Below are 54,272 nucleotides of genomic sequence, written 5' to 3' on the forward strand. Positions count from 1 at the left end.
GAAATCCGGGGTCTCGAATGCGCGGGATGCCTCCCGAACATCCCCAGACGCCGGCGAACCGCTCTGTATCATCATGACAATCCTCCTCCGATTGTTACGCAACACAAGCTCAGTTTAGCACGTTAGTTTAGGGCGTGCTCACGGTTCTTGAAGGCCATGTAATGTATTTTTACCCGTACGCTGTCGTACAGTCATGGCCACCGGACGACCGGCGGCATCGACGAGAGTATCGACTCGATATTGCCTCCCGTCTTCAACCCGAAAATTGTACCGCGATCGTAGAGCAAATTGAACTCGACATAGCGCCCGCGCCTGATCAATTGTTCGTCACGGTCGGCTTCGGTCCATTCCTTGTTGAAATTGGAGCGGACGATTTTCGGATAAACCATGGCGAAGGCCCTGCCGACATCGCGGGTGAAAGCGAAGTCGGCATCCCAGCCGCCGGCTTCCTCGCTCGAATGCAGCCAGTCATAAAAGATGCCGCCGATGCCGCGCGGTTCGTTGCGGTGCTTCAGGAAAAAGTATTCGTCGCACCATTTCTTGTAAGCGCCATAGTCGGCGACGGCCGAATGGCTGCGGCAGGCAATTTCCATCGCCTTGTGGAAGAGGCGACTATCGTCGTCTTCCTGCGTGCGGCGCCGGTCGAGCACCGGCGTCAGGTCCGCACCGCCCCCGAACCAGCGGCTGGAGGTGACGACCATGCGGGTGTTCATATGCACTGTGGGTACATTGGGGTTCACCGGATGGGCGATCAGCGAAATACCTGAGGCCCAGAACCGAGGGTCTTCGCTGGCGCCCGGCATCTGCGTGCGCAGATCGGGTGCGAATTCCCCGTACACTGTGGAGGTATGCACGCCGACCTTTTCGAAAACGCGGCCGTGCATCATCGACATCCGGCCCCCGCCGCCGGCGCCATTTTCACGCGACCACTCCTTGCCGACGAAACGGCCGGGCTCCTGGTCCGAAAGAGTGCCGGTCAGCTCGTCTTCCAAGGCCTCGAAGGAGGCGCAGATCGTATCGCGCAACCCTTCGAACCAAGTGCGCGCGGCGACCTTCTTTTCTTCGATATCGTCCGGCAGGCCGATCGGCAGGTCTGGTCGTTCCATCATTATCCCCAGCAGTCGTTATTGCATCACACGCGACTCGATCATCGCTGATTACGGTTTCGTGGTATCAGGTGCATCGGTGCCTTGCCAGCCGGCGGAAAGCCGCAGTCGAGGCGGCAAAGATTCGACTCGCAAATTGATATTTTCAATACTACCTTTCCCGCTCAGAGGTAGGTTTCATGACTAAAATCCCGGGACCTCCGTCGTTTGACGGCTTGAAGCGCAGGATCGAACGGCATCGGGCGGAAGGCACTGCCCGCAAGGGTGATCACTTCGTGCGCCAGACCTATCGGCTTGGCCTGCTTGACGCGCGGGCAAAGGCACGCGAATGGTTCGCCGAATATCCGAAGGCGGCCTATTGGACCGAAGTGGAAAGCTGGCGGCAGCTCGACAACGACCAGATCGAATTCACCATGCGCCGGCTGCCTTCCGCCGACTAACCGTCATTGCGCAGGCGTGCGCAGGCGGCTCTCGATGAGCAATCCGCTCTCGTCGAGGATCGGATGCGCGACCGAGACGATATGGGCGTTGATGCGTTTCAGATCGCGCAGCATGTCGAGATGCAGTGAACTCGTCTGCAGGCTGTCGGCGTAGCCCTCGCGCAGGCGTTCAAGGTGGCGTTCGGCGGATTGCTTCTCCATCCTGCGGACTTCGACCTTCACTTCCATCATCTGTTTGGCGAGATTGAAGTCGCGCGTCACGAAGATCGTTTGCGCGATCCGCAGGTTGTCGATCGTCAAATGGAAGAGCTTCTTGAGCTCTTGGTAACCGTCGTCGGAAAACCGCAGGCCGAGCGAAGCCTTTTTGCTGATCTGCGGCAGCAGGCCCTTTTCGATGATATCGCCGATATGCTCGAGGTTGATCGCGTAGTCGATGATGATGATCGAGTGGCGGCCGTTCTCTTCACTCAGGCCCTCGCGGCCGAGCTTGGAAAGATAGACCTTCACTTCCTGCTGCAGGCTATCGACCCGCTTTTCGAGCGTGGGAATTTCCTTGAGCTTGGTCAGGTCGTTCTGCTCGAAGGCGTCGGAGGCTCGGATCAGCATGCGCTCTATGAGGTCGCCGACGCCGAGGACTTCGCGAGTGGCGCTTGCAAGCGCCACGACGGGCGTCGACAGCTCGTGCTGGTCGAGATATTTCGGCCCATTGTCGGTTTGTGCTTCCTCCGGAACGAGACGCAGCATCAACTGCGACAACAGGCGCGAGAACGGCCAGGCGATAGCGGCGAGGATCAGGTTGAAGCCGAGATGCGCATCGACCGGCAGCTTGGCGGGATCGAGCGGCAGCATCTCCAGAAGCTCGGCGCCGTAGCCGGCAAGCGGGAGTGCGATCACGCAGCCGGCGGCCCGCACGATCAGGTTGCCAAGCGTAACGCGCTTTGCCGAGGCAGGTCCGCCAAGCGAAGCGACGACCGGCGGAATTGCGCCGCCGAGATTGGCACCCAGGACGAGAACGATCACCAATCCCGCCGAGACAATACCGGTCGATGCCAGGGAAAGGATCAGGACAACGGCGGCAAGGCTCGACGAGGAGACGAAGGCAATGCCGGCGGAGAACACAAGCGCCACCGGCCAGGCGTTGTCGAGCAAGCCGATAAAGGCGGCAAGCGCGGGCGATTGGCGCATAGGCTCTGTCGCGCCGCTCAAAAGATGCAGAGACAAGAGCATCAGGCCGATGCCGATCAGTGCGGTGCCACCACCTTGGCGTGCGGTCGAGCCGCTGCGATAGAGGATGATACCCGCGAGGATGACGAGCGGCGACAGCCATTCGATACCGGTCGCGACGATCCAGGCTGTGACGGCCGTGCCGACATTGGCACCGAGCAGAACGATCTGCGCCATGCGTGGCTTCACCAGTTCGCGCTCGACGAAGGAGGCGACCATCAGCGCCGTTGCCGTGGAGCTTTGCAATGCCAGCGTTGCGAAAAAGCCTGAAACGAAGGAGCGCAAGCCGCCACGCGTGCCCGTCGCAAGACCTGTTCGCAGCCGCGCACCGAAAGCCCGCGACACACCGTCCTTCACCTGCGCAAGGCCGAACAGCAGCAAGGCTACCGCGCCGAACAGGTTTATCATGACGATCGTGGATTCCATTCTCTGCGGGTCTTTTCTTCTTGTTCACGGCCGGCGCAATGCTGCGCAATCGGTGTCTCAGCGCATTGCCATCTCTTTGAAATCGTGGCCTGGTTCTCACTTTTTGATTGTCCGGCTAATTATAATACGCCTGTTCCTGGATATCACAACGCCGTTTGCGACATATCATGGCGAGGCTTCACGAGGTCTCTCAGAAGCGAAATCAACGCCAGACGGTCTGGCGCATGGCCTCGCCGGCGATCATCGCGGCGGAGACCGCGACATTGATCGAGCGTTGGCCCTCGACCATCGGGATCAGGATACGCCCGGCGGCTTTTTCATGTACATGATCCGGAACGCCTGCGCTTTCGCGGCCAAACAGCAAAATGTCGTCCGGCCGGAATGCGAAGTCCGTGTATCGGACCGATGCCTTGGTGGAGGCGAGCACGATGCGGCGGCCCGTTGGAGCCCGCCATTGCTCGAAGCGATCCCAACTGACATGACGGGTGAGCGCAACGGCTGCGATATAGTCCATGCCGGCGCGTTTCAGGTTGCGGTCGGAAATGTCGAAGCCGGCGGGCTCGATGATGTCTACGGCAACTCCGAGGCAGGCGGCAAGACGCAGGATCGTGCCGGTATTGCCGGGGATGTCGGGCTGATAGAGCGCCAGTCTGAGATCGGTCATCCGAAGTTCCGTCTTGCTGTTTGAGGCAAAGAGACCTAGTTCAACTGTGATTTCGGCGCAACAGGGCGCCTTTTGCCCATGAATTGTTCAGTTTTTTCCGACTTCGGACTGGAAATTTCGCAATTTTCGCGTTATTGGTGCGCATCTTCAATCGCCAGCTAGGGAGGGCCGACATGAATATTCTGATGCTTACGCGCCTTCCAGCCGCGATACCAAGCGTGGCGATCTCGCGCTCCTGAGCGCAAGCTTTCTAAAATTCCCCATTTTTGATCCATTGCGCGGCTGTCGTGGCCTCGCCCCTCGAACGCCCGGTTCCCATATGTGCCTTAGTGCGTTTTGCGCAGGCCGGGAGGTGGAACGGTGAAGTTCCGGAGCACTTTCATGTTTAGCTGGTTCGAACAGCGACTGAACCCCTTTCCGAGTGAGGAGCCTGTCGTTCCCCCGAAGGGTCTTTTTGCCTTCTGCTGGCACTATACGAAGCCTGCGGCGCCCTGGCTTGCAGCCATGGCCGTGCTGACGGCGCTGATTGCGATCGGCGAAGTGGCACTCTTCCAGTTCCTCGGCGATATCGTCGATTGGCTGACGAATGCCGACAAGGCGACGTTCCTGCAGAACGAATGGCACAAGCTTGCCTGGATGGCGGCTTTGATCCTCGTCGGCCTGCCGCTGGCGGCTGGGCTCGATTCACTTATCATGCATCAGGTCCTGCTCGGCAACTACCCGATGATCGCGCGCTGGCAGATGCACCGCTTCCTGCTGCGCCACAGCATGACCTTCTTCGCCAACGAGTTTGCCGGACGCGTTGCGACCAAGGTGATGCAGACCTCGCTTGCCGTTCGTGAAACAACGATGAAGATCCTCGACGTCTTCGTCTATGTCGTCACGTACTTCCTGACGATGATCATCGTGATCGCAGCGGCAGACTGGCGGCTGATGGTGCCAATCCTGGTCTGGCTTTCCATCTATGTCAGCATCGTATCGTATTTCGTGCCCCGGCTGCGCAGGATCGCGGCGCAGCAGGCGGATGCGCGCTCTATGATGACGGGCCGGGTGGTCGACAGCTACACGAACATTGCGACCGTCAAGCTCTTCTCGCATGCGGGCAGGGAGGAAGGCTATGCCAAGGCCGGCATGGACGAATTCCTGCAGACGGTGCACCAGCAGATGCGTCGCGTCACGCTGTTCCATGTGTGCGTCTACATCAACAACTGCGTGGCGCTCTTCGTCATCTCGGGCCTGTCGATCTGGTTCTGGCTGAATGGCCAGATTTCGGTCGGCGCGATCGCCATCGCGATCGGCCTTGCGATGCGCGTCAACGGCATGTCGCAATGGATCATGTGGGAGGTATCGGCGCTCTTTGAAAACATCGGCACGGTCTATGACGGCATGGAGATGATGACGAAGAACCACGACATCACCGACAAGCGCGATGCACCGCCGATGCAGGCGAAGAAGGGTGCGATCCATTACGAGCGCATCCGCTTCCATTACGGCAAGGGCAAAGGCGTCATCGACAACCTGTCGCTCGACATCAAGGCGGGTGAGAAGGTTGGCCTTGTCGGCCGCTCCGGCGCCGGTAAGACGACTCTGATGAACCTGCTGCTGCGCTTCTACGATCTGGAAGCCGGCCGCATCACCATCGACGGCCAGGATATCTCGCTGGTGTCGCAGGAAAGCCTCCGCTCGCTGATCGGCGTGGTGACGCAGGATACGTCGCTGCTGCACCGCTCGATCCGCGACAACATCGCCTACGGCCGTCCGGATGCGACGGACGCGGATGTGATCGAGGCGGCCAAGCGGGCAAATGCCTGGGAGTTCATCGAAGGGCTTGTCGACATGCAGGGCCGCAAGGGGCTCGACGCGCAGGTCGGCGAGCGCGGCGTGAAGCTCTCCGGTGGCCAGCGTCAGCGCGTTGCGATCGCCCGGGTGTTCCTGAAGGACGCGCCGATCCTGGTGCTCGACGAGGCGACCTCGGCGCTCGATTCCGAAGTGGAAGCGGCGATCCAGGAGAACCTCTTCGCGCTGATGGAAGGCAAGACGGTGATCGCGATCGCCCATCGCCTGTCGACGCTGACGGAGATGGACCGCCTGATCGTGCTCGACAAGGGCCGGATCATCGAGGCCGGTTCGCACGCCGATCTCGTCAGTCAGGGCGGCATATATGCCGATCTCTGGACCCGCCAGTCCGGCGGCTTCCTCGCCGATCGTTCGCAAGAAGCGGAGGAAGCGGCGGAGTAAAGCGAAAGGCCCTCCCGGCGAAAGCGGGGAGGGCTTCTTAACTGTTGAGACCAGTTAAGAAGCCCTGTTATCCTGATCAGGAGAGAAATCGCGGCATTCTTCGCGTTTAGCACGGTCGGCGCGAGCTGCCGCAGGCACTGAATGATTCCCAAAAGATCCGTTGCCGGTTTACAGGCTGTCTGCCCAGTCTCTTACCCTGTGACGCTCGACCACGACGATGGCGCCTGCCATCGTGCGGAGTGGCGTCACGCGGCGCTCTTCCTCGTTGTCGAGCCATGCGGCAACCGCCTCGCTGACGATCGTGTCGCGCGATATGCCGAGTTGGGCTGCGGTTTCATCGAGTCTGTCCGCAAGCGGAAGCGGAATATGCGACGCGAGCACCCTCGTTTCCATGACGGTATTTCTCCAATAAGCGGCCATTGTACTCCGAGATCGTCACGAGGTCAGCGACATTCAACACGGATGCCGCCGATGTTACCGAAAATTACCAAAATATAAGGTTGTGTCCGCCCTCCGTTGCCTTTGCCGCAGGGTTGTCTCGGACTATAACGCAATGATGCTCCTGCGCCCGATACTCAATCTGTTTGAAAACTGGATCGATCCGTTCCGCCGGCGCGGCAATATACAGCCGCCGCGTTCGACGGCCGGCTTCATCTGGTTCTACATCGGCCAGGCGAAATGGCCCTTCGTCGCGATGCTCGTCCTCGGCGGCATGTCGGCGGCGATCGAGGCGGCGCTTTTCTGGTTCGTCGGACGGCTGGTCGATATTTTGAGCACAGTCAGGCCGGGCGTTGGCTGGAGCGAGATGCTTGCTGCACACGGCAGCGAGCTCTTCGGAATGCTGGCTTTGATCGGCTTTGTCCGTTTCGTTGTGGTCTTCCTCATCGCGCTGGTCGATCAGCAGGTCATCACGCCGGGTTTTTACAATCTCGCGCGCTGGCAATCCTATCTCCACGTCTCGCGCCAATCGCTGCATTTTTTCCAGAGCGATTTTTCCGGGCGGATCGTGACGAAGGTCTGGTCGGCCGGCCAGGCGGTGGGCGATCTCGTGACCTCGCTCATGGAGAGCGTCTGGTTCGTCGGAATCTATGCGGCGACGACACTGGTGCTTGTGGCTCAGCTCGATTTTTCGCTTGCGGCCGTCGTGCTGTTCTGGCTCGCTGCCTTCGGCGTGCTCGCCCGCTATTTCGTGCCGCGCATCCGCTATCACTCGCGCGAGACTGCGGAAGCCGCCTCTATGCTCAACGGCCGCATGGTCGATTCCTACAGCAACATCCAGACGCTGAAGCTTTTCGCTCGTGACGAGGAGAGCGACCGCTACATGCGCCAGGGTTTCGATATCTATCAGGATACCGTGCTGCGCTTTACCCGGTTCATTACCGGTGTACGTGCCTCCATGGCGCTGCTTTCCGGCCTGATGATCGTGACGATGGGCGGGTTAAGCGTCGATCTGTGGCTGCGCGGGTTGGTGAGTTCCGGTTCCGTGGCTTTTTCGCTGGCCCTCGTCCTGCGCCTCAACTTCCTTCTTGGGCGCCTGATGACGCAGTTCAACGGCATCATGCGCAATCTGGGCACGATCCAGAATGCTGCCGAATTGATCTCGCAGCCGCTCGGTCTCGTCGATCGGCCCAATGCCCCCGATCTCGTCGTCAGGGAGCCTAGCATCCGCTTCGAAAACATCTCCTTCCATTACGGCCGGGGCAAGGGTGTCATCGAGAATTTCTCGCTCACCGTCGCACCCGGCGAGAAGGTCGGGATCGTCGGGCGCTCCGGCGCCGGCAAGTCGACGCTGGTCAATCTGTTGCTGCGCCTCTACGACCTTGAAGGCGGGCGCATCCTTGTCGATGGCCAGGATATTGCTGCGGTCAGCCAGGAGTCACTGCGCATGCAGATCGGCGTCGTCAGCCAGGATACGTCGCTGCTGCACCGTTCGGTCCGGGACAACATCCTCTTCGGCCGGCCCGATGCGGACGAGGAACGGCTGCTCGATGCCGCACGGCGGGCAGAGGCGCTCGGCTTCATCGAGCGCTTGCACGATCAGCTGGGGCGCAAGGGTTTCGACGCGCATGTCGGCGAGCGCGGCGTGAAGCTTTCCGGCGGGCAGCGGCAACGCATCGCAATCGCGCGCCTCATGCTGAAGGACGCACCGATCCTGGTGCTCGACGAGGCGACCTCGGCGCTCGATTCCGAGGTGGAAGAGGTGATCCAGTCCAATCTCAGCCGGATCATGGAGGGGAAGACTGTGCTGGCTATCGCTCACCGCCTTTCGACGATTGCCGCGCTCGATCGGCTGATTGTTGTCGATCGCGGCCGAATCATCGAAGAAGGCACGCATAAATCCCTGGTCGAAAGTGGCGGGCTTTATGCCGAGCTATGGGCGCGCCAGTCCGGCGGCTTCCTCGGTGCAGACGAAGATATGCCTGGGCGCGAGGCGAGGGCCGTTTAGGCATGCGTCCGCCAGCAAGGCTCCGATCCGCTGAATCCAGGGGATTGCGGTAGAAAGATCATCTGAAAATACCCGCGACATTGTGCCCTCATACTATTGTCAAGGCTGGACATAATTTGCGATCAAGCATAGAACGCGCCGGATTGGCGGGGAATCTAAGGCCGAATTGTGTCTGTGTAGATTCGCCGCTTAGAGGGGCAGGGCGGAATTCCGCGAAAATTGCGCAGAGGATGGTTTAGCCGTGAGCGAACACGAAACGACAAGCGAGGCTTCACGGGAGCCCACGCGCCGTGATTTCCTTTATCTCACCACTGGTATGGCAGGCGCCGTCGGCGCTGCGGCGGTCGCTTGGCCGTTCATCGATCAGATGCGTCCGGATGCGTCCACGCTCGCTCTTGCTTCCATCGAAGTCGACGTATCGAGCCTTGGGCCGGGCATGTCGCTGACCGCCAAGTGGCGCGGCAAGCCGGTGTTCATCCGCAACCGTACGCCCGAGGAAGTGAAGGCCGCCGACGAGGTTCCGCTTTCGGATCTCAAGGATCCGATCGCACGCAACGAGAACCTTCCGGCCGAAGCGCAGGCAACCGGTGTCGACCGCTCTGCCGGCAAGGACAAGGAAAACTGGATCGTCATGATCGGTTCGTGCACCCATCTCGGTTGCGTGCCGCTCGGACAGGCCGGCGAATACAACGGTTGGTTCTGTCCCTGCCATGGGTCGGTCTACGACACGGCCGGCCGCATCCGTAAAGGTCCGGCGCCGACGAACCTGCCGATTCCGACCTATTCGTTCGTTTCCGATACAGTGATCAAGATCGGTTGAGGGGAGACTGATTTATGAGTGGCCATTCCAGCTACGAGCCATCAACCGGCCTCGAGAAGTGGATCGATGCGCGCCTGCCGCTGCCGCGCATGGTCTACGACAGCTTCGTTGCATATCCGGTTCCGCGTAACCTGAACTATGCTTATACCTTCGGCGCCATGCTTTCGGTCATGCTGGTCGTGCAGATCCTGACCGGCGTTGTGCTCGCCATGCATTATGCTGCCGAAACCTCGGTCGCCTTCAATGCCGTCGAAAAGATCATGCGCGACGTCAACCACGGCTGGCTTCTGCGCTATATGCATGCCAACGGCGCCTCCTTCTTCTTCGTCGCGGTCTACCTGCACATTGCCCGCGGCCTTTACTACGGCTCCTACAAGGCGCCGCGCGAAATCCTCTGGATCCTCGGCGTTCTCATCTATCTGCTGATGATGGCGACCGGCTTCATGGGCTACGTTCTGCCCTGGGGCCAGATGTCCTTCTGGGGCGCGACCGTCATCACCGGCTTCTTCTCGGCCTTCCCGCTGGTCGGCGAATGGGTGCAGCAGTTTCTGCTCGGCGGTTTTGCCGTTGAAAACCCGACGCTCAACCGCTTTTTCTCGCTGCACTACCTGCTGCCCTTCATCATCGCAGGCGTTGTCGTCTTGCATATCTGGGCGCTGCACGTGACCGGCCAGACGAACCCGACCGGCGTCGAGGTCAAGACCAAGACGGACACCGTCCACTTCACGCCCTATGCAACCCTCAAGGACGCACTCGGCGTTTCGATCTTCCTGCTGGTCTACGCCTACTTCATCTTCTACATGCCGAATTTCCTCGGCCATCCGGACAATTATATCCCGGCAGACCCGCTGAAGACGCCGGCGCACATCGTTCCGGAATGGTACTTCCTGCCGTTCTACGCGATGCTGCGCTCGATCACCTTCAACATCGGTCCGATCGATTCCAAGCTCGGCGGCGTCCTTGTGATGTTCGGCGCGATCATCGTGCTGTTCTTCCTGCCATGGCTCGACACGTCAAAGGTCCGCTCTGCGGTCTACCGCCCCTGGTACAAGATGTTCTACTGGCTGTTCGTGATCGACGCGATCATCCTCGGCTGGCTCGGTTCCCAGCCGGCGGAAGGTGCCTTCGTCCTGATCTCGCAGATCTGCACGCTGCTTTACTTTGCTTTCTTCCTGGTCGCCATGCCAGTGCTTGGTCTCGTCGAGACGCCGCGCCGCATTCCAAACTCGATCACCGAAGCCGTACTGGAAAAGCGCAATCAACAAACAGCTACGGTCAAGGCATAAGCGAGCGGAAGGAATAGAACGATGAAAAAGCTTGTTGCAAGCATTCTGCCGCTCGCAGTCGCAGCTATCCTCGGAACTGCTGCATTCGCTCAGGAAGCGACGCACGGCGAGGGCGCTGCTCCGGCCGAGCACGAGGAAGGCGCCACGCCGCACTATCCGCTGAAGCACCCGCGGGAGCAGGACTGGAGCTTCGCCGGCCCGTTCGGCCATTATGACAAGGGCCAGCTGCAGCGCGGCCTGAAGGTCTATACGGAAGTCTGTTCCGCCTGCCACTCGATGAGCCTCGTTCCCTTCCGCATGCTCGGCGAACTCGGCTACTCCGAGGCGCAGGTCAAGGCTTTTGCCGCGAACTACGAAGTTCAAGATGGCCCGGATTCTGCGGGTGAGATGTTCACACGCAAGGCTATCCCTTCGGATTATTTCCCGTCGCCATACGCCAACGCCCAGGCCGCTGCCGCCGCGAACAATGGCGCGGAGCCGCCGGACTTTTCGCTGATCGCGAAGGCCCGCGGGATAACCCGCGGCTTCCCGCAGTTCGTCTTCGATATCTTCACGCAGTATCAGGAAGGCGGGCCGGACTATATCTACTCGCTGCTGACCGGCTATGAAGAGCCGCCGGCGGGTTTCCAGGTTCCAGAGGGCGCGCATTACAACCCTTACTTCAACGCTGCCGCGGCCTTCGCGATGCCGAAGCCGCTCTCCGACGATCAGGTGACCTATGACGACGGCACTCCGCAGACCGTCGATCAGTACTCCAAGGATGTCTCCGCCTTCCTGATGTGGGCCGCAGAGCCGCACCTCGAAGAGCGCAAGAGCACTGGCTTCATGGTCATCGTGTTCCTGCTGATCTTCTCGGGTCTCATCTTCCTGACGAAGCGCTCCGTCTATGCCAACAAGGAGCACTGAGCGGTTCTAGCTCAACCAGCAAAAGGCGGCTTTCGGGCCGCCTTTTTTGTTGGTTCCATGTCAGTCAGTTGATAGGGTGCAACCGACTAAATGCCCTCGCAGACAGACGGACTTTCCATGAACAATATTGCCTCGGAGCTTGCGGTTAGCATCCGCTCCATCCCGGACTATCCAAAGCCCGGCATTATCTTTCGCGACATCACGACGCTGCTCGGCAATCCGCGGGCGTTTCGCCGCGCTGTGGATGAGCTGGTGCAGCCTTATGCGGGCCTGAAGATCGACAAGATCGCCGGCATGGAAGCGCGCGGCTTCATTCTCGGCGGCGCCGTGGCGCATCAGCTTTCGGCCGGCTTCGTGCCAATCCGCAAGAAGGGCAAGCTGCCGCATGATACCGTGCGGATCGCCTACAGCCTGGAATATGGCGTCGACGAGATGGAGATGCACCGGGATGCGGTTCAGCCGGGCGAGAAGGTCATTCTCGTGGACGATCTGATTGCAACCGGAGGGACGGCCGTCGGCGCGACGAAGCTACTTCGCCAGATGGGTGCGGAAGTCGTCGGTGCGTGCTTCGTCATCGATCTGCCGGATCTCGGCGGCCGCAGGAAGCTCGATGAGCTCGGGGTGAATGTCCACACGCTGGTCGAATTCGCCGGGCACTGAAGCCCGGCTTTACTCCAATTCGAGCACGCTGCCCTCGAAGCGGATGACAGGCGTGCCGTCTTGGTTGACGCCTTCGTTGAGGATCGAATTGAGGAACCAGCCTGGCCGCGATGTGAGAGGCCGGCTGGCAAGCAAGGTCACCGAATAGCTGACCGTCTCGTCGACGAAGACCGGACGCAGCCATTGCAACTTCTGGAAGCCGGGCGAAGGGCCGAGCTTCGGCGGGGCGACGCCCTCCCTGGCAAGTCGCGCGGTTTCCTTTTCCCAGTAATCCAGGAAAGTTCGCATCCAGGCGGCGCATGTATGCCAGCCCGAGGCGCAGAGATTGCCGAAGAGCGTCTTCCTGGCTGCTTCCTTGTCAACATGGAAGCGCTGCGGATCGAAGCGCGTGGCGAAATGGATGATCCGCTCCTCGGTAAAGGTATAGCCGCCGATCGCGGCCTTTTCGCCGATCGTATAAAGCTCCGCCATCCTCATGGGTTTGTCTCCGCTGTGTCGCGCATGCTGAACATGATCCAGTTTTCGCAATAGCAGACCAGATCGCCGTGCTGATTTTGGACCTCATGCTTGAAGCGGGCGATGCCGATCCCCGGCCGCGAGCGCATGGCGCGCGACTCCAGCACCGTCGAACGCCCGGACAGCGTGTCGCCGGCAAGCACGGGCTTCCTCCATTCCATCACGTCGATGCCGGGTGCGCCCTGGGAATGTGAATTCAGCAGAAAACCATAGGCCATCATGCGCATGAAGAGCGCGGACGTATGCCAGCCGGAAGCCGCGAGCCCGCCAAGGATGCTGGCGCGTCCGGCCATCTCGTCCATATGCATCGGCTGCGGGTCGAATTCGGTTGCGAACTCAATGATTTCCTGCGCCGTCACGGCGATCGGGCCTAGCGCAAAGCTGCGGCCCGGCTCGAAGTCTTCAAAAACTAGCTTCATCTGGCCTCGTCCTCCCTCGGCCGTGCGGCCGATCAGGTATTGAAGCGGAAGTGGATTACGTCGCCGTCCTGAACCACGTATTCCTTGCCTTCGTCCCGGGCTTTGCCCGCGTCCTTGGCACCGGTTTCGCCGCCCAGCGCGATGTAGTCGTTATAGCCGATAGTGAAGGCACGGATGAAGCCGCGTTCGAAATCCGTGTGGATGACGCCGGCAGCGGCCGGTGCCTTGGTGCCGCGCACGATCGTCCAAGCGCGGGTCTCTTTGGGGCCGACGGTGAAATAGGTGATCAAGTCGAGCAGGTGATAGCCCGCACGGATTAGGCGGTCGAGGCCGGCTTCTTCGAGACCAAGTGCGGAGAGGAATTCCTTGCTTTCTTCTTCCGGCAGTTGAGCCACTTCGGACTCGATCGCGGCCGAGATGATCACGCATTCGGCCCCTTGGGCTTTCGCCATCTCGGCAACAGCCTCGGTATGTTCGTTGCCTGTTGCTGCCTCGGCTTCCGCGACGTTGCAGACGTAGAGCACCGGATGGGAAGTCAGAAGGTTCAGGCCCTTCAGGACTTCGATTTCGTCGGCGCCGAGCGTCTTCAGCAATAGACGAGCCGGCTTGCCTTCGTTGAGGAGCTTGATCACCGCGTCCATGACGGGAAGCTGGGTCAGCGAATCCTTGTCCTTGGAGGCGGCGCGTTTGCGGGTTTGCTCGACACGGCGCTCGAGACTTTCAAGGTCGGCAAGCATCAGCTCGGTTTCGATGGTTTCGGCGTCGCTGACCGGATTGATGCGGCCTTCGACATGGGTGATGTCGTCATCCTCGAAGCAGCGCAGCACATGCACGACGGCATCGACTTCGCGGATGTTGGCGAGGAACTTGTTGCCGAGGCCTTCGCCCTTGGACGCGCCGCGCACCAGACCGGCGATATCGACGAAGGAAATGCGGGTTGGGATGATTTCCTTCGAGCTGGCGATCGAGGCGAGCTTCTGCATCCGTGGATCTGGAACGGCGACTTCGCCGGTGTTCGGCTCGATGGTACAGAAGGGATAGTTCGCCGCCTGCGCCGCTGCCGTCTTGGTGAGCGCGTTGAAGAGTGTCGACTTGCCGACATTCGGCAGACCGACGATACCGCATTTGAAGCCCATGACTGGATGTCCGTATTCGCTGAAATCGTTGCCTTGCCTATGGGATAAAGGAGCCATGCGGTCAAGTCTTCCGCCGCTTTTACCGCTGCTCACTTGCCGATCGGGAAACGCTGGCCTATTTTCTGCACGCGGAGATTTCGAGACGTAATATTGCGGATTTCACCGAAAGGGCAGGTGACCTTCACCCAAGGAGACCTAGACCATCTTGGTGTCAAACACCCGGCGACGAGCTTGAACTTGAGCTCTTCCTTGATCGCAAGGCTGTAGTCCGGGCTCGCAATCGACAGGTGAGTGTCGAAATTCCCTAACCGACAATGCTTGTCTAGTTTAGAAACTACCTCTCATGTCATCAACGGGTGGATTTTCCGATGAGTGACAACGACGTTGCCATAAAGCCGAAAACGAAGGTCAAGCTGAAGCTGGATAAGCCCAAGCTCTACAAGGTTCTTCTTTTCAACGACGACTATACGCCACGCGAGTTCGTCGTCATGATCCTCAAAGCCGTTTTCCGTATGAGCGAGGAGACGGGATACCGGGTGATGATGACGGCGCATAAAATGGGCTCCAGCGTGGTCGTCGTCTGCGCCAAGGACATTGCCGAGACCAAGGTCAAGGAGGCGATGGACTATGCCAAGGAGGCAGGCTTCCCGCTGATGTTTACGGCAGAACCCGAAGAATAGGCGTTTCTTAACCAATCTTCTTAAGCCGCCATCCGTCAATTGCCGCTAGATTGCGCCCACGACGGAGGCGCGCATGCATGCTGAGGCAGCTACTTGGCATTATTTCGTCGCCGCGGCGCTCTTTGCGATCTTCGGTGCGATAGGCCATGTCGTCCGTGCGCTGTTCAACGTCTATCCGGACAGGCTTTCGGACAAGCCGATCATCGATCTGACCATTTCGGACGGATATGATCTTTCCGACATGCTCTTCGGAACGGAATATGACGATGCCGGCTACTATCGGCCCGACAGCCTCAAGAACCTGCGCATTGCCTGCTCCATTGCCGTCGTTGCCGGCATTGGCACGATGCTTTTCGTAGAGGATGCATCGATCCTGATGGCAACGGCGATCGACGACGGAGCCAAGGCACTTTGGGAAATCCTCCTCGACCGCCTTCAAGAGCTGCAATTGCTTTGATCAGCCGGGGCGCCTGATCTGATAGCCGGTCTTATCCCGCATGAAGCCGCAGTTTTCGTAGAAACGCAGCGTTGCGGGGTTCTTTGAACCGGTAAGGAGCATCACTTTATAGCAATTCTCCGCCCAGGCCGTTGCGCAGGCATGACGGATCAATGCGCCGGCATACCCCTTCCTGCGGTGATCGGCATGCGTGATGACATTCTCGACCAGAGCGTATGAATCACCGTTTCGCGTGAGATTGGGTGTGATGATCAGCGTAGCGGATGCAACAGGCATATCGGCGGCCAGCGCGACAAATATGGTCATGCCCGGTTGGGCGAGGATGGTTGAGAAGCGGTCGCTTGCCCAGGCGGGATCGATCGCTGGATCATCGGGATTGAGGTGGCGATAGAGCTCGAGAAGCGCCTGTAAGTCGCCGGGCCCGGCGGGCTTGATCATGATATCTCGCTTCGGCATCTTGCTTACTCGCCCTTGTTGCCGAACATCTTCTTCAGCATTTCGGCCATAGGGCCGGTCGCAGGCAGCTTAGGCTGCGCGTGATTTCGCGCCTGATGGATGTGGGATTGCGCTGCCGGCTTCTTTTCGGGCTTCGGCTTGTCCTCCTCCGCCTTGCCGCCGACGGCGAGCGCCAGCTTGTTCATCAGCTGCGAATCCTCCTTGCGCACCAGCATGTCGGCATTGTCGGCAAGCGTTTCCAGGAGCGGCTGCAGCCAGACCTGGTCGGCCTTGGCGAAATCGCCGAGGACGTGGTGCTGCACAAGTTCCTTGACGCCAGGGTGACCGATGCCGAGGCGCAGGCGCCCGTAATCCTTGCCGCAATGGGCGTCGAGCGACCTGATTCCGTTATGGCCGCCATTGCCGCCGCCGATCTTCAGCCGGGCCTTGCCGGGCGGCAGGTCGAGCTCGTCATAGATGGCGACGAGATCGGAAGGCTGCAGCTTGTAGAAACGCATGGCTTCGCCGACGGCTTCGCCGGAGAGGTTCATGTAGGTTTGCGGCTTGATCAGCAGCACCTTTTCGCCACCAAGCTCGCCTTCCGAAATTTCCGCCTTGAACTTCTTGGACCAGGGGGAAAAGCCGTGGCGCCGGTGGATGGCGTCGGCTGCCATGAAGCCGATATTGTGACGGTTTCCGGCATATTTGCTCCCGGGATTGCCGAGACCCGCGATGATCAGCATTGGCCAGTCCGTTTCTTGAATGCCTACTGCCCGCTTCCCACCGCGAAACGGGCAGGAAGTCAAGCGCAAAGGCACGGCGCGGCGCTAATTGCCGAGATGCAGCCCATACTTCAGGAAAATCTTTTTCTGGGTGCCGTCGGCGATCAGCTTGTCGAGGGCGGTCTGCATCCGCACCTGAAGATCGGATGGAAAATCCTTGTGACAGGCGATACCCATCGGCTGTGAGGAGAGCATAGTGACCACCTCCACCGGCTGATCCGCCTTCAGCTTTTCGAAGTAAAGCTCTGAAATGGGCATCATGTCGATACGGCCGCCGAGAAGCTTGCGAAGCGTGGCATTGAAGTCGGAGGCGATATCGAGCTTGGTAAAGCCCTTTTGCCTCAACACCATCTCAGTATAGTCCTCGCGCTGCGTGCCGACGGTATATTTCTTGGACGCCTCGAGGTCATTCGCAACGACGCCCGATCCCTTCCGTGTGATCAAGATATTGCGATCGACGAGCAGCGGCTCGATCCATTTGAAGAGGGGATCGCGCAGGGCATTGTGTGCCGTGGCAAAAACGCAGGTCATGGGCTGTGATTGCGCGAGGCTGTAGGCTCGCGCCCAGGGCAGCATCTCCATGGTATAGTCGACGCCGATATCGGCCATGACCTTTTCGACTTGTTCGACGGTCGCGCCCTTGATCACCTTCCCGTCGCGATAGTTGAAAGGCGCGTATTCTTCAGTCGTGAAATTGACGGTCTGCGACTGTGCCGGCGCTGCACAAGGAAGCGTCAGAAAAGCAAGAAGCAGGAGCTTTTTCATCTATTTCCACCTTCAATGCGCCGATCACGAGGCTTGGGCGACCTCGTTTACCACGGCTGTGAGGTCCTCGATCAATTTTGAGGCATTCTGCGGACGATGGAAGAGGTAGCCCTGACCGCAGTCAAGCCCCATCTGGTGTAGGGTGCGGCATTCTTCTTCGGTTTCGATGCCTTCCGCGATGACGGTGCAGTCCATCTTGTGCGAGAGCGTGGTGATGCCTTCGATGAGCATCCGGCTCTTGTGGCGGACGTCATCATTCGTGTCGTTGATCGACCGGGTGAACGATTGGTCGACCTTAATGATGTCGACGGGGAAGCGGTTGAGATAGCTCAGCGACGAGTAGCCGGTGCCGAAATCGTCAAGGGCGATGCGGCAGCCGAAACGGCGCAGTTCGGTCAGCACCATGCGTATTTGCGGATTGTCGTGCATCAGAACGGCTTCGGTGATTTCGACGACAATTCGATCCGGACGGATGCCGTGCCGCCCGACGAGCCCGGCGAGGCGGGAGGGCAGGGTGACTTCGAACTGCAGCGGCGAGAAATTGATCGCGAGATAGGTATCCTGCATGCCCGGGATCCTGGAGATATTCGCCAGATGCCCGATCGCCTTTTCCATGATGACGTTGCCGACGCGGACGATCTTGGCGGTCTCCTCGGCGACGTGGATGATGCCAGCCGGCGGCATCAGGCCCTTCTGGGGGTGATTGAGGCGCAGGAGCGCTTCGAAGCCGGCGATGCGGCGATCGTCAAGGCCAACGATCGGCTGCAGATAGGCGTCGAACCAATCCTCGGCGAGGCCATTTTCGATGTGGCTTTCGATCTCGGCGCGCGTCCTTGCACTGTCCAGCATGCTGTTGTCGAATATCTGCGCGCCATTCTTGCCGTCACGCTTCTTCGAATACATCGCCATATCCGACTTCTGCAGCAGTTCGGCTGCATTCGACGCATGGCGCGGATAGATGGCGATGCCGATGCTGGCGCTCAGATGCAGGTCGGGGCCGAAAGGCGCCTCGAAGACGGTGGCAATCTGCTCGCACATCGCCCTGGCGCGCTTCTCGCCGTCCTTGGCCGGAAGCAGGATGGCGAATTCGTCACCGCCAAGGCGCGCTGCTTGATCGGAGGGCGCGAGATGCTTGTTGAGCCGCTCGACGAGCTCGCGCAGTGCGCGATCGCCTTCGGCATGGCCCATATTGTCGTTGATCCACTTGAAGCGGTCGAGATCGATGAAGAGGCAGGCAAGCTCCTGGCCAGCGGCGTCGGCTTCGGCGATCTTGCCGTCGAGGGCGGTCTCGAAGCCTTGGCGGTTCAGCAGGCCGGTGAGATGGTCGGTGATCGCCTGGCGGTGGTTGCGGTCTTCCGAGGCCTTCAGTGCGGTCACGTCGGTCATGACCGACAGCGAGAGCTGGTTTGGTCCGGTGGCTGTCTTGGATTCCAGGATCAGCACGTCCATGATGCGGCCGCCTGCGCAGAGGAACTTCACGGTTACGTCCAGTGCCGCGCCGTTCTCGAAACCTTCCTTGCGGTTTTGGAACGCGTCGCGGGTATCGGACGTCACGAGTTCGGAAAATCTGCGTCCGATCACCTCCGCCCTGCCGTAGCCCGTTGCGACCAGCCAATAGTCGCTGACCGCTATGATGCGATCCTCGTTGTCCAGCGAGAAGAGCATGGCGGGCGTGAGGTTATAGATATCGGTTGCGAGGCGGTGGGCGAGCTTCAGTTCCTTCTCCTCGCTCTCCAGCTTCGTTTGCATCTCGTTGAAGCTGCGGGCAAGGCGGCCGATCTCATCGCTTGACTGCCAGTCGACGTGATGGCGCGATCCAAGCTGACGGGTGGCCTCTATGGCCGCGATAAGCCGCATGAGTGGCTGGATGACGAAGAGGCGGTTGCCGATCAGTGCGGTGCCGAAGACGGTGAGCACGGCGAAGATGAAGATCGATATGAAAACGACTTCTTCATGCTTCAGGCCGGAGAAGAGGCCAAGCTTCGGATAATAGACCGCGATGCTGCCAAGGTTCTTCGGACCGTCGACCGTGTTGTAGATGATTGCGCGGGAAACCTGAACGAGCTCGCCATCAAAGGATTTCGGGATGGTCGATTGCGTCACGTTGAGCTGACTGGATTGATCGCGAACCTCGACCTTCACGATCGCGCCCTGCGAAACCATCGTGGCGCTGATCTGCGTTACGCTGTCTTCGTCCAGATCCCAGAGCGGCTTTGCAAGCGCCTGGGAATTGGCAACCAGAAGAACGGAGATGTGGTCGCGTATTTCCTTGTCGGCGCGCTCGGAGGAAAGGAAGAGAAACAATACAAAAAGCGGAGCGACAAATATGAGAAGCGCCCCGCAAACAATCGCAAAAAATCTGTTCTCAACGGAATTGTTCATGGTTCCGTTTTCTCCCCGGGCTCTCGCTTCGCGGCCATAACGGCAAAGAGCGGCAAGTGTAGAAATGCTTGGGGAATGCTTTCACGAATGTGTTAAATGTTGCTGAAGTGGGCTCGCGTTAAAATTGATAAGGCCCGCCTTCCAGGGGAAAGCGGGCCTTATAATTACGAATTGGTGTATGCGGATTATGCTTCCGCTTCGCCTTCGCCTTCAGCCGGAGCTTCTTCTTCAACGCCAGCGGCCGGAGCAACGATCGTTGCGATCGTGAAGTCGCGGTCGATGACCGTTGTCACGCCCTTCGGCAGTGTGACTTCGGAGATATGGATGCTGTCGCCGATCTTCCTGCCGGAGAGGTCGATATCGAAGAATTCCGGGATCGCATCAGCCGGGCAATGAACTTCGATTGTGTGGCGAACGATGTTCAAAACGCCGCCGATCTTCACCTGCGACTTCTCTTCGTTGATGAAGTGAACCGGGATTTCGACGGTGACCTGCGTGTTGCCGGAGACGCGGAGGAAATCCACGTGCATCGTGAAGTCGCGAACCGGATCGAGCTGATAGTCCTTCGGCAGAACCTTGTACTTCTCGCCGCCGACGTCGATCGTCGCAACAGTGGTCATGAAACTACCGGCATGAATGCGCTTCGTCACCTCATTGGTGCTGAGAGCGATAGAAATGGGGGCCTGCTTGTCACCATAGATGACAGCTGGAATCAAACCGTTGCGGCGAAGTTCACGGGCGGACCCCTTACCAACCCGTTCGCGCGCCTCGGCCTTGAGCTCGTAAGTTTCCTGGCTCATGGCTATTCCTTTCGAGGTTATTTGGAGAGTCTCCGTGCGGTATCATCCTTCCGGTGACTGGAGGGGCGTTTGGGCCTTCCTCATCCGCGTTGCCTCCAAGGGTGTCTGCGCGGACGCGTGCGCTATAGTATAAGTGAAGCGGAAACGCAAGGCGACGCGGCCCCTATATCTCGGGTTGCCGGTCAGTGCCAGGATACTGCGAAATAAAGGAATCCTACGCGGTAATACAATAGAGACAGGACCGGTATCAAATTCGGTTTCTAAATGTTGCGATTCAGCAGCTCCAGGGCTTGCCTTTTCGGCAAGCCTGAGTTGACATCCGGCCGCGCACATTCTCACATGACCGCCGATCGACGAGGCGGAGGAGCACATACATGCGGTACAGGCTGATGACGGCGACGAGCGCCGTTGTTCTCGGATTGATGACGGCGGGCCATGCGGCTGAAATCGACCGCGATGGTGCAAACGCCATTCGCGACCATCTCAACAGCCTGCTGCCCGAAGACATTGCCAAGAGCGGCGTCGTCGCCGTCAATCCGGCCGGTGCGCGCTACGAGATCATCTACGACCTGGCCAAGCTGCTTTCCAAGGTCAACCCGGCCGATCTTGCGATCAACGGCCTGAAACCGATTTCGATGTTCGCCACGCCGCAGGACAACGGGCTCTGGAATGTCGAAGGCGACAACAGCCTGAACGTTTCCGGACATTTCAAGGGACCGGACCAGAAGCGCACCGATTTCACCTATTCCATCGCCTCAATGGTCTATACCTCGGTCTTCGATCCGGCGATCAGCTATTTCCGCTCCGGCGATTTCAGCGCCAAGGATATCAAAGTCACGACCGCGACCGATACCGAACAGGTCAATGCCAGCTTCGGCGGCATGAAATACAAGCTTACCTCCGCTGATGGCGCTTCCGCCGACAGGACGGACTTTGCGGCGAACGGCACTTTGACAGCGTTTGCCGAGCAGGTGAGCGGGAAGGAAATGCCGCCGCTCCAGATCACTGCCGATACCATCGATTTCGACGCCAAGGTCAACAGCCTGCCGGCAAAGCAATTGAGGGACATTGTCGTCTTCGCAGTCGACCATGCCGAGGAAAAGCAGATGAGCAAGGAGAGCGAGGAAAAGCTGAAGGGTATGCTGCGCGACGCTTTTCCGCTGATCTCTTCGCTCGAGGAAACCATCACCCTCAACAATCTTGCAGTGACGAGTGCTGCGGGCGGAGGCGGCGCCAAGAGCTTCGGCTACCGCCTGGCTGTAAATGGGCCGAGCAATGCAACGCAGCTTGGCGTTGCATTGAATGCTGCCGACGTCACATTTGACAGCCCGATGGTTCCGGCCGCCTATTCCGCCTTTCTGCCTCAGGTAGTCGATGTGCAGTTCGCCATCCCGGATATGGATTTTGCGGCATTCGGTGATGAATTCATGAAACTTGATCTCACCAAACCGCCGGAGGGCGGGGAGGACGCGGGCAAGAAGGCCGTGGAGCGGCTTTTCCGCGATGGCAGGTTTGTGATCGACTTTTCGAAGGTCAGCGCCAAGTCCGGCGTCTACGACATCGACATATCCGCAAAGGTCGAGAGCCGCATCGATGCGGGCAAGGACGACTATGCGCTGCAGGCCTCCATTCTGGCGCGCGACTACGACAAGACCATCGCGGCGGTTCAGGAGCTTGCCAAGACCAATCCCGAGCTCAATCAGGCGTCCTTCGGAATGCTGATGGTCAAGGGTTTCGCCAAGACAGATCCGGACGGCCGGCAGCGCTGGGACGTGACGGTCAGCCCCGATGGCACGGTGACCGTCAATGGCCAGCAGCTCAAGGGGCCGGATAAGCAGGAATGATTTTGCTGAGCGCCAGGCGACAATGATTGTCACGGCCGTTCTGGGCGCCTAAAAGTGGCCGACAATGGCGTTGGAGGCGTTTCGCGCGTGCCTCATGCGATAAGTCTGAAATGCTTAAACGAGACCGCATTGCCGATAGTCGAGCTTTGGCAGGAAGCGTCGGCGTTCGAACCTGCTCCATCGATGAAGGCCCTAGACTATCCTCCGCATGTGACCTTAGCGGTGTATGAGGATTTTGCGCCCACCGATGTGCTGTCCAGAATTTTAGGCGCTCAATCGGTAATACCCGTGACTTTTTCGGGTATTCGCTATTTTCAAAACGAATTCTTAGTGTTGTGGGCGCGTCCTGTATCGAATGATCGGCTGCTGCAACTTCACGCGGCCGTCCATCGTGAAATAGACCCAGCGCTCTGTCGTGAGCACTATCGACCCGATCGCTGGGTGCCTCATTGCACGATCGCAATGAAGATCCCCGGGTCCATGTTCGAGCCCGCCATCAAGTGGGCATCCGAAACAGAGGCACAATTCTCCGTGACATTCGATGCGTTGGATATTGTGCAGTTTGTGCCAGTCGAGGTCTTGAGCGAAGTCAAGTTGACACCATGACCGCATGCAGTCGCCTTTCCAAACCGCTTTGGCACAGTCGGGCTAGGCGGCCGGTCCTTTGGGCCAACATCATCGCCGGTATCGGGCCGATGATCAGAAGCGGCACTCGCCGCCGCTGATGATCCGGAAGCCTGCATTGCCTGCCTCGCAGGGGTTCGGGAAGGTCTGTGTCTGACGGCCGCGCTGACCGCAGACCGGCGCATATTCGCGCGTGCAGATGCCGCCCGGGCGTTCTGGACGGTCAGGTCTGTCCTGGCGATCCGGCCAGTCGGGGCGCCCGGGACGATCCGGCTCGGGGCGCGCAAAGGGCGGCGGTGCGCGGCGGCATTCGCCGCGGCCGACGATCATGAAGCCGCTGTTGCGGGCCTGGCAGGCATTTCCGAAGGTTTGAAGCCGGCCGCCGCGTTCGCCGCAGACCGGCGCATATTCCATGGTGCACATTTGCTGCTGCGGCGGCCACGGGCGGGGCGGCGGGCGCGATGGACCGGGATCGACCTCTACCGTGCAGGCGGAAAGCAGGGGAATAAGCGCGAGAACCGCAAAGCGCTTCGAGCCGACTGGACATTTCATATTGATTGCCGTCATAGGGCTTCCCATGCAAATCACTTTGCGTGAGACTAGCCGAAAGCGGGCCGCCGAAGAAGACGAAAAATACAACCTTGCCTATCTTTTGCCGACGAGGAAAACTCTCAGTCGAAGAGACTGGAAACAGATTCTTCCTGGCTGGTGCGGTTGATCGCTTCGCCGATAAGGGTTGCGGTCGTGATGACGCGGATATTGTGGGCCGACTGGACGGCGGTGGTCGGCTGGATCGAGTCGGTGATCACCAGTTCGCGCAGCTTCGACGAGGTGATGCGGGTGACCGCGCCCCCGGAAAGAACGCCGTGCGTGATGTAGGCGGTGACGCTTGCCGCACCTTGGGCCAGCAACGCATCGGCGGCGTTGCAAAGCGTGCCGCCCGAATCGACGATGTCGTCAATCAGCAGGCAATCCTTGCCTTCGACGTCGCCGATGATGTTCATGACTTCGGATTCACCTGGGCGGTCACGGCGCTTGTCCACGATCGCCAGAAGACAGTCGAGGCGTTTGGCAAGCGAACGGGCGCGGACGACGCCGCCGACGTCCGGCGAAACGACCATGACGTTGCTGATGTCGTAATTGGCCTTGATATCGCGCGTCAGAACCGGAACGGCGTAGAGGTTGTCCGTCGGGATGTCGAAGAATCCCTGAATCTGGCCGGCATGCAGGTCGAGCGTCAGAACGCGGTCGGCACCGGCCTCGGTGATAAGGTTGGCGACCAGCTTCGCGGAGATCGGCGTGCGCCCTGAGGCGCGGCGATCCTGGCGGGCATAGCCGAAATAGGGAAGAACTGCCGTGATGCGGCGCGCGGACGAACGGCGCATCGCATCGATCATGATCAGCAGTTCCATCAGATGATCGTTGGTCGGAAAGGAGGTCGACTGGACAACGAAGACGTCTTCGCCGCGGACGTTTTCCTGGATTTCGACGAAGATTTCCTGATCGGCAAATCTTCTGACGCTGGCCTTGCCCAGGGGCACATTGAGATAGGTGCAGATCGCTTCGGCAAGATGCCGGTTCGAATTGCCTGCGAAAACCTTCATTTTGGCCCGCCTGTTGTCTGCTGATAGCCGCGCTTTTTAGCCAGCTTGCTTCCGAATGCAAGCGCAAAGGCGCCACAGGCTTTGATATTTGTAAAAAGCCTGTTGCTAACCGTCGCGCGTCTGCCGCCAGGAATTGAACTCGGTGATCGTTCTCGTGGCGATCTGCTGCATGACGGAGGCAGGAACGCCGACCCAGGGATCCTGTGCCGCGGACGGCACCTTTTCCTGTCCCTGGATGCGGTGCAGGCGGGCGCCGCTGCCGTCGAGGATATCCCAGACGTAAACGACGGTCACGTTGCCTTCGTCGGTAAAGGCCGAGAGGTAACCCTTCAGGATATAGTCGCTGCTGGTGTCGTTCGAACTCTTGATCGAGAGACCGTGCGAGCGCGCCTCGGCTCCAAGCTGGCGGGAAAGCGGCGTCACCGCTTGGACGGGAGCACCGATAATCGGCAGGAAGCGAACGGTGTTGCCACCGATTGCGGAGGAGGCGGCAGGATCGATGGCTGCGACCCGTTTCTGCTGGCGGGCAGGGGCCAGATTGCCCATGTCTTCTTCTTCCGCCTGCGCATTGGAAACCGGTTCGTCAAGCGTCCGGCCTTCGACAGGCTGCGAAGCTGCGGGCGAGGGTCCGCGCCGGGCAAGCGCGTCGGCCTGCTCCTGCATTGTCGTCGGCGGCGCGCCGGGGCCGGATCTGTAAGTCTGATTGTTGTATGCCGGGTGATAGCCGGCCTGCCTGGATTCGCCAGCAAAGGCCCGCGGAGACTCTGAGCCTGCCATGCGCTCGACTTCGCGCTGGGTGACGGGTGAGGAGCGGCCAAACGATGAGTCGCCAATATCGACTTGCGGCGTCAGCGCATCGGTGGTGTTGCAAGCGGAAAGCGCGGCCAGGCAGGCAAGGAGCATCGGCGCAGTCTGAGCTCGCGTCATCGCTGTCGTCGTCCTTCCCTCATTCGCATCAGCCCGCCTGATTTATGGGGGCGGGGGCTGTCCGCTGTCAATTCCGGATTCTTGCCGGTGATTACCCGTCATGCGCCGATGAAATCGAGCGAGTGGCGGGAAAGCGTCCGCGGCGCATCCGTCGTCGTCAGGTAGGTCTGGCCAAGCGTCATGGCCGTTCCGGTGTCGGAATCGGCGATGATCATGTGCACGAAGAGCGACATGTTCGGCTCGATCGGCTGCGGATTGCCGACATGGAACATCTGATGTTCCATCCAGGACGGCGAGAAGCGGGCGCCCAGGGAATAGCCGCAGGCGTTCAGCCGATGCCGGGCAAGCCCGCGCTCGTCCATGATCTTCGCATGCATGTCGAAGACGTCGCCGAAGGTGTGCCCCGGTTTCAGCACGGTTTCGATCGCCTGCAGGTTTTCCAGGCAGGCGTTATAGAGTTCACGGTGGCGGTGCGTCGGCTCGCCGATGACGATCGTGCGCATCATGGCTGCGTGATAGTGGGCATAGGTGCCCGCCCATTCGAGCGTAAGCTGGTCGTTTGCATCGAGCTTGCGGCGGCCGGCCTTGTAGCGGCAGAGCAAAGCGTCCGTGCCGGAACCGATGATGTATTCGTTGGCGGGGTAGTCTCCACCACCGGAAAAGACCGCACCCTGCATGGCGGCAAGGATGTCCGCCTCGTCGGCGCCGGACTTGGTCAGCCCGATTGCGGCATCCAGAGCATCGTCTGCAAGGGCTGCGGCACGCTCGACATAGACCACCTCCCCTGGGCTTTTCACGAGGCGCAAGCGGCTGACGAGATAGGAGGCATCGACGATCTGGCCGAAGGTGGAAAGCTGGGCGTCGAGCAGGCGGGCGATTCGCCCGGTCATGCCGTGGGTGTCGTATTCGACGCCGATGCGCGCGCCCAGCAGGTCCATATCGACCAGCAGGTTCCTAAGGTCGAGCGTCGGATCGGCATTGACGCGGTCGACCCAGATGTGGATGTCTTCGAGGATCGACGTGTGCTTGGCCTGACGAAGGTCCGCAGAGCGGGTAATCAGCGACATCGTGCCATCGGCCTTGACCACCAGCGTCTGGAAGAAGCAGTAGCCGAACGTGTCGTAGCCCGTCAGCCAGTACATGCTTTCCTGCGCGAAGAGCAGGACGGCATCGAGCTTTTCCGCGCGCATCTGGTCGGTAAGGCGCGTGAGGCGGCTTGCGAATTCGGCTCTTTCGAAATGCAGTGCCATTCGGTCAAATCTCCCTGATGCTGATCGCTGAAATCTGGCGGCCGTAGTCCGGCTCCTTATTATGTGTGGTGCGCCGGTACGAGAAAAAGCGCTCGCTGTCCGGATAGGTGCAAATGCCAAGGCTTTCGGCCCGCACACCCGCCTTCAGCAGCCGGTCGATGGTCAGCGCCGGAAGGTCGAACATCGCATGGCCCGACTTCTTCGAAGGAATGAAATAGCGCTCGTAAGACGAATCCTGTGTGACGAAGCGCTCGACGAATTCCGGGCCGACCTCATAGCTTGTCTGGCTGATCGAGGGGCCGAGGCAGGCGATGATGGTCCGGCGCTTCGCTCCAAGTCTTTCCATCGCTGCAACGGTGTTTTCCAGGACGCCGGTCAGTGCGCCTTTCCATCCGGCATGTGCGGCGCCGATCACCCGGTTTTCCGGGTCGGCGAACAGGATCGGGCCGCAGTCCGCAGCAAGAATGCCGAGGACGATGCCAGGAGTTGCCGTGACCAGCGCATCGGCTTCGGGGCGCGTACCGTCATAGCTGCTGTCGACGGTGACCGCATCTGGCGAATGAACCTGATGGACTGTCGCGAGCCTTTCCAAGGGCTGGCTGAACCAGGCGGCAACGCGACGGCGGTTCTCCATCACTTTTGCGCGGTCGTCGTTCGAGCCAAGCCCGACATTCAGGCCGCGATAGAGCCCTTCCGAGACGCCGCCCGCCCGTGTGAAATAGCCGTGGCGGATCGCTTCGCCGGCCGCTTCGTTCAACAGCGCGCTTTCGATAGGTGCGGGAGAGGCCGCGTCTTGCATCAGTGATTCCGGGATGTTTGAACGGCGACATTGTCCGCCGGCCCGCCCGGCGAAGCATTCTTGATTGCGCCGGATGTTGGCCCAGGGCCGCGCATCCTGTCAATCCACCGGGCGGAACGGCATGAGATCGACGGCCGGATAGGAGACGGCCATCGCCTTGAAAAGCTCGCCCATCCGGCCCTCACCGGAGCCGGCCAGCCGGTCCACCGCGCTCTGGATGATCTGCTGGGTGCGCGGTTCACGATCGCGGCCGAGAGCGGCGGCGCGCTCGAGAATGCCGAGGCCGATCAGGAAATCCCCCTGGTGCAACGCGCCGTTGAGATGCAGCCCGGCGCCGACAGCGGTCTTCGCAAGGTCTTCGAAATCCACATGGCTCGTCAGGTCCGCTTCGCCGGGATGGGCAAGCGGCGGATCGAACTCGTGCATGCGCACGGCCTGTAGCGTATCGCCGAAGCCGGTGACGAGATGGCCGTAATCGATCGCCAGCGCCGTGCCGCCGAAAGCCTTCAGGCGATCGCAGATCGTCATCATCACAGCCTGCCGGGCCGGCGAAATCTCGAAGAGCGTGCCGGCCGGCGCGGCCTGCGGTTTTTCAGGCAGCAGTGCCGGATCGATGCCGGCGATCCCGGCGGCGAATGTCAGCTCGCCATCGATATCGAGGCCAACCACGCGCTCACGAAAGCCGGTCGGCGTCTTGATGAATTGGCGGATCGGAATGGCGTCGAATAGCTCGTTTGCCGCAATCAGCGTGAAGCCCGGCGGCACTTCCTCGAAATCGGCATGCCAGCTGATCTTGCCCACATGTGCGTCAAGCGTCTGCTGCTGGATACCGCGCAGGCGCTCGCTCGTTTCGACGAGATGAACCGTCATATTTTCGAGAAGCGGCGCGGCGAGACGCTCGATGACGCGCAGCATGTCGGCCATCATCGTCCCGCGACCGGGGCCGATTTCAACGAGGCGCACGCCTGCCGGCGCGCCATGGCGCTGCCAGGCATGCACGACGAAGACCCCGATCATTTCGCCGAAGAGCTGGCTGACTTCGGGCGCAGTGACAAAATCGCCGGACCGGCCGAAGGGCTCGCGGGTGCGATAGTAGCCGTATTCCGGATCAGCGAGGCAGAGCGAAAAATAATCCGTGACGCTGATCGGCCCGTTCGCCTGAATGATCGACTTTATCTTTTCACCGAGTGCGGTCGTCATGATCGTACCGTCCTGACGGGCTCAATGCTGCAAAGCGGCCTGGCGGCGGGCACGCGCCATCGCCCAGATGCCGAGCAGGACCATCGGGAAGGAAAGGACCATGCCCATGGTCAGCCAGTTCGTGCCGAGCAGGTAACCAAGCTGCGCATCCGGCTCGCGGAACAACTCGACGAATATGCGTGACAGCGCGTAGCCGCAGACGAAGAGACCGGTAACAAGCCCCGGTGATTTCAGCGCCCGGAAACCGTAGACGATAAGAGCAAGCGAAAGCAGCAGCACGATGCCTTCGAGGCCTGCTTCATAGAGCTGGCTCGGATGCCGCGCAAAAGGCCCGCCGGTCGGGAAAACGACTGCCCAGGGCACATCCGTAAGTCGCCCCCAAAGCTCGCCGTTGACGAAGTTTGCAATGCGGCCGAAGAATAGGCCGATCGGCACCACGGTAGCGACGATGTCGAAAAGGCTCCAGACCGGAATGCCGTTCTTGCGCGCAAAGAGGATCATGGCGATCGTCGTGCCGATGGTTCCGCCGTGGAAGGACATGCCGCCATTCCAGATCTCGATGGCACGGAGCGGGCTCTCGATCACGGCCGGCAGATCGTAGAAAAAGATGTAGCCGATGCGACCGCCGAGAACGATGCCGAGGGCTGCCCAGACGATGAAGTCGTCGATCTGCGCCTTGGTGATCGGCGAGGCATTGCCCGGCCAAAGCGCATCATTGCCGGCGATCTGCCGGGCATAGAGCCATCCGAGCATGATGCCTGCGACATAGGCGAGACCATACCAGTGAACAGCCAGAGGGCCGATCGAAAAGGCGATCGGATCGATATCCGGAAAGGGCATGATCGAAACAAGATTGGCTGCAGTCGGCAAGGTTTTTCCACCCGTTGATGTGCGCGGAACATGGCGTTGCGATACGAAGCGGTCAAGTCGATTGTGAGGCAGAGCAATGCCCGGAGCGGCTTATCCAGAGCAAAGCGCTTGCATCCTTAACAGCAAAGCCCTACCTCATTCCTTAGGGCTTCAGGCCCATCAAAATCATGTGGTGGGAAGGAGAAAAACCGCCATGACCAGTGGAACAAACCGCATCATGGACGAATTCGCCAAGCTGATGACGGATGCAGCGGGCGCTGCCCAGGGTGTGCGCAAGGAAATCGAGACTGCCTTCAACGCTCAGGCCGAACGCTGGCTGAACACCATGGATGTGGTCAAGCGCGAGGAATTCGAGGCCGTCCGCGAAATGGCGATCAAGGCGCGCGACGAGAACGAAGCGCTGCTTGCCCGAGTCGCCGCGCTCGAAGCAAAGCTAGCTGCAAAAACGAAGTAAATCCCATTCAGGCACAGGGTACGGTGTGGCGCTTAAGCGGCACGCCGCCTCATCGACAAAAAAATCAGGTGTCGTTTTCCACCTGTGGACACTGCCAAAAAAGCCAATACGCAGAGTCGTTTACAACCTCCTTCTGAAATCAAATTCCGAACGGCTGTCCACAGTGCCTTTCCGGAAATGACCGGAGAGGGGCTGGCTTGTCACCGGGGGCATTATACACTGATTTTAAATGATGATTCGAAGCGGACATTGGTAAGCTCCGGGCAGGTTCACTGCGTTAGGTCTGGCAGCGGTTCAACGAACATCCGAGTGGTGGTTCCGGTATTTGCGTGTGTCTTTTCTTGTGTTCGTAAACCCAAGTTCAGTCGCATTCATTCCGGTCAAGAAGGTGCTGCATGAGCCTTATGGAATTGGAATTCGAGCGTCAGTCGAACCCGGTCGACATGATCGAGTACGTCGCCGCCAATAACGACTGGTCGTTTGAGCGGTCGGGCGAGGATGAGATCGCAATGACGGTCGAGGGGAAGTGGGCCGATTACCACGTTTCCTTCTCCTGGATGGAGGAATTCGAGGCGCTGCATCTCGGCTGCGCGTTCGATATCAAGGTTCCAGAAGCTCGCGTCAACGAGGTCACCAAGCTTTTGGCGGCGATCAACGGGCAGGTTCTGATGGGTCATTTCGATCTGTGGCGGCAGGAAGACGTGATCATCTTCCGGCAGTCGCTGCTTCTGGCGGGCGGTGCCGAGCCAACCAACCGTCAGGTGGAAGTTTTGCTTTCCAGCGCGCTCGATACCTGCGAAGCTTATTATCAGGCGTTCCAGTTCGTCATCTGGTCCGGCCTGGATGCTGCCAAGGCCATGGAAGCGGTCCTCTTCGAAACGGTCGGCGAAGCGTAAAATGTCACCATCGTCTTCCGATACAGTCGTTCTCGTCGGCGCCGGCAATATGGGCGGTGCGATGCTCTCCGGCTGGCTGAAGAGCGGAGTGCCGGGATCCTCCGTTGTCGTGGTCGATCCGGGTCCGTCGCCCGCGATGATGAAGATCATCGGCGATGCGGGCGCGACGCATGCCTCAACCGTTCCCGCCGGCCTCAAAGCGGATGTCATCTTCCTCGCAGTGAAGCCGCAGGTGATGGAAACAGTCCTGCCACCGGTGAAAAGCGCCGTCGGATCCAAGACGGTGGTCGTTTCGGTGGCTGCCGGCAAGACGCTGGCGTTCCTCGAAAAGCATCTCGGCGAAGCCGCCATGGTCCGCGCCATGCCAAATACGCCCGCCATGATCGGCCGCGGTGTCACCGGCGCCTTCGCCAATCCGCGCGTCAGCGCCGGGCAGCGCGATCGCGTTCATTCGCTTCTTCGCGTCTCGGGTCCTGTCGAGTGGGTTTCGGCCGAATCGGATATCGATGCCGTGACGGCATTGTCAGGCAGCGGCCCGGCCTATGTGTTCTATCTCGTCGAGTGTATGGCAGAAGCAGGCCGTAAACTTGGCCTGCCGGCGGACCTTGCCATGCGCCTTGCACGGGAAACTGTCGCGGGGGCTGGTGAACTCCTACACCAGTCCCCCGACGACGCCTCGAAGCTTCGCCAGAACGTAACCTCGCCGGGCGGCACGACGGCCGCGGCCCTTTCAGTGCTTATGGCAGAAGAGGGCATGCAGCCGTTGTTCGACGAGGCTCTTGCGGCTGCGCGCGCGCGTGCCGAAGAGCTTGCCGGTTGAGGATGCGCTATGGCTGAAGAAATCACCTACGCCGATTTCGAGCGTGTGGACATTCGTGCCGGTACGATCATTGAGGCCCAGCCCTTTCCGGAAGCCCGAAAGCCGGCCGTCAAGCTGCTGATCGATTTCGGCCCGGAAATCGGCGTCAAGAAATCCTCGGCGCAGATCACTGTTCACTACACGCTGGAAAACCTCGTCGGCCGCCAGGTTCTCGGGGTGGTGAATTTCCCGCCGCGCCAGATCGGACCGTTCCGCTCGGAAGTGCTGACGCTCGGCTTCTCAGACGAAGCGGGTGCGATCGTTCTTGCTGCAACCGACAAGCCGGTGCCGAACGGCAGGAAGTTGATGTAATCCGAGTTTCGGTTCAATTGGCATGCCAGACGTTATCGATACAATACGGGCATGATCAAAGCGACTTGGAGCGTTGAGAAAAACAATCAGCTGAAGGCAATCAGCTGAAGGCTCGCCCGGTCGCCGAATATGCTTTGAAGATGTCGTTGCAGCAATCGAAAACGGCGGGCTTTTGGATGGCGTGGTCATCCCAAAGGTCCTCGCAGACCATGCCGACGTCAACGCGGCGGTCAACATCCTGGCAGCCGGAACACGGCCATCGAAGGCGGTTAAACCCGTCTCCCGAGAACGCGAAAGGGCGGCCTGAGCCGCCCCTGAAAATCCCCGTTTTTTAGGGCGGGAAGATGTTGAAAAAACGTATCGTGCTGATGTGATCAGTGAATGTCGCGCGAGACCGGATCGGTCAGTGTGAAATCATGAAAGATGGCTTCGAAGCCAGAGCGCTGCGGCGAGCAGAATGCCGGGCCGACCATAACCTCCTCAATCGACGGATCGAACCAGGCGAGGCGCGCCATGCGCCATTGGCTGATTCGGTCGGTCCGGTACTGAATGAAAATTGCGTCCCTGTTGCGGGTCACGCGAAGGAAGAGCAGCTCGAATTCGTGCTCGATGCGAAAGGCCGACCAGTCGGAATTGCTATTGGTCACGACGGTGCTGAAGTGTTTTGCGCCGTCGGTATATTCGATTCCGCATTTCATCCAGTGCGCTGAATCTGCTCGGACCATCAGGCCGGCCTGGTCGTACAGCTCTTGATAGCGTCCGGAAAATGTCAATTCTGCCGTGAAGTCGCCCTTGCGCCGGTGATAGAGAAAATGGCCGTCATCACGGTGGAACCCGTAATACGTACCTTGCCAGAAGTCCGTCTTGTCGCCCGATCGGACGTGCAATGCACCCTCGTGAAGCTCCGCCAAGGGCGGAGGATTGAGCCAGGTCATTTCTTTCCGGTCGATTGCCATCTGGAACTCACGCGGGGATGCGGATGGTGGCGCGGAGACCGCCCAGCGGGCTGTCGCCGAGCGTGACATTGCCGCCATGGCTACGGGCGATATCGCGCGCGATCGCAAGGCCGAGCCCGGTGCCGGAATCGTCCAGATTGCGTGCTTCATCCAGACGGAAGAAGGGCTTGAAGACATCCTCGCGGTTCTTTTCGGGAATGCCGGGGCCATCGTCGTCGAAATTCAGCGTCAGCCATTTTGCGCCGTGCTTCGCTTCGATGTTCAGCGTATTCGCATAGCGGCGGGCGTTGGATGCGAGGTTGGTCACCAGGCGCGTAAATGCGTTCGGCCGGACCGAGATCTTGTCTTCGCCTTCGATCGAATAGGTGAGGTGCTTTTCGTGCAGAGCAAAGTCCGTTGCGATCCTTCCGAGCAGTTCGGTAAGCTTTAGTTCTCCGACATCCTCCTCGATCTCGCTGCGCGCAAAGGCCATGTAGGCTTCGAGCATCGACTGCATGTCGTTGACGTCGTCATTCAGTCCTTGCAGTTCCGGGCTATTGCCGGCAAGGGCAAGCTGCAGCTTGAAGCGCGTGAGCACCGTGCGTAGGTCGTGACTGACACCGGTCAGCATTGCGGTTCGCTGTTCGATCTGCCGTTCGATGCGTTCGCGCATCAGGATGAAGGCAAGACCCGCGCGCCTGACCTCGTCGGCGCCGCGCGGATAGAAGTCATCGTGTTTGTGTCCCTTGCCGAAGCTTTCGGCGGCTTGCGCGAGCGTCAGGATCGGCCGAATCTGACCGCGCAGAAAGATGATCGACACGCCGATGAGCACGAGAGAAGCGCCGACCATCCAGACGATGAAAATGTGCGTGTTCGACGCATAGGTCTGGTTGCGCTTGGTCAAAACGCGCAGAATCTTGTCGTCCAGCTTTATACGGATCTCGACGAGGCTCGAGTCTCCCACCGTGTCGATCCAGAAGGGTCGTTTGATCTGGTCGCTGATCTCATCGCTCAGGATGCCGTCGAGGATGGAGAAGAACGGCTTTTCGCGCGGCGGCGGCAGATCTCCGTCAGGCTCGATCGAAATCTGCAGGTTCAACTGCTCGCGGGCGATGCGCGTGGCCTCGCTGTAGTCCGTATCCTGCGGATAGGTTTCGATGATCTGGATGATCGCCGCAATATCGCGGGTGACGGCCATCGACAGGCGTTGCGTCACCATCTGCCAGTGACGCTCCATGAAGACCGCGGCGACGACGGACTGCAGCAGCACCATGGGAATGATGATGATCAGCAGCGAACGGACGTAGAGACCGGTCGGCAGGTGGCGGCGCAGCCAGCGGCCTAATCCTTTCCATCCAGAGGCTGGCGATCGTTCTTCGCGGCGCAGGGAGTCGAAAGTTACCATCACTATCGCGATCCTGACGTTGAGGCCATCAATCGATGCTCAGCCTGTATCCTATACCACGAACCGTCTGGAGCCAGACAGGATTTGCAGGGTCGTCCTCGATCTTGCGGCGGAGGCGATTGATCTGCACGTCGATCGTGCGCTCGCCGACGTCGACGTCGTTGCCGATGAGCTCGTGCCGCGGAATGGTGTCGCCGGCGCGCTTGGCAAAAAGCAGCATGATTTCCTGCTCGCGGTCGGTGAGGCGGATCACCTCCGTCGCCTTCTTCAATTCCTTTCGGGTGAGCGAGAAAGTGTATGGGCCGAACATGATCTGCTCGATCTTCGGCGCGTCCGAGGCGTTGCGGCGCAGGATATTATTGACGCGCAGCACCAGTTCGCGCGGATCGAAAGGCTTCGAGAGATAATCGTCGGCGCCGGCTTCAAGGCCCGCTATGCGATTGTCGGATTCCGCAAGCGCTGTGAGCATGATGATCGGCACGTTCTTAATGGCGCGCAGGCCGCGCGTCACGTCGATGCCGGATTCTCCCGGCATCATCACATCCATGATGATGAGATCGAAGTCGAGCCCGGCGAGCTTGCGTTGCGCCTCGGCACCATCCGCAGCCACGGTCACCCGGAAGCCGTTCTCCGTCAGGTAACGGTTCAAAAGAGCGCGGATTCGGGTGTCGTCATCGACCACCAGCAGATGCGCCGCGTCATCAGAAATGATTGTCTTCCCCGCCATTCAATCCGCTTTCGTTGTTTGCCTGTCCCTCATACCCCTCAGAAATGCCTTTACGCTTTCGCGCACCTCCGGAGCGGCACCGTCGAATGCTCTCTCAATGCGGCGCGATTGCGGCTCCGCCAGAGCGAGCGCGAGTTCGCGCCCGGTCTTAGTCGGATAAAGCTTACGCTGGCGCCGGTCTTCAGGCCCAGCAACCTGACGAATATACCCCGAATCGATCAGTTGTTTGAGCACTCGAGCGAGGCTCTGTTTGGTAATCTTCAATGTATCCAAAAGATCGGCAACGGTCATGCCCGGTTCACGGTTAACGAAATGCACTACCCGATGATGAGCCCGGCCGAACCCGCTCTTTTCCAGGATCGCATCCGGATCAGAGACGAAATCGCGATAGGCGAAAAAGAAGAGCTCGATGATCTCGAAATCGATGATGCCGGTGTTTTCCATCGGTGCGGCCAATGGTTCGCCTTTGGCTACTTTCGAGCTGGTCTGTCGTGCCGCCACGTCATTTCCTTTCTCGTTCTGCGGGCCCCGGGAAACTTTAGCAAAGATATGTCAGCTTTGTTGACACAATTTTACGCCGCTGTTAGCTTCCCCGGACTTTGCGGAGGCGGGACGTTCGTTCGAAACCGGCCCGTCTTTCCTCCCCATACAACGCATATTTCTCCCCACTGCGTAGTGGATAAAACGTAATATGGGCAACAATCAACAGGCATGGCGTGCGGGCGCCGGAGGATAAGAGAATGGCTTCAGTTCCCTTCGACCAGCTGGATGGCGAAATCTGGTTCAACGGTGAATTCGTGCCGTGGAAGGACGCGAAGGTTCATGTGCTGACGCATGGTCTGCATTATGCCAGCGCGGTCTTCGAAGGCGAGCGCGCCTATGGCGGCCGCGTTTTCAAGCTGACGGAGCATAATCAGCGTCTTCACAACTCCGCTGAAATCCTTGGATTCAAGGTGCCTTACTCGGTCGAGGAACTCGATGCGGCAACTATCGAACTGCTGAAGCGCCAAGGTTTTTCCGAGGCCTATGTGCGCCCGATCGCCTGGCGCGGTAGCGAAATGATGGGGATTTCGGCGCAGTCGAACCGCATCAATGTCGCGATCGCCATCTGGCAGTGGGGCAGCTACTTCAATCCCGCCGAAAAGCTTAAGGGCATCCGCCTCGATATCGCCGAATATCGCCGCCCCGACCCGAAGACGGCGCCGTCTTCGTCGAAGGCCGCCGGCCTCTACATGATCTGCACCATCTCCAAGCATGCCGCGGAGGCCAAGGGCTATGCAGATGCGATGATGCTCGATTACCGCGGCCAGGTCGCCGAAGCGACGGGCGCCAATATCTTCTTCGTCAAGGACGGCGTCATCCATACGCCGCTTCCCGACTGCTTCCTTAACGGCATTACGCGCCAGACGGTGATCGAACTCGCCAATCGCCGCGGCTATCCGGTCGTCGAGCGGGCAATCCAGCCAGAAGAGCTTTCGGGCTTCAGCGAATGCTTCTTGACGGGCTCTGCTGCGGAAGTGACGCCGGTCTCCGAGATCGGACCTTATAAATTCACGCCGGCAACGATCTCCGAGACGTTGATGAACGACTACATGAAGGAAGTTTATCCGGCGGCGTCTATCGCGGCCGAGTAAGGTCTCCATCGTACAAAGCCCGGTCGCGCCGTCCGCGCACCGGACTTTGGTTTTGCTGCGCCCGCGCCATCATCATTCCGACCACGGTCGAGGATGCCACCGTGCACGGCAATCAGTTGCGTGATGAACGGAAGCGCTCTTCCATGATTTCCTCCCGGGGCGATCAATGCGGATCACCGCGCAAAAAGCAACCCATACGCGCGGTTCGGTGCGGCAGAAAGCTGCGGGAAACTCTAACGGAATGAGGCGGTCCAACGACCGCCTCACACCGCACGCCTATTGATAGACATAGACGATGCGGCGGGTGCCGGGATCGACAAGCACGGGCCGGTCATTGATGCGCACATAGCGGTATTGGTAGTCGGGAATCTCCTGGAAGGTCACGGTATCCGGAACCTCGGCACCCACGACGACATCGCCGCCCAACTGAACCGTCTGCGTCGGCGTGGTTTCGATATAGGTGCGGACCGTCTCCGGTGGCGTTATCGCTTCCACGGAGCCGACAGGGCCAAGCAGTTCATCGCCGGGCGCGGGCTGCGGATCGGCGGGCACGACGGTTGCGGTCGACTCATAAGTCACAGACGGGACGCCAAGAACGGCCTCGTTCTCTTCGACGATCATCGCGTTGCCTTGGTGCTCGACCTGCAGGTATTCAGCATAGACCCAGCCGCGCATGCCGTTAACATCGACGCGGCACCAGCGGCTGCCCTGGATGCAGCCATCCAAGATGGCCGCAGAGCCGCGCGTTGCGACGCCGACCGAGGGATATTGCGGGCCAGGCCCGGAACGCACGTTGAGGTCGTTGATGGCCGTCGCGCTCATTTCCGCATGGGCAAAGCCAGCGCTCGCGGCGAGCACGGCACCTGCCAGGAAAAGATTTCTCGTGAAGGTCATTCTTTTTCTCCTTGCTTTAGCTGGAGTGAAACGCTTCGTTCACCATCTAGTTCCGCCGCTTGACCGCGCGGGCTGAAATCTGGATTCATCGGAAAATCGCAACGAATTGAAATTTAATAATAAAGCTGGACAGAGCCCGGACATTTCAGAAGCGATGAACTGTTGTTACGATGCGTCTTGAAGGCGTGAGGCAAGGGCGATGCCCGCCAAAAAGCGGCTGGCTTTGATGACCTTTCCGGCTATATCGGAAGCAGGCAGAGACAAGCGAGGCATATCATGGGCATGCTCCAGGCCGGCATCATTCCGGTGACACCCTTCCAGCAGAACTGCACGGTTCTCTTCGATCCGGACACGAAGGAGGGCGTAGTCGTCGATCCGGGCGGCGATGTGCCGGTCATTCTCAAAGCGCTTAAGGAGAACAGCCTGACCATCAAGCAGATCTGGCTGACGCACGGGCATCTCGACCACGCGGGTGGCGCGAAAGAACTGAAGGAAGCGCTCGGCGTTGAAATCGTCGGTCCGCACGAGGACGATCGGCCATTGCTGGAACGGATCGAGATGCAGGCGCAACAATACGGCATTACCGGTCTTCAAAACGTCGTGCCGGACCGCTGGCTGAAGGATGGCGACAGGATTTCCTTCGGTAGCCACGAGTTTGAAGTCTATCACACGCCCGGCCACGCGCCCGGCCATGTCATCTATTTCAATCGCGCCCAGAACTTCGCCCATCTCGGCGACGTGCTCTTCAACGGCTCGATCGGCCGAACCGATCTGCCGGGTGGCAATCACCAGCAGCTGCTGGGTTCGATCCGTGACAAGGTGCTGCCTCTCGGAGATGATGTCGGCTTCATCTGCGGGCATGGCCCTGGCAGCCGCATCGGCGACGAACGACGCGGCAACCCGTTCCTCAGGGGTATCTGATCTCGACAGACGACCAAAACAAAAGCGCCGCCCCATAAGCGGCGCTTTGCGTTTAAAATGGTCCGCGGATCAGCCTGCGGTGCAGAAGTGCTCGCGGCCGTCGTTGCCGACGAAGGTACCGCTTCTCGGATCGAAGCTGCGGTAGCGGTAAGAGCAGTAGCGCTCCCACTGCGGCGTCCAGGGCTCGATATCAGCGCGGACAGGGGCGTAGTAACGCGGCGGTGCGCGGTAAACCGGCACGGCTTCATATTCCGGCTCATAGGGCGGATCGATATAGCGCGGCTCTTCATAATAGCGCGGCTGATTGGCGATGGCCGAGCCGACGATCAGGCCGGTTGCGAGACCGACGGCGCCGCCGACAAGCGCTGCGTCGCCATTGTGATGGCGATGCCAGCGGTCACGGGCGGATGCTTCGCCGATTACAGAAAGGGTGAGGGCTGCGGCAGTAGCAGTCAGAAGAAATGTCTTGGCGAGCCTGTTCATGATCATATCCTGTTCTTTGAACCCCGTGAGCGGTTCCTGCACCGTGATGATGACAACATAGTGGCGGTATCTGAACGGACGCTGAACGACAAAACCCGGCATAGCTGCCGGGCCTCAACTCGAATTCGACGGCCTTGTGGAGGCCTCAGCCCGCAATCTGCAGATTGACGGCCTTGGGGCCCTTGCCGCGACGATCCGGCTCCGTGTCGAAGCTGACCTTCTGATTTTCCGTCAGGCCGGCAAGCCCGGAAGCCTGAACGGCAGAAATGTGAACAAAGATGTCGGCGCCACCCTTATCCGGCTTGATGAATCCGAAGCCTTTGTCGGTATTGAAGAATTTTACAGTGCCAGTCTCGGCCATGCGTCAGGTCCTTTTCTCTCTGCCCGCCATCCACACGGGCAGCATCAACTATGTCCCTTGCGGGGCGTTGGCAGGCAATTCTTGAAATTCGAGAAAAAGGTCCCCTCTACCTCGGCCTGTCTCATGACGGGATTATTCCCCATCTTGGCGAGACCGGCTGACCGGAATATTAGCGTTTCCGGCGCGCACATACTTAAGGACTTCCCATGCTCGCAAAATGCCCGAACGCCGTGAGATTGCTGCGATTAAGGGGAATTGGCAAGCAAAAGTTTTTTAACGTGTTATCGAAAGCACATTCAGGTCGACTATCCTATTTGCGTCAACACGCAAAATTTCGCTCACAGTCCACGTATGATTAAGGTTTTGTATTGCTTGCAATATAAGTTGAGAGCAGTTTTTCCCAAAAATGCAATGATAGCGCGTCCTGAACGGCGCGCTAAATTTTTTCCAGAATTGCCGTCCAACCCGGAAAAAGCCATACCTCAGGCGGGCTGGCTGCGCCTCTTTCCGACTTCCGGTACCAATTCGACCACAAGCATAGCGATAAACATCAGCGCACAGCCTGCATAGCCGAGCGGCGGCATCGTCTCTCCAAGCAGCAGGGCGCCGAGTGCCGAGCCGAAGAGCGCTTCGGAGGAGAGGAAGATGGCGGCTTGCGACGGCGTGGTGTAGCGCTGACCGATCACCTGCAGCACGAAAGCGACGCCCGAAGAGAAGACGCCGACATAGAGGATCTCCGGTGCCGCGCCCAAGATCGCCTCCATGCTGATAGGCTCGAAAATTGCGGCCACGAAGAGCGCGGCGACCGCCGTCACGGCGAATTGGGCTGCCGACAGCGTAAGCGGCCTTCCCGTCTCGGAGACCGTCGTGCCGGCGAGCGTGATCTGTATCGCCCAGAACGCGGCACAGACGACTGTCAGGCCGTTGCCCGTGGTCAGCGCGGAAAGATGCCCGCCGGACAGCATGTAGATACCGGCGACGGCCATGATGGCAGCCGGCCAGATGATCCAGTGCGGCGGTCGGCGCAGGAAGGCGACTGCGATCAGCGGCACGAAGACAACATAGAGCCCGGTGATGAAGCTGGAGTTCGTCACGGTCGTCGTCTGAAGCCCAATCTGTTGCGTCGAAGCGCCGCCGAAAAGGGCAAGGCCGATCAAGATATAACGCCACAGATGGCGGCGTGTCGTCTTGACACTGGTCTTGCGCAGTTCAAGGAAGAGAAAAGGCAGGACGGCGACGGTCGCGACTGCAAAACGCAATCCTATGAACCAGAACGGACCGATTGCCTTCATGGCCGTCGACTGCGCGACGAAACCGCCGCCCCAGATGGCGGCAGCAAGCAATAGAAGGAGGTTCGCCTGGACGCGCGTCATATCAGTCCTCGATGTGGGGCAAGCTGTATCGCGGACGGTTACCAGTTGCATTTCGTTTCGACAAGGGCGAAGAAGGGCTCGTTCCGAGTGCCGAGATTGCGTGCATGGCCGAAAGAATGACCGCCGGTTACTCCGGAACTCCGCTTGCCAAAAAGCTCGGCCTGAGGGACGGGCAGGCGGCCTTGCTGATCGGCGTGCCCGACACGTTCGGCGAGATCCGCGGGTTTGCCGGCTTCTCGCGCGTTGATGATGCGCTGCCCGAAGACGGCACATGTTTTGACTACATACATGTCTTCGAAGCCAAGCGAGTTGCCCTGGAAGGCATGGCGGGTCACCTTTTGAGGGCCTTGAAGCCTGACGGCATGCTTTGGATATCCTGGCCGAAGGAGGCAGCACGCCTGCCGACGACGATAACTGAGGATGTGCTGCGGGAAATCCTGCTTCCGACCGGTCTCGTGGACGTCAGGGTCTGTTCCTTCGATGCCGTCTGGTCCGGCCTGAAATTCATGATCCGCAAGGAACTGCGCAGTGCCTATCCGTTCTGGCGGTCGGAGCGCGAGACACGCAGCAGTGCGCCATCGGCCTCGTCCGTGACTATCAAGAGCGCACCGTCCGGTGCAACGATAACATCCCGCAGGCGGCCGTAATCGCCCTCGAAAATCTGCTCCCCTTCAACGAAGGTACCGTTTTTATCGCGCTGCATGCGGGAGAGCAGTTGAAATTTGAGCGCTGCGACAAGGAAGTCGCCGTCCCACTCCGGAAACATTTTGCCGCGATAGATCGCGAGCGCGCCTGGCGCGATCGACGGATCCCAATAATGCAGCGGCTGTTCCAGTCCTTTCTTGGCCGTGCCTTCGCCGATCTTTGAACCGGAGTAATTGCGTCCATAGCTGATGATCGGCCAGCCGTAGTTCTTGCCGGGTTCAATGACATTGATTTCGTCGCCGCCGCGCGCGCCGTGCTCGACGGTGTAGAGTTTGCCGTCGGCAATGTCGAAGGTGATGCCCTGCGGGTTGCGATGGCCTTTCGACCAAATTTCCGGCAGCGCCTTTCCGCTGTCCTTGAACGGGTTGTCCGCAGGGATGCTGCCATCGGCATTGATATGCACGATCGAGCCGGCATCATCCTTCCAGTCCTGCGAGCGATTGCGGTTGCCGCGGTCGCCGATGCTGATAAAGAGACTACCGTCGCCCGCGATGGCAATGCGCGATCCGTATTGGATACTGCCGCCGGTGAACTGCTTCATCGTGAAGATCGTCTTCACGTTCTCGAGTTTGCTGCCGTCGGTGGCAAGCGTGGCGCTGAAGGCTTCGGTTCCCGAGCCTCTTCGATTGGCGGTCGATGCCGTGAAATAGATCGTGCGGCTCGTCGCAAAATCCGGCGCAAGTGCCACGTCCATCAAACCGCCCTGGCCACGGGCGCGGACGTCCGGCACGCCTCCGATCGGATCTGAAAGCGTGCCGTCCCTGACTATCCGCATCCGCCCAGGCCGTTCGGTCACCACATAGGCGCCGTCAGGCAGCACTTCCACAGCCCAGGGATGCTCCAGCCCTTCCGCCAGGGTTTCGACGCTGACTGCGACCTTTTCGGTCTCGACCCTGTCTGCCGCCGCGGCAAAGCCGGGTGCGAGGACCGGCGCGCCGAAAAGCAGCGAAGCGGCGAATGTTCTGGCGCTAGTCATGTGACGTTTCCCGTCGCTTTCATCCGCTTTCAACGTGGAGCGGAGGGCAGGGCGCTTCAACCTTATTGCGGCGCGGATAACGGCTTTGTGTTTTGAGGTTGAATGGAGGCGGTCGGCGTCGTGTCCACCAGCTCGGGTCCCGCGAAGGCGCGCTGCAGCAGGATCTGCGCGACGGCAGCCTTTCCCTTGATGTAGAAGCCGTCGCTCATCAGCGCGATACCATAAAGGGCAAGCCCGGCAATGCCGAGCGCAATCATCCGCTCGACCGTCGAAAAGCGCGAGAAAAGGAAGCCTTTCTCACGCTGCTTCGGCCCATCATGGGCTGCGGCTGCCGCGGTCGCCATGGCCAGTTCGAGGTAGGAGGGAAGCGGTTCGAACCCGTACGCATCCTGATGCCGGTTTCCGTTGCGGGGACTTGACATCATTACCGGGTCCTCGTGGTTATTAGGCGCTTGATACGGCGGCGCCATACTGCAAGTGCGCCCGCAGCGGTCAGGGCGAAAAGCAGCATGGTCAGCCCGCGCATGATCTGCCCGTCGGCGTGCGTCGTCCGCAGCGGCTTCGCCGAAGCCGCAGGCCGAGCGATCGCTTCGGTTGCTGCCGGCACCGGCGCGGCGACGGAGCCGGTTGTTTGCTCGGTCTTCGGCAACTGCGGCATCCCGTCGGCGCGAGCTGTCGAAATGACCCCGAATGCCATCATCGTCGAAGCGGCGACAACGCCTGCTGCAATCAAAAAAGAAAGCGAAACCCGGCGGGCGCGAAGCCGCGCTGCGGCTCGCTCGTCCTCCAGAAACATTGGCATACCCTCAACAACCAATTACGGAGCGCTAAAGATGAGGCTTAGATCCCGGCAGGCTCGCGACCGAATTGCGGCATGCCGTGTCATTTGTTGCGGCATAATCATGGCGAAGGCCGAATCCGGCGAAGTTTTTGATTCCAGGGATGAAATCCGCATCTCTTCAGAGAATGATTCAAGTTCTTCGCAAAGTGATTCATACTTCGGCCGCCGCGCCCGGCAATTGATCAATAAGAATCATTGGCACCATCACGCCTTTGCGCTTGAAATGCCGCCGCACATTGGACATAGAGCTAACCGCAGAACTCCGGTCCCGGCCTTCTGCCCGTTTCAACCGTATAGGACCGATATCATGGCCTTTCTTGCCGATGCTCTTTCCCGTGTGAAGCCTTCAGCCACCATCGCCGTCTCCCAGAAAGCGCGTGAGCTGAAAGCAAAGGGGCGCGATGTGATCGGCCTCGGCGCCGGCGAGCCGGACTTCGATACGCCGGACAATATCAAGAAGGCCGCCATCGACGCGATCAATCGCGGCGAGACGAAGTACACGCCGGTTTCCGGCATCCCGGAACTGCGCAAGGCGATCGCCGCGAAGTTCAAGCGCGAGAACGGCCTGGAATATTCCTGGGAGCAGACGATCGTCGGCACCGGCGGCAAGCAGATCCTGTTCAACGCCTTCATGGCGACGCTGAATCCGGGCGATGAAGTCGTCATTCCGGCTCCCTACTGGGTGTCCTACCCGGAGATGGTGGCGCTTTGCGGCGGCACACCTGCAATCGTCTCGACCACGCAGGAAAACAACTTCAAGCTCCAGCCAGCCGATCTCGACAAGGCGATCACGCCGAAGACCAAGTGGTTCGTCTTCAACTCGCCGTCGAACCCGTCAGGCGCCGCCTATACGCATGCCGAACTCAAGGCTCTGACCGACGTGCTGCTCAAGCATCCGCATGTCTGGGTGCTGACCGACGACATGTACGAGCACCTGACCTATGGCGACTTCAAGTTCGTCACGCCGGTCGAAGTCGAGCCGAAGCTCTACGACCGCACGCTGACGATGAACGGGGTCTCCAAGGCCTATGCGATGACCGGCTGGCGCATCGGCTACGCGGCCGGCCCGCTTGAGCTCATCAAGGCGATGGACATGGTCCAGGGGCAGCAGACCTCGGGTGCGACGTCGATTGCCCAGTGGGCCGCCGTCGAGGCGCTGAACGGGACGCAGGATTTCATCCCGGCGAACAAGAAGATCTTCGAAGGCCGCCGCGATCTGGTGGTTTCTATGCTGAACCAGGCCAAAGGCATCACCTGCCCGTCACCGGAGGGCGCCTTCTACGTCTACCCGTCCTGCGCCGGCCTGATCGGCAAAACCGCGCCTTCGGGCAAGGCCATCGAGACCGACGAAGATTTCGTTTCTGAGCTGCTCGAAAGTGAAGGCGTCGCCGTCGTGCACGGCTCGGCCTTCGGCCTCGGCCCGAACTTCCGCATTTCCTATGCGACCTCGGAAGCTCTGCTCGAGGAAGCCTGCAAGCGCATCCAGCGCTTCTGCGCCGCCTGCAAGTAAGGCAGTTGGCAGAATTGAAGAAAGGCCCGTCAGCGATGGCGGGCCTTTCCCTTTTCATTCGATCGTTGACGGTGTGGCTGTGCGTGCATTTGATGGATGCAAACCTCGATCCGCAATCCCGAGAACGGCCAGACTGAGCTTGCCCGTGAGGTCGAGGAAGGGAACACGATTGTCGTAACGCGAAACGACCGTCCGGTCTTCGATCTCGTCCCGCATAAGACGCGCGGCGGTGAGCCTTGATCCGGCCGAAGCCCACAAGGGGCATGACGAGGGCGGAGATGTTCATCCGACGACTTCGATGATCCCCTGCCAGAGGCGATCCCTTCGACCGCCTTCTGCTCGCCCAATGGCAAGTCGAAGGACTGCAGCTTGTGACGATCGACTGGGCTCTGGCAGGTTATCCGCCGGCCCTGAAATTCTGATTCGGTTCTTCGACAGCCGATGATCTTCCCCATCAGGCAGTGCGACTGCGGGGCGAATTTGCAGTCTTGTGCATTTAATGGAATACTGCCGATATTGGTCAGCCGGAAGCAATCGCGGCGTGCCTCGTAATTCTCGCCTTGCCGCGCGCGATGGAACCGGATGCAGTCCGGCGACCTTCGGCTGATTGCCGACAGATCGGGTAACGAGAAAAGAGGAGAGGTGCATGATCAAGGTGGTTTACGAGGTCGTTCCCCATGACGGCGGCTGGGCCTACCGGCTGGGAGAAGTCTATTCCGAAGCATTCCCGTCGCATGCCGAAGCGCTGGAGGCAGCCCGCATCGTCGCGGCCGAACAGCAGGTCGGCGGCGATTCCGCCGAGATCAGCTGGCAGGACGAGAAAGGCAAATGGCATGAGGAATATGCCGAAGGCGGCGACCGGCCGGAGACGGAAGTCGTCGATACCAAATGGAAGGGTGGCGGTTCCGCCGATGTCTCTCCGCGTGCCTGAGCCGAGCGCCCGTTCGACGACCATGTTGATGAAGCCGCTTTTCCGCGGCATTCAAGCGCAGGCTCTTGCGCGTGGCACGATCTGCCGCATGAAGAAACCATCCTCTGACCTTTATTGAAGGAAGCCGCTAGGCTTGCCGCAACTCCGCCAGAGCGATGCGCGCGACGGCAAGCGGGCTCTCTGCCGACGTATTCATATTGTCGCCGAGGAACCAAGCCGCCGACAGGCCGGAATAGGCAGCAATCCATTGCAGCAGGCGTCTGGGCTCCATGCCGGTTTCGGCACAAACGATCCGGAGCTGGCGCTGGAGGCGCCCCGGCACACTGATGGCCGGAAGGTCTTCATTGGCGAAAGTATTGGCATAGTCGATGCCGCGTTCGCCGATCAGGCCCTTCGGGTCGATCGCAAGCCACCCGTCTTCTTCGAAATCGAGAATGTTGCTGTGGTGAATGTCGCCGTGCAGCACGACCGGATCGCGCGGATCGCAAAGCAGCGCCTCGGCGATAGCACCGCATTCGGGAAGAATGCCGCCATAAGCTCTCGCTGCAGGCGCCAGTTCCCGGAACCAGCGGCGCAGCGGAATGAGGCCGGGCAGGGGCTTTTGCCGCGGTGCGTGCAGTCTTTCGACGGTGCGGCAGATGATCCGGCTTGCCTCATCGTCTTCGCCATCCATCGCCATCTTCAGCAGAGAGCGACCGCCCGTCGCCCGTTCGAGCAGAACAGCTTCGTCATCATGAGCATAGACCTTGGCGGCACCGGCGCCGTCCCACCAGTGCATCAACGCACCGCCGGCCCTTTCGGCCTCGTCACGAGACTTCTTGAGCATTGCCGGTTTGCCGTTCCAAAGGACGGGCAGGAGGTGACTGGAATGGGTGATGATCGGTTCGCCGTCGGGCGCCAGCGACCAGCGGTCGAGATGGGATTCGAACATGGCCGCATTCTAACGGCAGGAGTTGAAAAAGAAATCCCGCGCAAGGCGGGATTTCGTCCGGTACGTCTGAAGGTCAGGCGACCTTTTCGAGCAGTGGATAGTCGATGTAGCCCTTTGCCCCGCCGCCATAGAAGGTGGCCTGGTCCGGCGTGTTCAGCGGCAGGTTCTTCTGCAGGCGTTCGACCAGATCCGGATTGGCGATGAAGGGCTTGCCGAAGGCGACCAGGTCGGCGCGGCCGCTTTCGACGGCATCGATTGCCATCCGACGGTCGTAGCCGTTGTTGACCATCCAGTTTGCATGCCCGCCCGCCTTTTCATAAGCCTGGCGCAGATCCTTGTAGTCGAAGGGTGGATTTGTCCCCTGCGTGTAGTCGCGCTCGCCGCCCGTCTGGCCCTCGATAACGTGGACATAGGCGAGGTCATATCTGGCGAGGCCTTCGACGACATAGGTGAAAAGCGCCTGCGGATCCGAATCATAGCTTTCGCCCGAGGGTGTGACCGGCGAAATACGGATCGCCGTGCGGCCGGCACCGATCTCCCGGGTCACGGCATCGACCACCTCGAAGGTGAAGCGAGCGCGGTTTTCGATCGAGCCGCCATACTGGTCGGTGCGGTCGTTGATACCATCGCGCAGGAATTGGTCGAGCAGGTAGCCGTTTGCGCCGTGGATTTCGACGCCGTCGAAGCCTGCGTCGATCGCAGCGCGCGCTGCCTTGCGATAATCCTCGATGATGCCGGGAATTTCAGACGTCTCGAGCGCACGCGGCTCGGAGGTCTCCGCGAAGCTGCCGGTGCCATCGGCGTTGACCAGATAGGTCTTCGCCGTCGCGACTTTATTGGTTGAGGAGACAGGTTTGCCGCCGTTCGGCTGCAGCGTGGTGTGCGATATGCGACCGACATGCCACATCTGCACGACGATTTTGCCGCCGCCTGCATGCACGGCATCCGTCACGCGCTTCCAGCCATCGAGGGCTTCCTTCTTGTAGAGGCCGGGAACGTCGGCGTAACCTTGGCCCTGGTGTGTGATGGCCGTTGCCTCGGTGATGATGAGACCGGCTGTGGCACGCTGGCGATAATATTCGACGTTCAGATCGTTCGGGATCGCGCCGGGCGAGCGGTTGCGGGTCAGCGGTGCCATGACGATGCGGTTCCTGACGGCAATGTCGCCAATCTGCGCGGGTTCGAGAAGCTTGTTCATGGAAGTCCTTTCCTGTTCTGGCGGGAGGATCACTCCGCCATGGCGGGGCAACTCGACCCGGCGGAGAGATGGGCAAGTGCGGTGGCGACGAGGCCGATCAGGCTGTCACAGATCCTGGCTTAGTTGCTTGAGGAAGGCAGCGATCGTTTCTTCGTTGCGCTTGTAGAAAACCCATTGGCCGACGCGCCTGGTCGTGACGAGGCCGGCGCGGCTCAATGTTGCGAGATGAGCGGATACGGTCGATTGCGAAAGGCCGCAGCGCTCGAACTGGCTGGCACAGACACCCATTTCCAAAGGGTGCTCCTGGGAGGAGAAGTGCTCCTTCGGATCTTTCAGCCAATTGAGGATTTCCACCCGCATCGGATGGGAAAGCGCTTTCAGGACTTCATCTCTATCCATCGTCTCGTGCCGAACTATAAATCGAATTCTTTCGATATATGGATCGTCGTTTTTCGATATGCAAATCACGAGCACGTGAGCTGTTTGGTTTTGATGAACGCCTAAATTTTAAGCAAAAAAAAGGGCCACCGAAAGCTCGGGGCCCTTAAGGTGTGAAGGTCAAAAAACCTCCAGAGGGGAACAGCTAATGCGGTGGCACTGGGAGAGAAGCCACCGAAGTGCATCAGCTATGTGCGATATGGTGCTTTCTTGGGCGGCTTTCAATGCATTATTATGCATGCCTGCCATGCGCTGCACAAATTATGTTGCGATGCAGCGATTCTGGGCAAAAAAAGAGGGCCGCCGAAAGTTCGGGGCCCTTTAAGGTGTGAAGGTCAAAAACCTCCAGAGGGGAACAGCTAATGCGGTGGAACTGGGAGGAAAAGCCACCGTGTGCATCAGCTGAGTGCGATATGGTGTTTAATTGAGCAAACGGCAACCCTCTTTTGTGCATGCCAGTCATGCGTTGGTTGCATGGTCTGCATTTTAGTGAACAAAAACGGGAATCAGAAGTTCCAGTTTCTCGCCTTGCTGACGATAAAATCGCGGAATGCCTTCAGCTTTGCGGCATTCTTGATTTCGTCCGGATAGCAGAAATAGGTGTCGAACGAGGGCACGTCGGCGTTGATCGCTAGCTGGATGAGGCCCGGATCGCGTCCGACGATGTAATCCGGCATGCAGGCGACGCCGATGCCAAGCAGGCAGGCGCGCTTGATCGAGGTCTGGCTGTTGATCTGCAGATGCGGAATCCGCTTGTTGTCCGAAGAGCGGCCGGCAATCTCCAGCCAGTTTACGTCCAGCAGATAGCTGGGGGCGGGCTCGCCGAAGGTGATGATGCGGTGATTGTCCAGATCCTCGACCGACTGAGGCTCGCCGTAGCGGTTAATATAGGAGGGGGCGGCATAGACGTGCATATGCACGGTGAAGAGCTTGCGCTGAATGAGATCGGACTGCTGCGGTTGGCGCAGGCGGATGGCGCAATCTGCGTGACGCATGTTCACGTCCAGTTCCTCGTTGTCGAGAATGAGCTGGATCTGGACGTCCGGATAGAGCTGCATGAACTCCTGGATCTTGTCCGTCAGCCAGCCCTGTCCGAGGCCGACGGTGGTGGTCACCCGCAGCTTGCCGCTGGGCGTTTCCGTCGTTTCCGTGAGCTGCATCTTCACCGTCTCGAGCTTCAGCAGCACATCATGGGCGGTGCGATAGAGCAGTTCGCCCTGTTCCGTCAGAATCAGGCCGCGGGCATGGCGGTGGAAGAGTTTGGTGCCGACGTCCTGCTCCAGCGCGCTCACCTGGCGGCTGATCGCGGATTGGGAGAGATGCAGCTTGTCGGCCGCATGCGTGAACGATCCGGCCTCGGCAGCCGCGTGAAAAATACGCAGCTTGTCCCAATCCAATGGCATCCCCCCACCCCTCATAGCCGATCTTACTCCGCGGCCACGGCGACGGGCATGTGGCCCGTGAGATAACGCTCGGCTTCGAGGGCGGCCATGCATCCCAGGCCGGCGGCGGTGACCGCCTGCCGGAAGGTATCGTCCGTCACGTCACCCGCAGCATAGATACCCTCTATGTTGGTTGCAGTCGAATCCGGAGCGGTCCAGAGATAGCCGTTGTCCTTGAGCTTGAGCTTGCCCTTGAAAAGTTCGGTTGCCGGCGCATGGCCGATCGCCACGAAGACGCCATCGACCGAAACGTCGCTGATGGCGCCGGTGCGGGTATCGCGCAAGCGCGCGCCGGTAACGGAAGGCGGCATCGGCGGTTTCGCCGGCGTGCCGGTGATTTCGGCGACTTCGGTGTTCCAGAGAACCGTCACATTCTCCTTCGAGAAGAGGCGCTCCTGCAGGATCTTTTCGGCGCGGAACGCATCGCGGCGATGCACGACCGTCACCGACTTCGCGATGTTGGAAAGATAAAGGGCTTCCTCGACGGCGCTGTTGCCGCCGCCAACGACGATTACGTCCTTGTTACGATAGAAGAAGCCATCGCAGGTGGCGCAGGCTGAAACGCCAAAGCCCTGGAAATGCTGTTCGCTTTCGATGCCGAGCCATTTTGCCTTGGCGCCGGTCGCGATGATCAGTGTATCGGCGGTCCAGACCTGGCCGCTGTCGGTGCGGGCGACGAAGGGCCGCTGGTTCATCTCGACCTCGGTGACGATGTCGCTGACGATCTCTGCGCCGACATGCTTGGCCTGCTGCAGCATCTGGTCCATCAGCCACGGGCCCTGGATCGGATCGGCAAAGCCCGGATAGTTCTCGACGTCCGTCGTGATCATCAACTGCCCGCCTTGCTCCATCCCGGCGATCAGCACCGGCTTCAGCATTGCGCGTGCCGCATAGACTGCGGCCGTATAGCCCGCGGGACCGGAGCCGATGATGAGAACTTTAGTGTGTCGGGCAGTCATGGTCCGGATCCTTTGGTGGCAGGCATCCTGTCGAAGCCGTGCGAGATATCGTAATAAACGCTTTTGTATAGTCTAGGGATGAACCAAGCTACCTTTCAAGGGGACAGCATGGAATACGCACAAGTGCTTGCGTTATTATCATGGGCTATTCGCAGATGTTTTTGTTGGTTCGACCCCGACGCCCTCGTTTTCGCTGGCTGATGCTGTTATCGACCATTTCATCGACACCGCTACAACAGAGAGCCAGCAATGGGCAAGCGCCGATCACCATTTCCGTTGAAGGATCCGCGAGCGAGTACCAAGAGATATTGAAAACAGTGTCTGACGAAAGGCGGTATCGATTTTGTCTATGATGGATCTCTGACCTATTCTTCTCCCGGCCAATCAGTTGAGTGCGGCTCAACATCCCAGATTTGGGCATCGGATCAGATGAAGAAGCCTTAAGGATCGAGGTGCATATAGGGCCGCTTTCGCGCTATTCCTGCCTCGCTAGAGGCTTGCTGTTGCCGAGGTCACTGCATCTCGGCAGCAACACGATTATAAAGCAAGGCGGTTCGGGAGACGCTTAACGAGGACGATGTATGGATTGGCGCGGGTGCTAAGATACTGTGTGGTTTGCACCTATCGAAGGCTTCATTATAGGCGTGCATGCCCTCGTCAAGGGCAAGTTCGAACCTCAACTGAATATACTTTGGCAGCGAAGCGCGGCGTTTGAAGTTGTCGCGGGCAATAATAGGAAGCGGCCTGCAAACGGCCGATCGAAAAGAAACAGGAAGCTCTACCATGGTGATGCGCGTCGAACTTGATGCAATAGATATGAAGATTCTGCGCGAGCTCCAGAATGATGGCCGGATGACGAATGTCGAACTTGCCGAGCGGGTCGGTATATCGGCGCCGCCGTGTCTGAGGCGGGTGCGTAAGCTGGAAGAATCCGGCTTCATCCGTGGCTATCGGGCGCTTTTGAATGCGCCGGCGCTCGGTTATGATCTGGTGGCCTTCTGTATGGTCGGCCTGAAACACCAGTCGGATGCCAATCTGAAGGCATTTGCGAAGCAGACAGCCAATTGGCCGCTCGTGCGAGAGGCCTGGATGGTGTCGGGCGAATCCGATTTTCTCTTGCAGTGCGTCGCTGAGAACCTTGCGGGCTTTCAGGATTTCGTGATCGAAGAGCTTACGGCCACGGAGAATGTGGATACCGTGCGGACGATGTTGACCATCCGACAGGTAAAGGATGTCTCTCTGGTAGATATTTAGACATACTGGCGCGCGGTATCTCCGATTGTCGAGAGGAACTGGGCTGGACGCGCGGCGTCGAGGTCACTTCCAATTTCACGAATACGGGTGCGCCTCGCGCCGGTCGATCGGGCCCGCGCTGAAGACACCGGAAGATGCACCTGTCGTCATGTCCATGGGTCGCTTTGTTCCGCGCAAGGAGTTCGCTTTGCTGACGCCTGCCATTGCCAAGCTGCCGGGCGTGGACGGCGAGGAGCGAAAGAATGTCGAGAAGGTTGCGGCCGATCTCGGCATTGTCGATCGTGTCCGCTTCCTTGGCTGGCAGAAGGGTGCGCGGCTTTCGCGGCCGACGTCGACATCTTCGTGATGCCTGTCGAACCATGAGCTGCTCGGCAAGGCTATCCTCGAAGCTGGGCGCAGCACAGCCGGTGGTCTCGAGCCGATCGGAGGGGCCGAGCTGCGCGAACGGTCTCTTTGCCGAAATCGGCGATGTCGATGGTTTCGCGAAGGCGATCGAGCGGCTGATTCAATGATCCTGTCCTCGCCGCCAAGCTGGCGGCGGGCGGCAACGCGACGCTGATAAGCCGGTTCTCGGAAGATGCGGTCGCCAGTGCCTATCTCGAACGTTTCAAGCGCAAGCCGTAATCGATAGAATTGACCGCTACCGCCGTAGAAGATCCTCATAGACGGCCTTCAACGCCGTCGCTTCGCCTTCCAGCGCAAAATTCGCCCGCACATGCGCGAGCGCAATCTCGCCACGGGCGAGCGTCCTTTGTGGATCGGCGAGATAGGGGGCGATTGCCTTCGTGAGAGCTTCGCCATCGCCGGCCGGAACGACGCTTCCGTTCGTCCCGTCCTCGATCATTTCGGCATAGGCTCCGGCGTCCGATGTCACAACCGCAGTCTTCGAGGCCATAGCTTCGAGAGGCGTCAGCCCGAAACCTTCATTTCGGGAAGGGGCAACATATAGGGTCAGGCGGCGATACCAGACCTTGATGTCTGGCACTTCGCCCAGAAAGACGATCCGATCGGCAAGGCCGGCGGCGGCGATATCGGCCTTCAGCTTGTCGGCGAAAGCTCCATGCTCTGCCGTTACCCGGCCGGAGATCACCGCCGTCCAATCCGGATGTTGCGGCAGCAGATCGATCATCGACCGAACGAAAAGGTCGGTGCCTTTCTGATGCCGGATGCGGCCGAAGCAGCCGACGAGATACCTGCCGGGCAGGCCGGTGGCCTCTATGGTGTCCTCGGCGGTCTGGGGTGGATGGAAAAGTTCCAGATCGACGCCGTGGCGGATCACAATATACGGCACCTGGAGGAAAGAACCGGATCGGGCATTGGTCGCGACGACCGCGTCCATCCGGCGGATAAGCCAGCGCGTGTAGGCGGTATGGCGGCGCTGGGCGGCCGACGTAAAAAGCAGCTTCAGCGGCATGCGCAACACGTGCCGCAGCACGATACCAGCGGCCATCTCGTTGTTGCGGCGTGCATGCCATACGCGCTGCCGGCGTCCGGCTGACGGACGCCATGCGCCAAGAAGCTGTCTCCACGTCAGCTTCGGTAGGTCTTTCGGTAAGCCGGGGCCGAGCGTCGCAATCTTGATGCCGAGTCTGACCTGGAGGGGGATCAGCTGAACGATCGTCGACGTGACGCCGGACAGGCGCTGCTTGAAGTTCGGTGCGATGATTTCGACGTCAGCAATATCGATCGCGGCCGGCTCGACCGTTTCCGCCACAGGCAATCAACCCCAGGAGATCGACAGGACTTCGTAGGCTTTCGAGCCGCCCGGTGCGATGACCTCGATGGAATCGCCGACTACCTTGCCGATCAGCGCGCGGGCGATCGGGGAGGAGATGGAAATGCGGCCGGCTTTTACGTCGGCTTCCTGATCGCCGACGATCTGGTAGGTCTTTTCTTCCTCGGTGTCCTCGTCGACGAGTTTGACCTTAGCGCCGAACTTGATCTTGTCGCCGGACATCTTCGCAAGGTCGATCACTTCGGCGCGCGCCGTCAGGTCTTCGAGCTCGCTGATGCGGCCCTCGTTGTGGCTCTGCGCTTCCTTGGCTGCGTGATATTCGGCGTTTTCGGAAAGATCGCCATGGGCACGGGCTTCGGCGATCGCTTCGATGATGCGCGGGCGCTCCTCCT

59 protein-coding genes and 3 pseudogenes (2 of these 62 cut by a window edge) are annotated in these 54,272 nt (G+C 59.7%); 24 read left to right on the forward strand and 38 right to left on the reverse strand.

Going from position 1 to position 54,272, the window contains the following annotated elements:
* On the reverse strand, window positions 1–75 hold the beginning of the coding sequence (locus tag ACZ9DP_RS20875) for a hypothetical protein (protein WP_476203452.1). It extends 207 nt beyond the left edge of the window; the window shows 75 of its 282 coding nt (coding positions 1–75); its start codon is at window positions 73–75; its stop codon lies off the left edge, out of view.
* Between the two features lie 116 nt (window positions 76–191).
* Window positions 192–1,106: an oxygen-dependent coproporphyrinogen oxidase gene (gene hemF / locus ACZ9DP_RS20880; protein WP_476203453.1), complete on the reverse strand. Its 915-nt coding sequence runs from the start codon at window positions 1,104–1,106 to the stop codon at window positions 192–194.
* Between the two features lie 179 nt (window positions 1,107–1,285).
* On the opposite strand from hemF, the gene ACZ9DP_RS20885 reads away from it, so the two are divergent.
* On the forward strand, window positions 1,286–1,546 hold the full coding sequence (locus ACZ9DP_RS20885) for a hypothetical protein (protein ID WP_022714201.1): 261 nt from the start codon (window positions 1,286–1,288) through the stop codon (window positions 1,544–1,546).
* A gap of 3 nt (window positions 1,547–1,549) precedes the next feature.
* Here ACZ9DP_RS20885 and ACZ9DP_RS20890 read toward each other — a convergent pair whose 3' ends face one another.
* Both ACZ9DP_RS20890 and ACZ9DP_RS20895 read right to left on the reverse strand, forming a co-directional pair.
* Complete coding sequence (locus ACZ9DP_RS20890) at window positions 1,550–3,196, reverse strand: Na/Pi cotransporter family protein (protein WP_074069052.1); 1,647 nt, start codon at window positions 3,194–3,196, stop codon at window positions 1,550–1,552.
* Window positions 3,197–3,398: 202 nt separating this feature from the next.
* A complete protein-coding gene (locus ACZ9DP_RS20895; protein WP_074069051.1) occupies window positions 3,399–3,860 on the reverse strand; it encodes a tRNA (cytidine(34)-2'-O)-methyltransferase in 462 nt (153 codons plus the stop codon).
* A gap of 381 nt (window positions 3,861–4,241) precedes the next feature.
* On the opposite strand from ACZ9DP_RS20895, the gene ACZ9DP_RS20900 reads away from it, so the two are divergent.
* Entirely contained in the window at window positions 4,242–6,098 is a 1,857-nt protein-coding gene (locus ACZ9DP_RS20900; protein WP_476203454.1) for an ABC transporter ATP-binding protein, read from the forward strand.
* Between the two features lie 168 nt (window positions 6,099–6,266).
* Here the strand turns inward: ACZ9DP_RS20900 and ACZ9DP_RS20905 are convergent, their stop codons facing one another.
* Window positions 6,267–6,491 (reverse strand): ribbon-helix-helix domain-containing protein, encoded by a 225-nt coding sequence (locus ACZ9DP_RS20905; protein ID WP_476203455.1) that lies wholly within the window; start codon window positions 6,489–6,491, stop codon window positions 6,267–6,269.
* 163 nt (window positions 6,492–6,654) lie between these two features.
* Here ACZ9DP_RS20905 and ACZ9DP_RS20910 point away from each other — a divergent pair, with 163 nt between their 5' ends.
* The 5 genes from ACZ9DP_RS20910 to ACZ9DP_RS20930 all read left to right on the forward strand — a co-directional run bounded on the left by ACZ9DP_RS20910 (window position 6,655) and on the right by ACZ9DP_RS20930 (window position 12,216).
* Entirely contained in the window at window positions 6,655–8,544 is a 1,890-nt protein-coding gene (locus tag ACZ9DP_RS20910; protein ID WP_476205433.1) for an ABC transporter ATP-binding protein, read from the forward strand.
* A gap of 241 nt (window positions 8,545–8,785) precedes the next feature.
* A complete protein-coding gene (gene petA / locus ACZ9DP_RS20915; RefSeq protein ID WP_194727587.1) occupies window positions 8,786–9,364 on the forward strand; it encodes a ubiquinol-cytochrome c reductase iron-sulfur subunit in 579 nt (192 codons plus the stop codon).
* A 14-nt stretch (window positions 9,365–9,378) separates the two neighbouring features.
* Window positions 9,379–10,650: a cytochrome b gene (locus ACZ9DP_RS20920; RefSeq protein ID WP_074069047.1), complete on the forward strand. Its 1,272-nt coding sequence runs from the start codon at window positions 9,379–9,381 to the stop codon at window positions 10,648–10,650.
* Window positions 10,651–10,671: 21 nt separating this feature from the next.
* The gene (locus tag ACZ9DP_RS20925; RefSeq protein WP_476203456.1) at window positions 10,672–11,556 is read left to right on the forward strand and encodes a cytochrome c1; all 885 of its coding nucleotides are present in this window, start codon (window positions 10,672–10,674) and stop codon (window positions 11,554–11,556) included.
* Between the two features lie 117 nt (window positions 11,557–11,673).
* A complete protein-coding gene (locus tag ACZ9DP_RS20930) occupies window positions 11,674–12,216 on the forward strand; it encodes an adenine phosphoribosyltransferase (RefSeq protein WP_028739503.1) in 543 nt (180 codons plus the stop codon).
* Window positions 12,217–12,225: 9 nt separating this feature from the next.
* Here ACZ9DP_RS20930 and ACZ9DP_RS20935 read toward each other — a convergent pair whose 3' ends face one another.
* Genes ACZ9DP_RS20935 through ychF form a run of 3 tightly spaced genes read right to left on the reverse strand, consistent with a single transcriptional unit; the run spans window position 12,226 to window position 14,287 of the window.
* Complete coding sequence (locus tag ACZ9DP_RS20935; protein WP_372419742.1) at window positions 12,226–12,693, reverse strand: MaoC family dehydratase; 468 nt, start codon at window positions 12,691–12,693, stop codon at window positions 12,226–12,228.
* A complete protein-coding gene (locus tag ACZ9DP_RS20940) occupies window positions 12,690–13,151 on the reverse strand; it encodes a MaoC family dehydratase (RefSeq protein WP_074069045.1) in 462 nt (153 codons plus the stop codon). Before ACZ9DP_RS20940 ends, ACZ9DP_RS20935 begins: the two co-directional genes overlap by 4 nt.
* A 32-nt stretch (window positions 13,152–13,183) precedes the next feature.
* Complete coding sequence (gene ychF / locus ACZ9DP_RS20945) at window positions 13,184–14,287, reverse strand: redox-regulated ATPase YchF (RefSeq protein ID WP_476205434.1); 1,104 nt, start codon at window positions 14,285–14,287, stop codon at window positions 13,184–13,186.
* A 368-nt stretch (window positions 14,288–14,655) separates the two neighbouring features.
* On the opposite strand from ychF, the gene clpS reads away from it, so the two are divergent.
* Both clpS and ACZ9DP_RS20955 read left to right on the forward strand, forming a co-directional pair.
* On the forward strand, window positions 14,656–14,967 hold the full coding sequence (clpS, locus tag ACZ9DP_RS20950; protein WP_074069044.1) for an ATP-dependent Clp protease adapter ClpS: 312 nt from the start codon (window positions 14,656–14,658) through the stop codon (window positions 14,965–14,967).
* 73 nt (window positions 14,968–15,040) lie between these two features.
* Entirely contained in the window at window positions 15,041–15,424 is a 384-nt protein-coding gene (locus tag ACZ9DP_RS20955; RefSeq protein ID WP_283068679.1) for a hypothetical protein, read from the forward strand.
* Here the strand turns inward: ACZ9DP_RS20955 and ACZ9DP_RS20960 are convergent, their stop codons facing one another.
* The 5 genes from ACZ9DP_RS20960 to ACZ9DP_RS20980 form a co-directional block, all read right to left on the reverse strand.
* Window positions 15,425–15,880: an N-acetyltransferase family protein gene (locus ACZ9DP_RS20960; protein WP_476203457.1), complete on the reverse strand. Its 456-nt coding sequence runs from the start codon at window positions 15,878–15,880 to the stop codon at window positions 15,425–15,427.
* 5 nt (window positions 15,881–15,885) lie between these two features.
* Window positions 15,886–16,602: an aminoacyl-tRNA hydrolase gene (pth, locus tag ACZ9DP_RS20965; protein WP_476203458.1), complete on the reverse strand. Its 717-nt coding sequence runs from the start codon at window positions 16,600–16,602 to the stop codon at window positions 15,886–15,888.
* A gap of 84 nt (window positions 16,603–16,686) precedes the next feature.
* Complete coding sequence (locus tag ACZ9DP_RS20970) at window positions 16,687–17,406, reverse strand: substrate-binding periplasmic protein (protein ID WP_476203459.1); 720 nt, start codon at window positions 17,404–17,406, stop codon at window positions 16,687–16,689.
* Between the two features lie 24 nt (window positions 17,407–17,430).
* Entirely contained in the window at window positions 17,431–19,788 is a 2,358-nt protein-coding gene (locus tag ACZ9DP_RS20975) for an EAL domain-containing protein (protein WP_476203460.1), read from the reverse strand.
* A 185-nt stretch (window positions 19,789–19,973) separates the two neighbouring features.
* Complete coding sequence (locus ACZ9DP_RS20980) at window positions 19,974–20,588, reverse strand: 50S ribosomal protein L25/general stress protein Ctc (RefSeq protein ID WP_074069038.1); 615 nt, start codon at window positions 20,586–20,588, stop codon at window positions 19,974–19,976.
* 374 nt (window positions 20,589–20,962) lie between these two features.
* Between ACZ9DP_RS20980 and ACZ9DP_RS20985 the strand changes: the two genes are divergently transcribed.
* Window positions 20,963–22,432: a hypothetical protein gene (locus tag ACZ9DP_RS20985; RefSeq protein ID WP_476203461.1), complete on the forward strand. Its 1,470-nt coding sequence runs from the start codon at window positions 20,963–20,965 to the stop codon at window positions 22,430–22,432.
* A gap of 54 nt (window positions 22,433–22,486) precedes the next feature.
* A complete protein-coding gene (locus ACZ9DP_RS20990; RefSeq protein WP_476203462.1) occupies window positions 22,487–23,038 on the forward strand; it encodes a 2'-5' RNA ligase family protein in 552 nt (183 codons plus the stop codon).
* Window positions 23,039–23,131: 93 nt separating this feature from the next.
* Here ACZ9DP_RS20990 and ACZ9DP_RS20995 read toward each other — a convergent pair whose 3' ends face one another.
* From ACZ9DP_RS20995 to lgt, 7 genes are all read right to left on the reverse strand, one after another.
* Window positions 23,132–23,608 carry a Kazal-type serine protease inhibitor family protein gene (locus ACZ9DP_RS20995; RefSeq protein WP_476205435.1) on the reverse strand — a complete coding sequence of 159 codons (477 nt, stop codon included), beginning with the start codon at window positions 23,606–23,608 and terminating at the stop codon, window positions 23,132–23,134.
* 119 nt (window positions 23,609–23,727) lie between these two features.
* A complete protein-coding gene (locus tag ACZ9DP_RS21000; RefSeq protein ID WP_022714222.1) occupies window positions 23,728–24,660 on the reverse strand; it encodes a ribose-phosphate pyrophosphokinase in 933 nt (310 codons plus the stop codon).
* A 105-nt stretch (window positions 24,661–24,765) separates the two neighbouring features.
* Window positions 24,766–25,587 carry a hypothetical protein gene (locus ACZ9DP_RS21005; RefSeq protein ID WP_476203463.1) on the reverse strand — a complete coding sequence of 274 codons (822 nt, stop codon included), beginning with the start codon at window positions 25,585–25,587 and terminating at the stop codon, window positions 24,766–24,768.
* A gap of 98 nt (window positions 25,588–25,685) precedes the next feature.
* Window positions 25,686–26,837 carry a M24 family metallopeptidase gene (locus tag ACZ9DP_RS21010; RefSeq protein ID WP_476203464.1) on the reverse strand — a complete coding sequence of 384 codons (1,152 nt, stop codon included), beginning with the start codon at window positions 26,835–26,837 and terminating at the stop codon, window positions 25,686–25,688.
* A gap of 4 nt (window positions 26,838–26,841) precedes the next feature.
* Window positions 26,842–27,636 carry a peptidoglycan editing factor PgeF gene (gene pgeF / locus ACZ9DP_RS21015; RefSeq protein WP_476203465.1) on the reverse strand — a complete coding sequence of 265 codons (795 nt, stop codon included), beginning with the start codon at window positions 27,634–27,636 and terminating at the stop codon, window positions 26,842–26,844.
* Window positions 27,637–27,735: 99 nt separating this feature from the next.
* On the reverse strand, window positions 27,736–28,836 hold the full coding sequence (locus tag ACZ9DP_RS21020) for a class I SAM-dependent methyltransferase (protein WP_476203466.1): 1,101 nt from the start codon (window positions 28,834–28,836) through the stop codon (window positions 27,736–27,738).
* A 21-nt stretch (window positions 28,837–28,857) separates the two neighbouring features.
* A complete protein-coding gene (gene lgt / locus ACZ9DP_RS21025) occupies window positions 28,858–29,706 on the reverse strand; it encodes a prolipoprotein diacylglyceryl transferase (RefSeq protein ID WP_074069031.1) in 849 nt (282 codons plus the stop codon).
* Between the two features lie 193 nt (window positions 29,707–29,899).
* Between lgt and ACZ9DP_RS21030 the strand changes: the two genes are divergently transcribed.
* From ACZ9DP_RS21030 to ACZ9DP_RS21045, 4 genes are all read left to right on the forward strand, one after another.
* Window positions 29,900–30,160 (forward strand): accessory factor UbiK family protein, encoded by a 261-nt coding sequence (locus tag ACZ9DP_RS21030; protein WP_022714228.1) that lies wholly within the window; start codon window positions 29,900–29,902, stop codon window positions 30,158–30,160.
* Between the two features lie 395 nt (window positions 30,161–30,555).
* Window positions 30,556–31,056, forward strand: coding sequence for a type III secretion system chaperone family protein (locus ACZ9DP_RS21035; protein WP_022714229.1), 501 nt, complete (start codon window positions 30,556–30,558; stop codon window positions 31,054–31,056).
* 1 nt (window position 31,057) lies between these two features.
* Window positions 31,058–31,876 carry a pyrroline-5-carboxylate reductase gene (gene proC, locus ACZ9DP_RS21040; protein ID WP_194727570.1) on the forward strand — a complete coding sequence of 273 codons (819 nt, stop codon included), beginning with the start codon at window positions 31,058–31,060 and terminating at the stop codon, window positions 31,874–31,876.
* Window positions 31,877–31,885: 9 nt separating this feature from the next.
* Window positions 31,886–32,227: a tRNA-binding protein gene (locus ACZ9DP_RS21045; protein ID WP_476203467.1), complete on the forward strand. Its 342-nt coding sequence runs from the start codon at window positions 31,886–31,888 to the stop codon at window positions 32,225–32,227.
* Window positions 32,228–32,601: 374 nt separating this feature from the next.
* On the opposite strand, the gene ACZ9DP_RS21050 is transcribed toward ACZ9DP_RS21045, so the two are convergent.
* The 4 genes from ACZ9DP_RS21050 to ACZ9DP_RS21065 are packed head-to-tail and all read right to left on the reverse strand — an operon-like array spanning window position 32,602 to window position 35,738.
* A complete protein-coding gene (locus ACZ9DP_RS21050) occupies window positions 32,602–33,183 on the reverse strand; it encodes a DUF1349 domain-containing protein (protein ID WP_476203468.1) in 582 nt (193 codons plus the stop codon).
* 7 nt (window positions 33,184–33,190) lie between these two features.
* Complete coding sequence (locus ACZ9DP_RS21055) at window positions 33,191–34,567, reverse strand: ATP-binding protein (RefSeq protein WP_476203469.1); 1,377 nt, start codon at window positions 34,565–34,567, stop codon at window positions 33,191–33,193.
* 28 nt (window positions 34,568–34,595) lie between these two features.
* A complete protein-coding gene (locus ACZ9DP_RS21060) occupies window positions 34,596–35,294 on the reverse strand; it encodes a response regulator (RefSeq protein WP_022714235.1) in 699 nt (232 codons plus the stop codon).
* Window positions 35,295–35,738 carry a MarR family winged helix-turn-helix transcriptional regulator gene (locus ACZ9DP_RS21065; RefSeq protein ID WP_476205437.1) on the reverse strand — a complete coding sequence of 148 codons (444 nt, stop codon included), beginning with the start codon at window positions 35,736–35,738 and terminating at the stop codon, window positions 35,295–35,297.
* 296 nt (window positions 35,739–36,034) lie between these two features.
* Between ACZ9DP_RS21065 and ACZ9DP_RS21070 the strand changes: the two genes are divergently transcribed.
* Complete coding sequence (locus ACZ9DP_RS21070; RefSeq protein WP_476203470.1) at window positions 36,035–36,928, forward strand: branched-chain amino acid aminotransferase; 894 nt, start codon at window positions 36,035–36,037, stop codon at window positions 36,926–36,928.
* Between the two features lie 276 nt (window positions 36,929–37,204).
* On the opposite strand, the gene ACZ9DP_RS21075 is transcribed toward ACZ9DP_RS21070, so the two are convergent.
* Window positions 37,205–37,822, reverse strand: a complete 618-nt coding sequence (locus ACZ9DP_RS21075; RefSeq protein WP_074069026.1) for a DUF1236 domain-containing protein — start codon at window positions 37,820–37,822, stop codon at window positions 37,205–37,207.
* A gap of 276 nt (window positions 37,823–38,098) precedes the next feature.
* Between ACZ9DP_RS21075 and ACZ9DP_RS21080 the strand changes: the two genes are divergently transcribed.
* Window positions 38,099–38,743: an MBL fold metallo-hydrolase gene (locus ACZ9DP_RS21080; protein ID WP_239598058.1), complete on the forward strand. Its 645-nt coding sequence runs from the start codon at window positions 38,099–38,101 to the stop codon at window positions 38,741–38,743.
* Window positions 38,744–38,812: 69 nt separating this feature from the next.
* Here ACZ9DP_RS21080 and ACZ9DP_RS21085 read toward each other — a convergent pair whose 3' ends face one another.
* The 3 genes from ACZ9DP_RS21085 to ACZ9DP_RS21095 form a co-directional block, all read right to left on the reverse strand.
* Entirely contained in the window at window positions 38,813–39,226 is a 414-nt protein-coding gene (locus ACZ9DP_RS21085) for a BA14K family protein (protein ID WP_039846847.1), read from the reverse strand.
* 145 nt (window positions 39,227–39,371) lie between these two features.
* Window positions 39,372–39,587, reverse strand: coding sequence for a cold-shock protein (locus tag ACZ9DP_RS21090; protein ID WP_007534130.1), 216 nt, complete (start codon window positions 39,585–39,587; stop codon window positions 39,372–39,374).
* 482 nt (window positions 39,588–40,069) lie between these two features.
* Window positions 40,070–40,960, reverse strand: a complete 891-nt coding sequence (locus ACZ9DP_RS21095; protein ID WP_476203471.1) for a DMT family transporter — start codon at window positions 40,958–40,960, stop codon at window positions 40,070–40,072.
* A gap of 104 nt (window positions 40,961–41,064) precedes the next feature.
* On the opposite strand from ACZ9DP_RS21095, the pseudogene ACZ9DP_RS21100 reads away from it, so the two are divergent.
* Window positions 41,065–41,493: pseudogene (locus ACZ9DP_RS21100) on the forward strand (DUF3052 domain-containing protein); the annotation flags it as partial.
* On the opposite strand, the gene ACZ9DP_RS21105 reads toward ACZ9DP_RS21100, so the two are convergent.
* The 3 genes from ACZ9DP_RS21105 to ACZ9DP_RS21115 form a co-directional block, all read right to left on the reverse strand.
* Window positions 41,493–42,641, reverse strand: coding sequence for a PQQ-dependent sugar dehydrogenase (locus ACZ9DP_RS21105; protein WP_074069021.1), 1,149 nt, complete (start codon window positions 42,639–42,641; stop codon window positions 41,493–41,495). The pseudogene ACZ9DP_RS21100 and the gene ACZ9DP_RS21105 sit on opposite strands and share 1 nt — an antisense overlap.
* Window positions 42,642–42,703: 62 nt before the next feature.
* Window positions 42,704–43,066 carry a hypothetical protein gene (locus ACZ9DP_RS21110; RefSeq protein ID WP_074069020.1) on the reverse strand — a complete coding sequence of 121 codons (363 nt, stop codon included), beginning with the start codon at window positions 43,064–43,066 and terminating at the stop codon, window positions 42,704–42,706.
* Window positions 43,066–43,437 (reverse strand): hypothetical protein, encoded by a 372-nt coding sequence (locus ACZ9DP_RS21115; protein ID WP_476203472.1) that lies wholly within the window; start codon window positions 43,435–43,437, stop codon window positions 43,066–43,068. The genes ACZ9DP_RS21110 and ACZ9DP_RS21115 overlap by 1 nt, the downstream gene beginning before the upstream one ends.
* A gap of 352 nt (window positions 43,438–43,789) precedes the next feature.
* Here ACZ9DP_RS21115 and ACZ9DP_RS21120 point away from each other — a divergent pair, with 352 nt between their 5' ends.
* The 4 genes and pseudogenes from ACZ9DP_RS21120 (at window position 43,790) to ACZ9DP_RS21135 (ending at window position 45,923) form a co-directional block, all read left to right on the forward strand.
* Complete coding sequence (locus ACZ9DP_RS21120; protein WP_476203473.1) at window positions 43,790–44,992, forward strand: pyridoxal phosphate-dependent aminotransferase; 1,203 nt, start codon at window positions 43,790–43,792, stop codon at window positions 44,990–44,992.
* Between the two features lie 96 nt (window positions 44,993–45,088).
* Window positions 45,089–45,307, forward strand: a pseudogene (locus ACZ9DP_RS21125) (type II toxin-antitoxin system Phd/YefM family antitoxin); the annotation flags it as partial.
* Window positions 45,298–45,414 (forward strand): annotated as a pseudogene (locus ACZ9DP_RS21130) (PIN domain nuclease); the annotation flags it as partial. The pseudogenes ACZ9DP_RS21125 and ACZ9DP_RS21130, both read left to right, overlap by 10 nt.
* Before the next feature lie 224 nt (window positions 45,415–45,638).
* Entirely contained in the window at window positions 45,639–45,923 is a 285-nt protein-coding gene (locus tag ACZ9DP_RS21135; RefSeq protein WP_022714246.1) for a DUF2188 domain-containing protein, read from the forward strand.
* Window positions 45,924–46,050: 127 nt separating this feature from the next.
* Here ACZ9DP_RS21135 and ACZ9DP_RS21140 read toward each other — a convergent pair whose 3' ends face one another.
* The 5 genes from ACZ9DP_RS21140 to trxB form a co-directional block, all read right to left on the reverse strand.
* Complete coding sequence (locus ACZ9DP_RS21140; RefSeq protein WP_476203474.1) at window positions 46,051–46,854, reverse strand: aminoglycoside phosphotransferase family protein; 804 nt, start codon at window positions 46,852–46,854, stop codon at window positions 46,051–46,053.
* Between the two features lie 73 nt (window positions 46,855–46,927).
* On the reverse strand, window positions 46,928–48,052 hold the full coding sequence (locus tag ACZ9DP_RS21145) for an alkene reductase (RefSeq protein ID WP_476203475.1): 1,125 nt from the start codon (window positions 48,050–48,052) through the stop codon (window positions 46,928–46,930).
* A 105-nt stretch (window positions 48,053–48,157) separates the two neighbouring features.
* A complete protein-coding gene (locus tag ACZ9DP_RS21150; protein ID WP_194727559.1) occupies window positions 48,158–48,451 on the reverse strand; it encodes an ArsR/SmtB family transcription factor in 294 nt (97 codons plus the stop codon).
* A 545-nt stretch (window positions 48,452–48,996) separates the two neighbouring features.
* Window positions 48,997–49,893 (reverse strand): LysR family transcriptional regulator VtlR, encoded by an 897-nt coding sequence (locus ACZ9DP_RS21155; protein WP_039845452.1) that lies wholly within the window; start codon window positions 49,891–49,893, stop codon window positions 48,997–48,999.
* A 23-nt stretch (window positions 49,894–49,916) separates the two neighbouring features.
* Entirely contained in the window at window positions 49,917–50,891 is a 975-nt protein-coding gene (trxB, locus tag ACZ9DP_RS21160; RefSeq protein WP_476203476.1) for a thioredoxin-disulfide reductase, read from the reverse strand.
* Between the two features lie 783 nt (window positions 50,892–51,674).
* On the opposite strand from trxB, the gene ACZ9DP_RS21165 reads away from it, so the two are divergent.
* Both ACZ9DP_RS21165 and ACZ9DP_RS21170 read left to right on the forward strand, forming a co-directional pair.
* The gene (locus tag ACZ9DP_RS21165) at window positions 51,675–52,145 is read left to right on the forward strand and encodes an Lrp/AsnC family transcriptional regulator (RefSeq protein WP_022714252.1); all 471 of its coding nucleotides are present in this window, start codon (window positions 51,675–51,677) and stop codon (window positions 52,143–52,145) included.
* A gap of 187 nt (window positions 52,146–52,332) precedes the next feature.
* Window positions 52,333–52,491, forward strand: coding sequence for a hypothetical protein (locus ACZ9DP_RS21170; RefSeq protein ID WP_476203477.1), 159 nt, complete (start codon window positions 52,333–52,335; stop codon window positions 52,489–52,491).
* 294 nt (window positions 52,492–52,785) lie between these two features.
* Here ACZ9DP_RS21170 and ACZ9DP_RS21175 read toward each other — a convergent pair whose 3' ends face one another.
* Together ACZ9DP_RS21175 and greA are read right to left on the reverse strand one after the other, a co-directional pair.
* A complete protein-coding gene (locus ACZ9DP_RS21175) occupies window positions 52,786–53,826 on the reverse strand; it encodes a glycosyltransferase family 4 protein (protein ID WP_476205438.1) in 1,041 nt (346 codons plus the stop codon).
* Window positions 53,827–53,865: 39 nt separating this feature from the next.
* Window positions 53,866–54,272 carry the 3' portion of a transcription elongation factor GreA gene (gene greA / locus ACZ9DP_RS21180; protein WP_022714254.1) on the reverse strand. The gene runs 70 nt beyond the window's last position, so only the last 407 of its 477 coding nucleotides appear in the window; its start codon lies beyond the right edge, outside the window — the gene reads right to left on this strand; the stop codon is at window positions 53,866–53,868.

This window comes from Rhizobium sp. USDA 4016 (genome assembly GCF_056279705.1).

Coding starts and splice junctions, on each gene's coding strand:
- ACZ9DP_RS21045 (WP_476203467.1), top strand. CDS start 31,886: ATGGCTGAAGAAATCACCTACGCCGATTTCGAGCGTGTGGACATTCGT.
- ACZ9DP_RS20940 (WP_074069045.1), bottom strand. CDS start 13,151: ATGAAGCTAGTTTTTGAAGACTTCGAGCCGGGCCGCAGCTTTGCGCTA.
- ACZ9DP_RS21140 (WP_476203474.1), bottom strand. CDS start 46,854: ATGTTCGAATCCCATCTCGACCGCTGGTCGCTGGCGCCCGACGGCGAA.
- ACZ9DP_RS21000 (WP_022714222.1), bottom strand. CDS start 24,660: ATGAAGGTTTTCGCAGGCAATTCGAACCGGCATCTTGCCGAAGCGATC.
- ACZ9DP_RS21165 (WP_022714252.1), top strand. CDS start 51,675: ATGGTGATGCGCGTCGAACTTGATGCAATAGATATGAAGATTCTGCGC.
- ACZ9DP_RS20975 (WP_476203460.1), bottom strand. CDS start 19,788: ATGAACAATTCCGTTGAGAACAGATTTTTTGCGATTGTTTGCGGGGCG.
- ACZ9DP_RS20920 (WP_074069047.1), top strand. CDS start 9,379: ATGAGTGGCCATTCCAGCTACGAGCCATCAACCGGCCTCGAGAAGTGG.
- proC (WP_194727570.1), top strand. CDS start 31,058: ATGTCACCATCGTCTTCCGATACAGTCGTTCTCGTCGGCGCCGGCAAT.
- ACZ9DP_RS20935 (WP_372419742.1), bottom strand. CDS start 12,693: ATGAGGATGGCGGAGCTTTATACGATCGGCGAAAAGGCCGCGATCGGC.
- ACZ9DP_RS21095 (WP_476203471.1), bottom strand. CDS start 40,960: ATGACGCGCGTCCAGGCGAACCTCCTTCTATTGCTTGCTGCCGCCATC.
- ACZ9DP_RS20905 (WP_476203455.1), bottom strand. CDS start 6,491: ATGGAAACGAGGGTGCTCGCGTCGCATATTCCGCTTCCGCTTGCGGAC.
- ACZ9DP_RS21005 (WP_476203463.1), bottom strand. CDS start 25,587: ATGACGCGAGCTCAGACTGCGCCGATGCTCCTTGCCTGCCTGGCCGCG.
- ACZ9DP_RS20895 (WP_074069051.1), bottom strand. CDS start 3,860: ATGACCGATCTCAGACTGGCGCTCTATCAGCCCGACATCCCCGGCAAT.
- hemF (WP_476203453.1), bottom strand. CDS start 1,106: ATGGAACGACCAGACCTGCCGATCGGCCTGCCGGACGATATCGAAGAA.
- trxB (WP_476203476.1), bottom strand. CDS start 50,891: ATGACTGCCCGACACACTAAAGTTCTCATCATCGGCTCCGGTCCCGCG.
- ychF (WP_476205434.1), bottom strand. CDS start 14,287: ATGGGCTTCAAATGCGGTATCGTCGGTCTGCCGAATGTCGGCAAGTCG.
- ACZ9DP_RS20985 (WP_476203461.1), top strand. CDS start 20,963: ATGCGGTACAGGCTGATGACGGCGACGAGCGCCGTTGTTCTCGGATTG.
- ACZ9DP_RS21060 (WP_022714235.1), bottom strand. CDS start 35,294: ATGGCGGGGAAGACAATCATTTCTGATGACGCGGCGCATCTGCTGGTG.
- ACZ9DP_RS21055 (WP_476203469.1), bottom strand. CDS start 34,567: ATGGTAACTTTCGACTCCCTGCGCCGCGAAGAACGATCGCCAGCCTCT.
- ACZ9DP_RS21120 (WP_476203473.1), top strand. CDS start 43,790: ATGGCCTTTCTTGCCGATGCTCTTTCCCGTGTGAAGCCTTCAGCCACC.
- ACZ9DP_RS21105 (WP_074069021.1), bottom strand. CDS start 42,641: ATGACTAGCGCCAGAACATTCGCCGCTTCGCTGCTTTTCGGCGCGCCG.
- ACZ9DP_RS21030 (WP_022714228.1), top strand. CDS start 29,900: ATGACCAGTGGAACAAACCGCATCATGGACGAATTCGCCAAGCTGATG.
- ACZ9DP_RS21145 (WP_476203475.1), bottom strand. CDS start 48,052: ATGAACAAGCTTCTCGAACCCGCGCAGATTGGCGACATTGCCGTCAGG.
- ACZ9DP_RS20930 (WP_028739503.1), top strand. CDS start 11,674: ATGAACAATATTGCCTCGGAGCTTGCGGTTAGCATCCGCTCCATCCCG.
- ACZ9DP_RS21115 (WP_476203472.1), bottom strand. CDS start 43,437: ATGTTTCTGGAGGACGAGCGAGCCGCAGCGCGGCTTCGCGCCCGCCGG.
- pgeF (WP_476203465.1), bottom strand. CDS start 27,636: ATGCAAGACGCGGCCTCTCCCGCACCTATCGAAAGCGCGCTGTTGAAC.
- ACZ9DP_RS21110 (WP_074069020.1), bottom strand. CDS start 43,066: ATGATGTCAAGTCCCCGCAACGGAAACCGGCATCAGGATGCGTACGGG.
- ACZ9DP_RS21150 (WP_194727559.1), bottom strand. CDS start 48,451: ATGGATAGAGATGAAGTCCTGAAAGCGCTTTCCCATCCGATGCGGGTG.
- ACZ9DP_RS20960 (WP_476203457.1), bottom strand. CDS start 15,880: ATGCCGAAGCGAGATATCATGATCAAGCCCGCCGGGCCCGGCGACTTA.
- ACZ9DP_RS20995 (WP_476205435.1), bottom strand. CDS start 23,608: ATGAAATGTCCAGTCGGCTCGAAGCGCTTTGCGGTTCTCGCGCTTATT.
- ACZ9DP_RS21075 (WP_074069026.1), bottom strand. CDS start 37,822: ATGACCTTCACGAGAAATCTTTTCCTGGCAGGTGCCGTGCTCGCCGCG.
- ACZ9DP_RS21070 (WP_476203470.1), top strand. CDS start 36,035: ATGGCTTCAGTTCCCTTCGACCAGCTGGATGGCGAAATCTGGTTCAAC.
- ACZ9DP_RS20925 (WP_476203456.1), top strand. CDS start 10,672: ATGAAAAAGCTTGTTGCAAGCATTCTGCCGCTCGCAGTCGCAGCTATC.
- ACZ9DP_RS21050 (WP_476203468.1), bottom strand. CDS start 33,183: ATGGCAATCGACCGGAAAGAAATGACCTGGCTCAATCCTCCGCCCTTG.
- pth (WP_476203458.1), bottom strand. CDS start 16,602: ATGCTGATCATCGCGGGTCTCGGCAATCCCGGGAGCAAATATGCCGGA.
- ACZ9DP_RS20980 (WP_074069038.1), bottom strand. CDS start 20,588: ATGAGCCAGGAAACTTACGAGCTCAAGGCCGAGGCGCGCGAACGGGTT.
- ACZ9DP_RS21080 (WP_239598058.1), top strand. CDS start 38,099: ATGGGCATGCTCCAGGCCGGCATCATTCCGGTGACACCCTTCCAGCAG.
- ACZ9DP_RS21090 (WP_007534130.1), bottom strand. CDS start 39,587: ATGGCCGAGACTGGCACTGTAAAATTCTTCAATACCGACAAAGGCTTC.
- ACZ9DP_RS20955 (WP_283068679.1), top strand. CDS start 15,041: ATGCATGCTGAGGCAGCTACTTGGCATTATTTCGTCGCCGCGGCGCTC.
- ACZ9DP_RS21065 (WP_476205437.1), bottom strand. CDS start 35,738: ATGGAAAACACCGGCATCATCGATTTCGAGATCATCGAGCTCTTCTTT.
- clpS (WP_074069044.1), top strand. CDS start 14,656: ATGAGTGACAACGACGTTGCCATAAAGCCGAAAACGAAGGTCAAGCTG.
- ACZ9DP_RS21085 (WP_039846847.1), bottom strand. CDS start 39,226: ATGAACAGGCTCGCCAAGACATTTCTTCTGACTGCTACTGCCGCAGCC.
- ACZ9DP_RS20910 (WP_476205433.1), top strand. CDS start 6,655: ATGCTCCTGCGCCCGATACTCAATCTGTTTGAAAACTGGATCGATCCG.
- ACZ9DP_RS20885 (WP_022714201.1), top strand. CDS start 1,286: ATGACTAAAATCCCGGGACCTCCGTCGTTTGACGGCTTGAAGCGCAGG.
- ACZ9DP_RS20970 (WP_476203459.1), bottom strand. CDS start 17,406: ATGAAAAAGCTCCTGCTTCTTGCTTTTCTGACGCTTCCTTGTGCAGCG.
- ACZ9DP_RS20890 (WP_074069052.1), bottom strand. CDS start 3,196: ATGGAATCCACGATCGTCATGATAAACCTGTTCGGCGCGGTAGCCTTG.
- ACZ9DP_RS21135 (WP_022714246.1), top strand. CDS start 45,639: ATGATCAAGGTGGTTTACGAGGTCGTTCCCCATGACGGCGGCTGGGCC.
- ACZ9DP_RS21010 (WP_476203464.1), bottom strand. CDS start 26,837: ATGGCACTGCATTTCGAAAGAGCCGAATTCGCAAGCCGCCTCACGCGC.
- ACZ9DP_RS21155 (WP_039845452.1), bottom strand. CDS start 49,893: ATGCCATTGGATTGGGACAAGCTGCGTATTTTTCACGCGGCTGCCGAG.
- ACZ9DP_RS21020 (WP_476203466.1), bottom strand. CDS start 28,836: ATGACGACCGCACTCGGTGAAAAGATAAAGTCGATCATTCAGGCGAAC.
- ACZ9DP_RS20900 (WP_476203454.1), top strand. CDS start 4,242: ATGTTTAGCTGGTTCGAACAGCGACTGAACCCCTTTCCGAGTGAGGAG.
- ACZ9DP_RS21035 (WP_022714229.1), top strand. CDS start 30,556: ATGAGCCTTATGGAATTGGAATTCGAGCGTCAGTCGAACCCGGTCGAC.